Raw genomic sequence first — 56423 nt, 5'->3', positions numbered from 1 at the left:
CCATGCGCGGCTGCAGGTCGTTGATCCAGAAGTAATCGCCATTGCCGTAGCGCAGTTTGCCGATACGCGCCGCTGCGGTCTTGCGCGCGGCCTCGTCCGACACACCGCTACGCTGGATCGTCGCGTATTCTTCCTGCGCGATGCCGAGCGCCAGCTCCGTAAGATGGGTCAATTCGCTCTGGCGCTGCTGCTTGAGCGAGTCGCCGAGGGTGTTCAGCTGCATCCAGGCCAGCCCGGCGAGGCCAAGAAAGCTCAAGCCAATGATGCTGTAGAGGCGAAGGCCGATCGAAATTTTCAAACGATTCATGGGAAGTATCCCTGTAAGGCGCGCTGAAATAAGCGAGTCACCATCGCAGGGTGTAGTTTCGAGTTCGTGAAGTGGTGTGTAGTTCCGTTTTTGCAACCGCGGTTATAGGTTACCTAGAATGCGCCAAAAATCCCGCCACAGGTATCTGCGCACCACTATGAACTATCATTGTGCAGATTTTAATTTGGTGGTGCTGCGATACGACGCAGCGGTCGAAGCTCAATAGTTCAGGCAAGTCCCAGCCTGGTAGCTCCCCGAGCACAGCAAAGCCGCGCTCGGGGAAAGATTTGACTCAGGCCGCTCTCACCTTGGCGAGGAATTCATCCACGGCGGTGCGCAGCATGCCGGACTGGCTCTCCAGCTCCTTTGCATTCGACAGCACCTGTGACGCCGCGGAGCCGGTGGCCTCTGCAGCGCTACTGACTCCGCCGATATGATTGCTGATCTCATTCGCGCCGGCCGACACCGACTGAATGTTGCGCGCGATTTCTTGCGTCGCCGTGCCCTGCTGCTCCACCGCCACAGAGATCGTGTTGGTGATCTGACTCATTTGCGCGATGGTCCCGGTGATGGCGCCGATCGATGCAACGGCCTCGCTGGTCGATGCCTGCATGGCGGCGACCTGCGCCGAAATTTCCTCGGTGGCCTTGGCGGTCTGGCTGGCCAGCGCCTTCACTTCGGATGCCACCACCGCGAAACCGCGACCGGACTCGCCGGCACGTGCGGCTTCGATGGTCGCGTTCAGCGCCAGCAGATTGGTCTGGGAGGCAATGCTGTGGATCAGCTGTACCACTTCACCAATCTTCTCAGCGCCGCTCGACAGGATCTGAACGGTGGCATTGGTGCGCTCGGCATCGCCCACCGCCTTGCTGGCGATCTCACTAGAGGCCGATACCTGACGCAGCACTTCACTGACTGACGCCGACAATTCCTCCGCAGCCGCCGCGACCGTGCTGACATTATCGGACGAGCGCGTCGAAGCTGCGCTGACCGTCGCGGCGCGCGAGCTTGCATCGCTTGCCGTCGCCGTCATCGACTGCGCGGTGCTCTGCATACCGACTGCGGCGGTGGAGACCGAGCGGACGATACCCGTCACGCTGCGCTCGAAATCCGTGGCCATCGCCTCCATGGCGGCGCGGCGCTCCGCGGCGATACGGCCCTGCGCATCCGCCTCGACCTGTTCGAGCGAGCGGATACGCAGCGCGTTGTCCTTGAACACCTGAACCGTCTTGGCCATCGCACCGACTTCATCGCTACGGCCAACGCCGGGAATTTCTTCATCCAGCGCACCATTGGCGAGCGACTCCATGCGCGATCCCAGCATGCCGAGCGGCCTGGTGATGCTACGGCCGATCAGCCACGCGATCGCGCCCGCCACTGCGGCAATGGCCAGCATGGCCAGGCCGAGCGCCCAGATGATGGGCTTCAGATGGGCGTCGAGGTCATCGAGATAGGCACCGGTGGCAATGAACATGTTCCAGCCGGGAAGCGCCGCGGCATAGCCCATCTTGCGCGACGGGACCTGCTCATTGGGCTTCTGGAATTCGTAGGTCAGAATCTTCGTGCCGTTGGCTGCGACGCCGTCGCGGAATTCACGCGTAATGGCAACGCCACTGACCTTGACGTCGAGTCGGTTGGATCCCGGCTTGAAGCCCGGCAGATGAACCACCTCACCGTCCATCGTGTAGATGAACAGATAGTTGCCGTTGTCATAGGTCATCGGCTCGATGCGGCGTACCAGCTCGGCGGTCGCGGCTTCCTTGGTGAGCTTGCCTGCTGCGACATCCTTCTGGATGCTGGCCGCTACGTTGGTCCCGATTTCGACGATCGACTTCAGCTGCTCGGTTCGCGCGGAGAGCATCTCGCTCTTGACCATATAGGCGGCCAGAATGCCCGCGGCGCAGAGGCCGATCATGGTGACGGCCACCAGAACGACGAGCTTGTACGTAATACGGATATTGGCGAGCTTCACGGCTGTATTCCCCCGGGCGTGCGATTTTCGATCGCTGATTCCTCGGAGTAAAATGTATCGGGGTAGTGTTCCCAAATCCTTACACGTGCGGGGCGGGGCAAACCTGCCGCGCCGACCTGAATGTGAACATTTTCCGCAAAACGAAAAAATCCCCGCCTTTCGGACGGGGATTTCGGCAATGTCAGTTCGGGTAAGAGACACTCAGAATGTCAGCGCCTTGGCCTGTTTCACCTGCGGCAGCGCCTGCACCTTGCTCAGCACATCGGCCGGCACAACGCCGTCGATCTCCACCAGCGCGATGGCGTCACCGCCCTGTTCGTTGCGGCCGAGATGGAAGGTTGCGATGTTGACCTTGGCGTCGCCGAGCAGCGAGGCGAACTTTCCGATGAAGCCCGGCTTGTCCTCGTTGGTGACATAGATCATCGACTTCCCGAATTCGGCATCGACGCGGATACCCTTGATATCAACCAGCCGCGGCTTGCCGTCATGATAGACGGTGCCGGACACCGAGCGTTCCTGCCGTTCGGTGATAACAGTGACGGTGATCAGGCTTTCGTAATCGCTCTGCGCCGCGCGTACCACTTCATCGACCACCATGCCGCGCTCCTTGGCAACGGCCGGCGCGGAGACGACGTTGACGTCGCCGAGCATCGGCCGCAGCAACCCGCTCAATGCAGCAGACGTCAGGGCCTTGATCTTCATTTCGGCTACCGCGCCTTCATAGGTGATCTGCACCTTGGCAATGCCGGTCTCGGTGAGCTGGCCCGCGAACGAGCCAAGCTTCTCGGCGAGTTCGATGAACGGCTTCAGCTTCGGTGCTTCTTCCGCGGTGATCGACGGGAAGTTGACCGCGTTGGAGATCGCGCCCGACAGCAGATAATCCGACATCTGCTCGGCGACCTGCAGCGCGACATTCTCCTGCGCTTCGGTTGTCGATGCGCCCAAATGCGGCGTGCAGATCACATTGGGATGGCCGAACAGCACGTTCTTGGTGGCCGGCTCCTCGACGAACACGTCGAAGGCAGCGCCGGCGACATGCTTGCTATTCAGCGCATCGACCAGCGCCTGCTCGTCGACCAGACCGCCGCGGGCGCAGTTGATAATGCGCACGCCGGGCTTCATCTTGGCGATGGCAGCGGCATCGATGATGTTCTTCGTCTTCTCGGTGAGCGGCGTGTGCAGCGTGATGAAGTCGGCACGCTTGAGGAGGTCGTCGAGTTCGACCTTCTCGACGCCGATATCCTTGGCGCGCTCCGGCGACAGGAACGGATCGAAGGCGATGACCTTCATGCGCAGGCCAAGCGCGCGGTCAGCCGCGATGGCGCCGATATTGCCGCAGCCGATCACGCCCAGCGTCTTGCCGGTGATCTCGACGCCCATGAAGCGGTTCTTCTCCCACTTGCCGGCCTGCGTCGACGCATCGGCCTGCGGGATCTCGCGGGCGAGCGAGAGCATCAGTGTGATCGCATGTTCGGCGGTCGTGATCGAATTGCCGAACGGCGTGTTCATCACGATGATGCCCTTGGCGGTCGCCGCAGGAATTTCGACATTGTCGACGCCGATGCCGGCGCGGCCGATCACCTTCAGGCGCGTCGCCCTTTCGAGAATCTTCGCAGTTGCCTTGGTCGCTGAGCGAATGGCGAGGCCGTCATAGTTGCCGATGATCTCGGCAAGCTTGTCCTTGTCCTTGCCGAGGTTCGGCTGGAAGTCGACGTCGATGCCGCGATCCCGAAAGATCTGCACAGCGGCGGGAGAGAGAGCGTCGGAAATGAGAACTTTGGGGGCGGTCATGGAGTTGTTCCTGACATGAAATGGGATGAAGGCGCGGCAAACACAGCAAGCTCCTTCTCCCCGTTCTTACGGGGAGAAGGTCGGGATGAGGGGCCGCTTTCGACCCGCAAACGCTGAGTTTGGTGAGACGGCATACCAGGCCCCTCACCCGGCGCTACGCGCCGACCTCTCCCCGCCAAGCGAAGCTTCGCTTCGCCTGAGCGGGGCGAGGTTAAGAAAGCACCTAACTACGCCGCCTTGGCGAGCGAGGCCTTGGTCTCGGCAAAGGCCCAGTCGATCCACTGCGTGAGGATCTCGACATCCTTGGCTTCGACCGTGGCACCGCACCAGATGCGCAGACCAGCCGGCGCATCGCGATAATGCGCGAAGTCGAAACCGGCATTTTCCTTCTCGACAGCCGCGACCAGCTTCTTGGCGAAGTCAGCCTGCGCGTCCGGCGATAGCGCGGTGATCGCGGGATCAATCACCTTCATGCACACCGACGTGTTGGAGCGGATCGCGGGATCAGCTGCCAGGAAGTCGATCCACGGCGTCTTCGCTTTCCAGTCGGCGAGCGCCTTGGTGTTGGCATCGGCACGCGCGATCAGCGCCTTGAGACCGCCGACCGACTTGGCCCAGCCGAGCGCATCGAGATAGTCCTCGACGCACAGCATCGACGGCGTGTTGATGGTCTCACCGACGAAGATGCCTTCGTTGAGCTTGCCGCCCTTGGTCATGCGGAAGATCTTCGGCAGCGGCCATGGCGGCGTGTAGCTCTCCAGACGCGCGACGGCGCGGGGCGACAGCACCAGCATGCCATGAGCCGCTTCGCCGCCGAGCGCCTTCTGCCAGGAGAAGGTGACGACATCGAGCTTCGCCCAGTCGAGCGGCTGCGCGAAAGCGGCCGAGGTCGCGTCGCAAATGGTCAGGCCTTCGCGGTCAGCCTTGATCCAGTCGGCATTCGGTACGCGCACGCCGGAAGTGGTACCGTTCCAGGTGAAGACGATGTCCGAGTTCGGATCGGCCTTCGACAGGTCGGGAAGTTCGCCATAGCCGGCATGCAGCTTGGTGACGTCCTTGAGCTTCAGCTCCTTGACGATGTCGGAGACCCAGCCCTCACCGAAGGATTCCCAGGCGATGGTGGTGACGGGACGCGGCCCGAGCAGCGACCACAGCGCCATCTCAACGGCGCCCGTATCCGATGCCGGCACGATACCGATGCGGTAATCGGCGGGCACTTCAAGCACTTCACGCGTCAGATCGATCGCGAGTTTGAGCTTGTTCTTGCCGATCTTCGCACGGTGCGAACGGCCAAGGGCTGCGTCGGTGAGTTTTTCGGGGGTCCAGCCGGGGCGCTTGGCGCAGGGGCCGGAGGAGAAATGCGGCACGTTGGGCCGCGAAGAAGGCTTCGCTGCAGTCATAATCTATCCTTCCAGATAGCTAGCCTCCCGTTGGGGGGAGGTGTCCCGCTGGCGTGGATATGGGAACCAACCCGGAGCGTCAAGCGACTTCCGCGCTATCACGCGTGATTGATGGCCGGATGACGTCGCCCGTCCCGGCGTACCACCATCGGTTTTGCTGATGCCTTGCAATGACGGCGCCGCGCGGCGTCCGCCGGACGAGATGGTGATCGCGCGTTGCCTAGAAGCGGAACGTCATGCCGACATGGCTGTCGGCGAAACCGAGCCGCTTGTAGAATCGCTGGGCATCGACCCGGGTCTGATGCGTCAGCAGCTCGACAAGTTTGCATCCCCTCGCCTGTGCCTCGCCAATGGCCCATCGCACCAGTTGTTCGCCGACACCCTGGCTGCGCAGCGTCGTCGACACACGAACATCCTCGATGAGGGCACGCGAGGCGCCCTGCGAGCTCAAGCCCGGCAGGATGCAGAGCTGCAGGCATCCGACCACGCTGCCATCGCCGCCTTCTGCAACCATCAACTGGATATTTGGGTCATGCGCGACCTTGTCGAAGGCCTCGCAGTAAGATTGCGGCAGCGGATCCTCGATGCGCTCGCGGCCACGGCCGAGCGCATCATCGGCCAACATCGCCACGATCGCTGCAACGTCCTCGCGGCACGCCGGCCGCAGTACGACCTTCATGCTCATACGATGCCCAACGCCGTCTCGCTGTCGGCGATCCAGCGCCTGATCGATGCATAGCCATCGAGATGGAAGCCGCCCTCATGGGCGACGCGCGTATAGGCCAGCAGCGACACGTCCGCCAGCGATATGCGATCACCGACAAGGAAGCGCGACGAGGTCAGATGATGTTCCATGCGCGCCAGCGCGAAATAGCCGCGCTTGAGCTTTTCGGGATCGAGATCCGAAATCGTCTTGCCGAGATAGACAATCTGATAGCGGCACACCGCGATATAGGGCTCGTGGCTGTATTGTTCCCAGAACAGCCATTCATCCATCTTGGCGGCTTCATAGGCATCAGCGGGGATCAGATCGCTGCCGCGGGCAAGATAGCGGATGATGGCATTGGACTGCGCGAGCGGGCGGCCGTCATCGAATACGACGGTCGGCACCTGCCCGGCGCCGTTGAGCGCCAAAAACTCCGGCGTCCGGCTCTCGCCCTTGCTGGTGTCGACATTGATCCATGTGTAGGGAAGCTTGAGGTGATCGTTCACCCACTTCACCTTCAGGCAATTGCCGGAATTCAGATCGCCATAGATTTTCATGATGAGTGCCCCACATTCAACCAGTGTGAGAGCAGCATTCAGCATAATCGTTGTCAACAACGGCGCGGGTCGCAGCCCGCGCCGTGCGTGCCCGACGATCAGAACTTGTAGCCGAGACCACCGCGCACAGTGTTGATGTTAATATCAACAGGCGTCGCAAAACGTTGATATTCATACTCGGCGCGCAGGAAGAACCCAGCGACCAGCATGACGTCCACACCAGCACCGACAGAATAGCCGTAGACGAAATGATCTTTCTGGCTGGATCTGGTCGTAACCAAGGGGTCGAAATTGCCAAGCAGGCTGACGGTCCGGTCGATATCTGCACGTCCCAACGCAAAGCCTGCGGACAAGTATGGCAGGAAGTTTCCGATCACATAGCCGGCGCGCCCTCGCAGTGAGCCAAAATCTTTCATATCGACCGAGGCCACTGAACTTGCCTGGGTCGCGAGCTGACCGAGGCCGTTGATGTATCTGAAAGGAGTGGGCGACGATCCGCCATGAAAATTCCCATGAGCAAAGCTCGCGTCCAATCCGAGGACCACATCTTCCCACTGTGAATTGTAGCCGATAAAGCCGCCGTAGCCGGTCCGTTGATCGCTGGATTTTCCGAGCTCCGGAACGTCTTGCAACGTCAATGGCGAATATGCCATCAAGCCAGTTGCAATCTGGTCGTTCGCGCCTCTGAAATTCATGTTGGACGAGCCATAACTGGCCTGCCCGCCGACATAGAAGCCGTCCCAGATCGCGCGTGTTGAGCTCAGTCCCTCGGGGAACGAACCGCGGAGCACCGGAAAATCCGGCATGTCAGCCGCTTGAGCGGTTTGCACTGCGCCCAGCAGCGCTGCAGCGATCAGAAGTCTACGCATCACGACAATTCCTCAACTCACCGAACTGTCTCGATCATCCGCTGTTAACCTTAATCATTGGTTGCGATGATACTACCCGTGCAAAACAAAACGGCGCGGGAATCTCCCGCGCCGTTAAGGTCTCTTAAGATAGTTGAGGCGATCAGCGCTTGCCTTAGCCCTTGCGGATCAACGGCGGCGGCGCATAGGCCGGCGGGCTGTCGAGGTTCCAGCGCACGCCGAGCTTCAGGTCATGCGAGGTGATGTCCTTGAACTGCATCGCCACGCCGCGGGTGAAGCCGTCATAGGTCGAGACCGGCCCGGTCTGGCCATCGCCGAGATTCATGTAGCTGTAGCCGAGTTCGACGGTCATTGCCGGATTGACCTTGTAAGCCAGGCCCGTGTGCAGGGCCCATGCGAAGTTCCACTTCGATGCAGCCGGTGCACTTGCGTAGCTCGGGAACGGGCCGCCGATGAAGGGCACGCCGCCGGCGGAGCCGACATTGATCGCACCGTTATCCGTGTAGTTCCCGATATTGACGCGAGCCATGCCGACGCCGGCGCCGACGAACGGGGTCACGCACCACCAGGTACCGAGATCGACGTAACCATTGGCCATCACCACCCATTCGGACTTGGTGGCGTTATAGTTGTTGACGCCGGTACCAACGAGGCCGCTCGACGGGAACGTTACGTGATCGGTGCCCTTGAAGTTCGAATTGCCGCGATACTGGCCGGTGACGTCACCGCGGAACCAGTTGTTGAACTGATAGCCGACGCCGAGCTGGAAGATGCCAGCCGTATCGAAGGCAGTGGTCTGCTGAAGCGAGAGGAGATTGGCGTTGCGACCGTCACCCATCTCGATGTTCTTGACGCGTTGGTTGCTGAAACCGATATCGCCGCGCAGGTACCAGCCACCGAAATCTTCGACCGGCGGCGGCGCATACATCTGAGGCGGTGGAGCAATGGGCATGTCGGCAGCGAGAACGGCGGTCGACATCAGGGAAGCCGCGCCCGCGGCCAGAATGAATTTAACGCTACGCATTGGCTTCGTCCTTTTGGGCCAAAGAGGCAACTAATGGAGGCCTCACACTCGGAAACTCACAAACGGACGATGACACCAACTCCTTAAGCGGCGCTTAACCCTAACTTTTAAGGTTGATATTTGGTGACGAAAATGCACGCAAATTCCATCACGCCACTGCGTCGCCACAGTTACTAACAATGTCTTGCTATCAAAACGCGCTGCAATGCGCCGCGGCATCGCCAGAGGTTAACAAGGACTTAGCTGCCTGGAGCGAGCTATCAAAACGCGGAAGAGCCGCCTCACCCGATCAATATTCGGGCAAGACGGCTCTTCATGTCAGTTCGGCAGTGATCGCGCGCTGGCGCCTTGGCCAGAGCGAACGAACAAGAATCTTACGCCGCGGCTGCGTGGCCCAGCGCGTCAACGATGGAATCCACCACTTCCTCGACCATCACGCGGTCATCGCCCTCTCCCATTACGCGGATGACTGGCTCCGTGCCCGACGGGCGGATCAGGAGACGACCATGACCATTGAGGCGTTGTTCGCCGGCAGCGATGGTGGATTTCACTTCCGCATCATCGAGCGGCTTGCCGCTGCGATAACGCACATTCTTCAGAATCTGCGGCAACGGATCGAACAGGTGGCAAACTTCCGACACCGGCCGACCGAGCTTGGTCACCACGGCCAGCACCTGCAGCGCGGCCACGAAACCGTCGCCTGTCGTCGCATGGTCCGACATGATGATATGGCCCGATGGCTCGCCGCCGACATTGTAGCCGTGCTGCAGCATCTGCTCGAGCACATAGCGATCGCCCACCGCGGTGCGGATGAGGTCGATGCCCTGCCCCTTCAGGAAGCGCTCCAGACCGAGATTTGACATCACAGTGGAGACAATGCCTGGCTTGGCAAGCCGCCCGTCTTCCTTCCAGCTCTGCGCGATAACGGCGAGCAACTGGTCGCCATCGACCAGATGGCCACGCTCGTCGACCATGATCAGCCGATCGGCGTCGCCATCCAGCGCAATCCCGATATCGGCGCGCATCTCGCGCACCTTGCGGCTCAGCGCTTCCGGTGCGGTCGATCCGCATTCCTTGTTGATGTTGAAACCGTCGGGCTCGACACCGATCGAGATGACGTCCGCGCCGAGTTCCCAGAGCGCCTCCGGCGCCACCTTGTAGGCGGCGCCATGGGCGCAATCGATGACGACGCGCAAACCATCGAGGCTGAGATTTCGCGGCAGCGTGCGTTTGGCGAATTCGATGTAACGATCATGCACCCCGTCGATGCGGCGCGCCCGACCGAGGCTGGCGCTCTGCGACAGTCTCTTGTCGAGATTCTCGTCGAGCAATTCCTCGATTCTCTTCTCGACATCGTCCGACAGCTTGTAGCCGAGCGGTCCGAACAGCTTGATGCCGTTGTCCTCGAACAGATTGTGCGATGCGGAAATCATCACGCCGAGATCGGCGCGCATCGACTTGGTCAGCATCGCCACGGCTGGCGTCGGCATCGGCCCGACCAGCAGCACATCCATGCCGACCGACGTGAAGCCTGCCACCATCGCATTTTCGATCATGTAGCCGGACAACCGGGTGTCCTTGCCAATCACGACACGATGACGGTGTTCGCCGCGCTGAAACACAAGACCTGCAGCTTGCCCGACTTTCAGTGCCAGTTCCGGCGTGATCAAACCATTGGCGCGGCCGCGAATGCCGTCTGTCCCGAAATATTTACGGCTCATGGTAACCCCCAATGCCCTCGCGCCTTGCGCAATGGCTCAAAACCCTGTCTCAGGCGACTGACCCATTGGCAGCGCCATATATGTGACGGACTTATAAGGCTACGGCCCCTAAAATCGCTTCAAAAAATATGATGAATCATTACCAAGGCCCGGAGCACGCGATCGACGACAAGCCATTGATATTACTTATATACCTTACCTTTCATGTAATGTCTTCGATGGACCATCAGCCGACCGGAACCCGGCCCGCTCAGCCCTTTCGCTTGATATGCGCGTCCGCCTTTGAATGGGCAGGCTGGGTCACACTGACCGGATCGGAGCCCGGAAAAGTCTCCTCCAACCCTTCGTCCAGCGCAACTTCCAGCTGTCGCTTTTCTTCGTCCTCGGCTGCCTTGCCGGCCCCGTGCGCCGCTGGATTTGTCTTGGAGCCGGACATTCTGGCCTCCTTCAATTTCGACGACATCCCGATGACAAGGATGATATGGCGGACCGCCTAACCATGCTAGATGACACCGAAACAAGCAAATACAAGCAAAGACAAGAACGGCTGGGACATCTCATGAAGCATATCACCTGCATCGAAGATCTTCGCCTCGAGCACAAGCGCAACGTGCCGAAGGCGTTCTTCGATTATGTCGACCATGGCTCCTATAGCGAAGACACGTTCCGTGCCAATTGCGAGGATCTGCAGAAGCTGAAATTCCGCCAGCGTATTCTGGTCGACATCGCCAATCGCGACACCTCGACGACCATTCTCGGTGAGAAGGTCACCATGCCGCTGATCTGCGCACCGGTCGGCTCAACTGGCTTGCAATATGGCGACGGCGAAATTCACGCCTGCCGGGCGGCGCAGGCGGCGGGCATTCCCTATACGCTCTCGACGATGTCGATCAATTCCATCGAAGACGTCGCCGAGAATGTCGAAAAGCCTTTCTGGTTTCAGCTCTATGTCATGAAGGATCGCGGCTTCATCAAGGAATTGATCGAGCGCGCCATCAAGGCGAAGTGCAGCGCGCTGGTGCTGACCGTCGATCTGCAGGTGATCGGCCAGCGTCATGCCGACATCAAGAATGGCCTGTCGGTGCCGCCTCAGATCTTGAATGTGAAGAACCTGATCGATTTTATGAGCAAGCCCGGCTGGCTGGTGCGCACGCTGAAAGCCAAGCGGCGCAACTTCGGCAACATCGCCGGCTTCGTGAAGAACACCGACGATCTCGGCTCCGTCGCACAGTGGACAGCATCGCAATTCGATGCGTCGTTGAACTGGAAGGATCTCGACTGGATCCGCAGCATCTGGCCCGGCAAGATCGTGATCAAGGGCATTCACGATATCGAGGATGCCCGCGAAGCCGTGAAGGTCGGCGCGCAGGCGATGGTCGTGTCCAACCACGGCGGACGTCAGCTCGACGGCGCACCGTCGTCAATCTCGGTACTGCCGGGGATCGCCGATGCCGTCGGCTCGGAGATCGAAGTGATGTTCGACAGCGGCATCCGCTCGGGGCAGGACGTGATGCGTGCGCTCGCACTCGGCGCCAAGTCCTGCATGATCGGCCGCGCCTATATCTACGGCCTCGGTGCCTATGGCGGCCCCGGCGTGACCAAGGCCCTGGACATCCTGCGCAACGAACTCAGCGTGACCATGGGCCTGTGCGGCGTGAATTCGATCGCCGAGATCGACAGGCACGTGCTGGTGCAGTGAGGACTCGTCAGATCGCCGCGTCGATCCACGCGGCGATCGTATCGACGACTTTTTGCTCGATGCCGTAATAGCCGTGCGGAGACAGCGATCCGCAATCCGTGGACGAGCGCTGATCTCCGCCACTGACCCTGAGGACCTCGACGCGCGGCGCGCCAGTCATCGCTGCTGCGATCTTGTCGGCGTCTTCCGGCGGTGCCACATTGCAGCGATCGTCTGAATTGGCAACGACGAGTGCGGGCACATTGACTCGTTCAGGATGCGCGTCGAACACCGTCTCGTGGCTGCCACCAAGGCGCGACACCGACTCAGTGAGCACGATACCTGCGATCTGACCGTCACGCAGATTCGCTGCGCCGTTCATCGCCGCAATCGAGCCTTGGCTGGTCCCGAGCAGGAAGACCGGTCCCGGCGCCTGCGCGTGAGCCGCAGCGACGAGATCGCCCACAAGTGCTGCATATTGCGGCGAGCTGCGCAGCCCGCGCAAGTTCTGACTATCGACGGCGTCGGAGATCAGCACCGCGAAACCCGCAGCATTCCAGAGCACGCGCGAACGGACGACGAAGTTGTTACCGTGCGCTATTTCGCCATCCCGGGCGATGCCTACATCGCCTGTTCCGCCGGGCAGCATCACGATGGTTGCGCGTGGATGCGATGGACTGACGTAGAGCACGCGCTGCTGATCGCCGCCATGAACAGGCAGGTTCAGCACCCGCTCCGTCGTTGAGGGTGATGTCTGCGCAGCAGCGAAGTGCGGCGCAGACAACAACAGAGATGCGAGGATGAGGCACGGTGCGAGGAATGGTCTGCGCAAGAGCTTCTCCGCTGTTTCGAGTTTCTCACATCGGCGGCGTCAACCCATCCAGCCCAACATTGACCCGCGCCGTCTCGAAAGTGCCGTCATCCTTCTTGGTAGCGCCCATGATGATGATCTTGGCGCCGGGCTTGAGTTCATCTTTGTTGCCCGGCACGAATGTCACGATCGGTGTGTCAGGCGTCACGGTCACTTTCTTTTCCCCGTCCTTGTACTTCACCGTCACCGTCTGGCCATCGGAGGCCTGGACCTTCTGATCGACGGTGGCATTGGTCATGCTGCTGTTGGGGCGCAGATCCCAGGGGCGCGAGCCTTCGCCGGTGCCGCGCATCGCTTCCGGAAAGATATGGATCGCGATGGCCTTTTGCGACCCATCGGCCTGTGGCATGCCTGTCACGCCGATATAGGAGCCGGGCTTCACCTCGGCCATTGTCGTTCTGGCAATGCCTGTGACGGTGACATTGTCCGTCATCTTCACTTTACGCTCATCGCCGTCGCGCGTCTTGATCGTCAGCACCGCGCCATCGACGGCTTCGATGGCACCACGGATGCGCAGGGGTTGCGGCTGTTGTGCCGATGCGGCAGAAATCAGCAATGAACCAGCGAGAAGTGAGCCCGCAAACACGCGAGCCGAAGTCGATACGATCGAAACCATAGGGGAATTTCCTTTGAAGACAGCGCCCACCGCTGCAAATGGAAACCCTGAGGCCAAATAGCTATTCCCCGCTCACGCCACTGTGAGATCGGCCTCGATGAGGCGACGCAGTTCCGGCGTCACGTCGGGACGCTGCCCGAACCATAGCTCGAAACCACGCACGGCCTGATACAGCAACATGCCGAGTCCATCGGCAGTGCGGAGGCCTCGCGCGCGGGCCGCGGCGAGCAGCGGCGTGTCGAGCGGCACGTAAACGAGATCGGCGACGACCGCCTGGTCAGGCAACAGATCGAGATTGACGGCCAGTGGCGGCTGGCCACTCATGCCGAGCGACGTGGTGTTCACGAGCAAGGATGCGCGCGGCAATATGCTGGCGACATTCTCCCACGCCAGCGGCACGACACGCGAACCGAATTGCGCAGCCATTGCCTCAGCGCGATCGAGACTGCGATTGGCGACATAGACATGCTTGATGCCGCGATCGAGCAATCCGAACACCACCGCGCGAGACGAGCCGCCGGCGCCAAGCACGAGGGCATCGTCGGTGTGGTCCCAATCGTGCGCGCAATGATCGAGATTGTCGATGAAGCCCTCGATATCCGTATTGGTCGCGCGCAGCGTGCCGTGGTCGTACCATAGCGTGTTGGCAGCCCCGACCGCCCGCGCGCGGCGATCCGGGGAGGTCAATTTCAGCACGCGCTCCTTGTGCGGGATCGTCACATTGGCGCCGATGTAACCGTGCTTGGAGAGGTTCATCACGAATTCGGCTACGCCTTCCGGCGGGATCGACTCGATGCTGTAACCGCCCGGAATATCCATGCTGCGCAGCCAGTGATGGTGGATCAGCGGCGAGCGCGAATGCGCGGCAGGCCAGCCGATCAAACAGGCGGCGCGGGGCGTGGTCTCGTTCGGCATCATTCATCCTTCGCTTCAGGCGGAAGCGTGCGTAGCATAAAAATCATGCAGGGGCTCTTAATCATCAGACAGTTTTGCGGCGCACAGCAAGTCCGACAACCATGCAGACGATCAATACTGCAGCTGCGAGCAACTGCCGATGCCATCAGCTCGACGTCTCCTGGATCGCTGCAGCGCGTCGGGTCTTGATCTCGCTGACGGCCACGGCTACATCAGCACGGTATTTGACCAGTGGCGGTCGCGCGCCGTGGGTCAGCAGCGCCCGGCGCACGCCCTGCGAGGTGCCGGTGAGAATCACGCGGACGCCCTGTCGCTTTGCCTTCTCGGCAATGCCCTTGATCGCATTCGCAGCAGTCGAATCCAGGAAGGGGACCGCGGCAAAATCGATCACGAAAGCCTTGTGGCGATCCGAGAAGCCGTCGAGCACCGAACCAATGGTCGAGGCAGCGCCGAAGAAGAAAGCGCCGGTGATGCGATAGACCATTACATCCGGATCGCTCGCCAACGCCGCATCGTATGGTGCGCGATCGCCATTGGCATCATCCGCGCGATCGGCAGCGACCAGCGGCCCATCAGCCTCTATCCCCGTGATCTCCGCCATGCGATTAATGAACAGCACGGCGCCAAGCGCGAAGCCAACCAGGATGCCCTCGGTGAGATCGCGAAAAATCGTCAGCAGGAACGTCGCCAGCAGGACCAGCGCATCGCCCCATGACGAACGCAACAGCGTGATGAACTCATGCTTCTCCGCCATATTCCACGCCACCACCGCCAGCACGGCGGCCAGCGAAGCGAGCGGAATGTAGCTCGCCAGTGGCGCTGCGATCAGGATGAACGCCAGCAGGAATACAGAATGCAGCATGCCCGAAACCGGCCCATGCGCGCCGGCCCGGACATTGGTCGCGGTCCGCGCGATGGTGCCGGTCACGCAGATTCCTCCAAACAAGGCTGCGCCGATGTTGGCAACGCCTTGCGCCACCAATTCGCAGTTCGACCGGTGCCGCCGCCCGGTCATGCCATCGGCAACAACCGCCGACAAAAGCGATTCGATGGCGCCGAGCAGCGCGAAGGCAATGGCATCGGGCAGGATGGCCTGCAATTTGGCGAAGGACATCGCGGGCAGCGTCGGCAACGGAAACGATTGCGGAATGCCCCCGAAGCGGGTGCCGATGGTTTCCACGGGCAGCGCCAACGAAGCTGCCGCGACGGCGCTCACGACCACCGCAATCAGAATGCCGGGCCAGGATGGCCGCAGCGTCCGAAGCCCGACAATGATCGCAAGCGAGACGATGGTAACGGCAACGGCCGCAGCGTTCACCGTCGGCAACGCGGAACCCAGTGCCTCCAGCTTGGGAACGAGATCTCCCGGCTCCTTGCCAGCCAGCGTCAACCCCAAAAGATCCCTGATCTGGCTGGCGAAGATGATGACGGCGATGCCGGCTGTGAAGCCGACCGTGACCGGATAGGGAATGAACTTGATGTAGGTGCCAAGCCGGAGATAGCCGGCCACCGTCAGAAAAAAGCCCGACATCATGGTGGCGAGGATCAGTCCATCGATGCCATGTCGGCTCACGGTGGCAGCCACCAGCACGATGAAGGCGCCGGCTGGGCCGCCGATCTGAAAGCGGCTTCCACCCAGCGCAGACACGAGGAAGCCGCCGATCACCGCGGTGATGAGGCCACGATCCGGCGAAGTCCCCGAGGCGATGGCAATCGCCATCGACAGCGGCAGCGCCACGATCGCCACCGTCAAGCCGGACAAGATGTCGGCGCGCAGATCGGCGATGCCGTAGCCTTCGCGCAGTACCGTGATCAATTTTGGCGTGAACAGTTCGGCGAAGGTCGGCTGATGCGACCCCCGCGCGCGATTTCTGGAAATGTCCATTCCCGACTCGCCCCTGTCACTCGCCGCGAATCTCGATCGAGGCCGCGGCCCGTTCTCAATCCGTCAGCTTTGGCTCTTCAAGTTTCGGTGGTGGACCGGGCTGTTTCAGCCTCACCCCTCGTCCGCCGGAATCGCTGCGAACATTCTCGCCGATCAAATCGACGCCTGAGCGATCGAGGGCATCGACAACCTTGATCAGCGAATCCACCACGCCTCTGACGTTGCCATCACTCGCTTCCATGCGCTGAATCGTCGGCAGCGAGACGCCGGCCAGTTCCGCCAGCCGCTTTTGATCGATCCCCAACAACGCCCGCGCTGCGCGCATCTGAAACGATGTGATCAAGCTAATCTTCCTGTTTAGAGAGTCTTATATCAAATATAAAACGGCTTCAACGATGTTTAAAACATCATTGAAACCGTTTGGAATCGATAGTCCCTGATCCCGACTAAGCCGCCACCCGATGCGCCGCGACGATCTGGTCGGCAGCGCGGCCCGAGACTTCGGCCATATGGTCGAAGCTGCGGGTGAAGCTGCCGGCACCGGCGGTGGCCGATCGGAGTTCGACGATCAGGTCGCCGATCTCCGCTTCCGGCAACATCGCGCGCACCGTGTCCCAGCCCGGCCAGTTGTCGCGGGTATCGAAGCCGAGGATCTGGCCGCGCCGTCCTGACAGGATGGCGTTGACCTTGGCCGTGGCCTCGGTGGGACAGACGATCTCCACCGTATGGATCGGCTCCAGCAGCACCGGCTGGCATTGCGGCAGCGCTTCGGTGAAACCGATGCGGGCAGCCGTCCGGAACGCCTGATCGGAAGAATCGACGCTGTGATAGGACCCGTCGGTGAGCGTCACCTGCACGTCGATGACGGGGAAACCAAGCGGGCCACGCTGCAGCCCGTCGACGACGCCTTCCTGCACCGCGGGAATGTAGTTGCGCGGCACCGCGCCACCGACCACCTTTTCCTGGAATGCAAAGCCTTCGCCGCGCGGCAACGGGCCGATCTCCAGCACAACGTCGCCAAACTGGCCGTGACCGCCGGACTGTTTCTTGTGCCTGCCGCGCTGGGTGATCGGTTTACGGATGGTCTCCTGATAGCCGATCACCGGCGCATGCGATTTGACGTTGATGCCGAAGCGTTCGTGCAGGCGCTCCATCGCCACGCGCAGATGCATCTCGCCCTGCCCCCACAACACCACGTCATGGGTCTGCGCATTATTGACCACCGCAAGCGACGGATCTTCCTCGGTCAGCCGCAACAGCGCCTGCCCGAGCTTGACGTCGTCCTTGCGATCGGCGGACGCTAGCGCCATCGCCAGCACGGGCGATGCAGCTATGACGCTCACGACAGAGGCCGGCGCAGTCTTGCCGGTCGAGATCGTGTCGCCGGTCCTGACATGATCGAGCTTGCCGAGCGCGACGGTCTCGCCCGCTTCGGCCGATGCGCGCTTGCTGTCATGTCCGCCGCTCGCCGCAAGAATGCCGGAGACACGCCCGCTTTCGCCCGACGAGGACAGCAATGTTGCGCCATCATCGAGATGACCACTCAGCACGCGCGCGTAAGACAGCTTGCCGCCATGCTGTAGATGGCTGCTCTTGAACACGTAACCGATCGCATCCTTGCTGTCAGGCACGCCGAGGCGCTTGGCCGTCTCGGCCACGCCGGGTGCCTCGTGGCGTAGCGCCTTCATCAGCCGCAGCACGCCATTCTCGCGCATTGCCGAGCCCAGCAGCACCGGACAGATCAGACCTTCGCGCAATTCGCGCGCGAGATCGTCGAACACGGCGTCGGCCGGCGGCGCGATGTCGTCAAGCAACTGCTCCATCAGCGCGTCATCATGATCCGCAAGCTTCTCCAGCATGGAGAAACGCGCCTCCTTCTCGCGGTCGAGATCGCCGCCTTCGAGCTTGATGACTTCGGACGCCTTGTGCTCGCGATACACGAAGGCGCGCTCCAGCGCGAGATCGACGAAGCCGGCGACAAGGTCGCCGTTCCAGATCGGGATCTGCCGCAGCACCAGCGGCACGCGCGAGGCCGGCTGCAATGTCGCCAGCGTCTCGCGCACGCGCTTGTGGGCGCGGTCGATCTTGTTGAGAAACAGAAATCTGGGAATGCCGAGGTCTTCGAGTTCGCGCAGGATCAATTGCAGCTGCGGCAATTTTCGCGCATCCGCCTCGCAAACCACGATGGCTGCATCGACGGCGGGTAATGCCGCGCGCATGTCATGCGCGAATTCCACCGAACCCGGACAGTCGATGAATGTGTAGCTGTCGCCCATGAAGGTGGTGGTCGCAGCCGTCAGGCCGACGCCCATCTTGTGGGCTCTGGCTTCCGCATTGGCATCGCCGATGCTTGTCCCATTGTCGACGCTGCCGGCCCGCGGGATCGCCCCGGTGCGGGCCATGATCGCTTCAAGCAGTGTGGTTTTTCCGCTCTGGAAAGGGCCCACCAGCGCAATGCACTTTGCGGCATTGCCTTGTGGACCGCGGGGACTTCTCAGGTCTTGTCCCATTGCCGCCTCCTCATGTGGAGCTCGGCCCATGATTGGGTCGGCGGTCAATGCTCCGCCCGGTCCGGATATTTGGCAAGATGGAAAAGTTGCTGCGCTGCGATGAACGTGATCGGATTGCGCCATAAAAAATCCGGCTCCGCCATGGGCGAAGCCGGATGAATTTGTGCGAGCGATCGCCGCGGGATCAGCGACCGGGGCGCAACTCCAGGCTCTGCAGGCCGGCGGCGACATTCAGTCCCACCGACCCCTGCAGACTGAGCGGCTGCAGGGAGAAGGCGTTTTGCGAACCGCCAACCAGGACATTCGCGCCGACGCCGACACCAACCGACGCGCTGCCCTGCGCGCCCGCATAGTTGCCGGACAGATCGCCGGGACCGCTATAGTTCACCGGCACGAACACGGCCCAGGATAGCGCGGTCTGTTCGGTAATACCAAGATCGATGCCCACCTTGCGGATCGTGGCGACATAAGGCTGATCCGGACGACCGGTACCGGTGAGCACGCAGCCGAGATTGGTCACCGAGCCCACGACGAATCCGACGCTGGCTCCGCCCCGGCAATTCAAGACACCGACCTGCACGCCTTGCTGCGACTGCGCTTGCGATGCAGTGAAAAAGGCGGCGGCAGCGATACCGAGAACGAGCGATGAGAGGCGGACCATCAGGAATCTCCGGGTGATGAACGGAAGTAAGGATGTGGATCGACTATCCATAGCTAATGATACCGCCCAATGACAGCGGCGCACGTGTAGCGCGCGCAACAAAAAAGGCCCGCTCGCGCGGGCCTTTTCGTTAACCTTGCCGGATCGCTTACGCGATCACAGCGCTGGCGATCGCTTAGCGATGGCTGCGATGACGGCGCTTCTTGTTGTAGCGATGACCGCTGACCGGACCGGTCGCTTCCAGTTCGAGCTGCACGATGCCGCTGGCGACGTTCAAGCCGGTCTGGCCCTGCACCGAGATCGGCTGCAGCGAATAGGTGTTGCCCGGACCGCCAACGAGGAAGTTGCCGCCGAAACCGAGGCCAACCGATGCGTTGGTACCGACGCCGCCGTAGCTGCCGGCCAGTGCGCCGCGCGGCACGCGGGTGGTCGGAGCGAAGGCAGCCCACTGCACCGTGGTGTTTTCGGTGAAGCCGAGATCAAGGCCGAAACGGCGGATGTTGGCGACGTAACCTTCGGCGCGGCCGCCGGCGCTCTGGAAGACGCAGTTGAGGTGCGCATTCGAACCGACCACGTAGCCGACGTTCTGGCCGCCACGGCACTCCAGCACGCCAACCTGAACGCTGCCAGGCTGCTGTGCATTTGCGGTCGCAACCGACGCCGCAAAGGCCACGGCCGTCAGGCCGAACATCTTGGAAAGTCGCATAGTGTTACTCCACCTTGGGGATTTTGATAGCGGGGGGACAAGAAGGAAGCGCCGTGTCGAAAACAAGGCGCTTCTTGGAATAAGCCCCGAAATCGTCAAAAGTTTCGGGGCAGGTTTTGTTACCGAAGATTTCCGCAGAAGCGCTGGATGCGCTTGCAGGCATCTTCGAGATCAGACGTTTTCGTCGCGTAGGAGATGCGGAATGCCGGGCCGAGGCCGAAGGCCGAACCCTGCACCACCGCCACGCCTTCGGTTTCCAACAGTTCTGTGACGAAGTCTTCGTCATTGGCGATAACCTTGCCCGAAGGCGCAGTCTTGCCGATGGTGCCGGCGCAGGACGGATAGACGTAGAACGCGCCTTCCGGACGCGGGCAGTTGATGCCCGAGGCTTGGTTCAGCATCGCCACCACGAGATCGCGGCGCTCCTTGAACACGGCATTGTTCTTCGGGATGAAATCCTGCGGACCATTCAAAGCTTCCACCGCTGCCCACTGCGCGATCGACGACGGGTTCGAGGTCGACTGCGACTGGATCGTCGCCATTGCCTTGATGAGCTCGGCGGGACCACCGGCGTAACCGATACGCCAGCCGGTCATGCAGTAAGCCTTGGAGACGCCGTTCACGGTCAGCGTGCGATTGAACAAGGACGGTTCGATCTGTGCCGGTGTGGTGAACTCGAAGTCGTCATAGACGAGGTGCTCATACATATCGTCGGTCATCACCCAAACGTGAGGATGCTTCACGAGGACATCGGTGAGCGCCTTGAGCTCCGACTTCTTGTAGGCGGCGCCCGTCGGGTTCGACGGCGAGCACAGGATGATCCACTTGGTCTTCGGCGTGATCGCTGCTTCCAGCGCGGAAGCCTGCAGCTTGAAGCCGAATTCTGCGGTGCAGACCACGGACACGGGCGTGCCGCCGGCCAGCGCCACCATTTCCGGATAGCTCACCCAATACGGCGCCGGGATGATGACTTCGTCACCCGGGTTCAACGTCGCCATCAGCGCGTTGTAGAGCACCTGCTTGCCGCCGGTGCCGACGATGATCTGGTTCGGCTTGTAGGTCAGGCCGTTCTCGCGCTGAAACTTGCCGATAATGGCTTCCTTCAGTTCGGGAATACCGTCCACGGCGGTGTACTTGGTCTTGCCGGCCTCGATGGCGTGAATCGCTGCCAGCTTGATGTTCGCCGGGGTGTCGAAATCGGGCTCGCCCGAACCAAGACCGATGACGTTGCGGCCGGCTGCTTTCAGCGCACGTGCTTTATCCGTCACCGCGATCGTCGCGGACGGCTTCACACGGTCGAGCGCAGCGGACAAAAACGACATCATCTTCTCCTGAGAAAGGTCGCGGACCCGCGGTCGGCGACGTCAAAATGGCTGATCCTGCTGGGATCGGCGCACCCTAGTGCGTGCGACGTTGCATCGCAAGAAGCTTGGGCAAAAACACATCTGGAAGTGATGCAATTCAGCAAGCGTTAAACGGGGGACGGTAGCGTCAACTGCACGCCGCAATCGACGATTTGAGCCAAAATGCACCCTTAGAATGATCCGGATCTGGCAGCACATTGAAAACGGCGCATGGCTGACCCTCGAACGCGTGCGGGCTTACAGCCTGATTGTGCTCGCTTTGGGCATATTGGCCTTCGCCGGCTGGATTGCGGTCTCGGATGGCGTGATCGACCGCAACGGCAAGCCGATCGGGACCGATTTCTCAAGCTTCTATACCGCGGGAGCGCTCGCCCTTGAGGGCAAAGCCCCCGATAGTTATACGGTAGCGGCGCACTACGCGCGCCAGCAGCAACTTTTCGGCAGCGATACCCCCTATTACGCCTGGTTCTATCCGCCGATTTTTCTGCTGGTCGCAACTCCGCTGGCAATGCTCCCTTACCCGCTCGCGCTTGCCATCTGGCAGGGCGGCAGCTTCGTATTCTACCTGCTCGTGATCTTGGCGATCCTGAAACGAGCCGCCCTGCCTGATGCGGTTCATCGCCTTTGGCTCCCGGTAGCGATGGCGTTCCCAGCGGCATTCATCAATCTCGGGCATGGTCAGAACGGCTTTTTGACCGCCGGCCTGTTCGGCAGCGCCCTGCTCGTTCTTCCGCAGCGCCCTTATCTTGCAGGCATCCTGTTTGCGCTGATGGCCTACAAGCCGCAATTTGCCATCGTCATTCCGCTGGCGTTATTCGCGGCGGCCCAGTGGCGATGCATTGCTGCAGCAACGATCACCATCATCGCTCTCACGGGTATCACGAGCGCCTTGTTCGGCATCGACTGCTGGATCGCTTTCGCATCCGTTACCGAGACATCGCGTCAGCTCCTGCTCGAACAGGGACAGGTCGGATTCGAGAAACTGCAGAGCGCATTCGCGGCAATACGGATGTGGAGGGGAAATATCGCATCCGCGTATCTCATCCAGGGCATCGTCTCGATCGCCGTGATTGCCAGCGCAGTCTGGGCGTGGCGCGTCGCACGTGACACAAATCTCAAGGCCGCCATCCTGTTGATCGCAACCCTTCTCGCTTCGCCGCACGTGCTCGACTACGATCTGATGCTTCTCGGTCCAGCCATTGCATTCATGATCGTAACCGGCTTCAGCACAGGATTTCGCGATTATGAGATCAGCCTGCTCGCATTGACCTGGATCATGCCGCTGCTGACGCGCAGCATCGCTAGCGCCATCGAACTGCCGCTCGGCTTTCTGGTGATGGTCGCTTTCTATATCATCGTGCTGCGGCGCGCACTCGCTGATAACAGCACATCGCGGCACCTTCACACACAGATCGCGGCAGCGTGATCTTCCATTGCCGAATGCTGCCTGACATACATTTTTCTCAATCCAGACTGCCGCAGCCGTTTTCGACTTTTTCCATTCCTTGGGCCTTGCGACAGGCTCGCATCAGCATCATTGTCTAACCGCGATCTGCGATGGCCAATCGCGCAGTTGCCTCGACCTGAAATGAATTGAACACCTGCAAATGTACAAACTCTATTCGATGCAGCGCTCTGGCAATAGTTACAAGGTTCGCCTCGCGCTGGCGTTCCTGGACGCGCCTTATCGCGCCATCGAAGTAGACATCCTGCGCGGCGAGAGCCGTACCCCGGAATTTCTGGCCAAGAACCCCAGCGGTCAGGTGCCGCTGCTCGAGATCGCCGAAGGCCGCTATCTCGCCGAATCCAACGCCATCCTCTGGTATGTTGCCATCGGTACATCTCTGGCGCCGGAATCGCGGATGGACCGTGCCGAAGCCATGCAGTGGATGTTCTTCGAGCAGCACGCGCTGGAGCCGAATCTCGGTGCCGCCTATTTCTGGCTGTGCCTGGTGCGCGGTGGCCGCGACCTGCAGACCCACGCGCTGGAAGACTGGATGGAGCGGGGCTATGCCGCGCTGCAGGTGATGGAGAATCACCTCAAGATCCATGACTTCTTCGCCGCGGGCCAGCTGACTATCGCCGACATCGCGCTATACGGTTACACCCACGTCGCCGAGAAGTGCGATTTCGACCTGTCCAGCTTTCCGTCGATCCGCCGCTGGCTGCGTCTGGTGGAAACACAGCCGGGTTTTATCTCCATGGACTGGCACCCGACGTCGTCGGAATACGATACCTTGGACGTAGTCGCCGACGCCTAAGCCTTGAAATAGCGGGCATAAGCGCTGCGAATGCCATTTTCCCGCCATAGTTACGGCCAATCCCGCCCAAATCTCGCCTGCCGCAGCTGCGAATTTGTAGCACGCGGGTGATTCGCCCGCGATTTGAAGGATTTACGGCCATGATACGGTCGCTTCGCGTGGGTGCAGGATTTCAGGCGCGCCCCACGTCCATCGCATCCACCCGGTTGACCCACGCCGTCGCGGCGTCGCTCGCGGTTGGCTGTCTGTCGCTCTGCGTCATCCTCGCCCTCACCGTGATGTCGATCCCGGTGGCGAGTGCGATGCCGCTCTGACGGTCCCCACAACTCATAAACACTCAGCCGCGATGCCGCGCATCGCTTATGCAACCTGCGACTCCGTGATGGAGCCATTTCGATGAAAAGGCCCGTGATCTGGGTCACTGTCACTTTGACGGCGGCTATCGTCGTGACCGCGACCCTTCTGATCGCCACGACCACCCGTGGCGAAAACACCTCGTTCGGCTCGTCGGCCGGCAGGCTCGAAGTACAGACCGTCGCCTCCGGTCTCGCTTATCCATGGGCACTGGCGTTTCTCCCCGAGGGCCGCATGCTCGTGACAGAACGGCCCGGTCGCATCCGTATCGTCTCGCCGCAGGGACAGTTGTCGCCTGCGGTGAAAGGCGTGCCAGAGGTGATGGCCGTCGGCCAGGGCGGTTTGCTCGACGTCATCACCGACAAGAACTACGCGCAGAACACCACGATCTACTTCTGCTACTCGGAACGTTCCGGCAGCGGCGGTCGCACCGCCGTCGCACGCGGTAAGCTCATCGATGGCACCGCGCCGCGTCTCGACGACATGAAGGTGATCTTTCGCCAGGACGGCCCGCTGTCGTCGGGCAATCACCACGGCTGCCGTATTGTTCAGGCGCCTGACAGCAACCTGTTTGTTACGCTCGGCGAACACTATAGCGGCCGCGATCAGGCCCAGAGTCTCGATAATCATCTCGGCAAGCTGATCCGCATCGCGCCGGATGGCTCTGCACCGAAGGACAATCCGTTTGTCGGCCGCGACGGCGCCAGGCCGGAGATCTGGAGCTACGGTCATCGCAACCAGCAAGGCCTCGCCATCAATCCGGCGACCGGTGAGTTGTGGGAGACCGAGCACGGGCCGCGCGGCGGCGATGAAGTGAACATCATCGGCAAGGGCAAGAATTACGGCTGGCCTGTGATCGGCTACGGCATCGACTATTCCGGCGCGAAGATCCACGAAACCACGTCGAAGGCGGGCATGGAGCAACCCGTGAAATACTGGGTGCCGTCGATCGCCCCGTCCGGCATGACGTTCTATACCGGCGATCTCTTCCCGCGCTGGCGGGGCAGCCTGTTCACCGGCGCGCTGGCAGGCCAGATGCTGGTGCGGCTACAGCTCAACGGAAACACGGTCACGTCCGAAGAGCGCGTCCTGCAAAATCTCAACGAACGCATCCGCGACGTCCGGCAAGGACCGGACGGCGCACTGTGGCTGCTGACGGATAGTTCAGCGGGACGGATCTTGCGGATTACGCCGGCCGGGAAGTAAGCGGTCGCTGCTACGACCACTTGTGGAAAATGAAGAACGCCCCGAGCGCGATGAAGGCAAAGCCCAGCGCGTGATTCCAGCCGAGCGGCTCCTTCAGATACAGCACCGAAAATGCAGCAAACACGACCAGCGTGATGACTTCCTGCATCGTCTTCAACTGGGCGGCATTGTAAACTTCGCTGCCCCAGCGATTGGCGGGCACCGCCAGCCAGTATTCGAAGAAGGCAATGCCCCAGCTCACCATGATGACGAGGGGCAACGAGTGATCCTTGAATTTGAGATGGCCATACCAAGCGAAGGTCATGAAGATATTCGAGGCCAGTAGCATCAAAATCGGCAGCAGCAGCGGCGGAATGGTGAAGGGCATTCGATCGGGGTCCTTTTTTAAATCCCGGCGCTAACATTCAGGGGCCGGCGCCGGTTCCGGTGGCATCGATAGCATTTGAAGCGAACAAGGGGAAAATGATGCCGGGCTCTTCACGCGCCGTTAGCTATACCGCCGGGAAATTGTGGGCCTTTTCGCAACCAGAGGCCAACCTGCGTTTCTTACCTTTGTACGGACACAGGTACAGCCGATGCAGTACGATTGGCGACTGATTCTCGATCCGGGAATTGAAACGGCGATCATCGTGATCGCAGCCGTCGGGATTACTTTGGCAATCCGCCTCATCCGGCTGCGACGCGCGGCCCGGGCCCGCGAGAACGAGCAGCACGCCACTGCCCAGCGCCTTTCGGCTGCACTTGACCAGATCGATATCGGTGTCGTGCTTCTCAATGCCGACACCCGCGCCGAATTCATCAACCGCGCCTTCCGCGACTACTTCACGCTCCCCGACGAGAAGGCCGACAGCAAGCCGCCGCTGATTGCGCTGATGTATCACGCGCGCGATATCCACGCTTACGCCCTCCCCGACGACGAGGTCGACAGCTTCATCGCCAGGCGCGTCGAGATGATCCGCGCCGGCACTTCCACGCCGACGACGTTGCGCCTCTCCAATGGCCGGGTGCTGCGGCTGAGTTGCGCCGTGCTGCCCGATGGCGGGCGGATGCTGAGCTACACTCCGGTGACCGACCTCATTCGTCACACCGACGAGCTCTCCGAGCGCGACTATTATCTGGCGCTCCGCGAAGGCAACGTGTTCAGCTCCCACCGGCTGGACGCGGCCGAATAGGGCGCAATGCCACCTGTGGATATCCCGGGTTGTCATGGCGATGTCACTCGCCCCGGCTAGGCTCCTCATGCAGCCGGTTGCTTCCCCCCGTCGCCAATCGGGTGCTTCCCCAGCGGTCTCCGTCAGTTGCCGCGCTGACCGGGACCGCTTTTTTTGCCTTGGTTTCCTTAGTTCATGCAACTGACTTTGCCTGCGGAAGACGGCCCCGGTATAACAAACTCATGATCCGTTTCGCCGCCGTCCTGATCTCCTTGACCATGCTGACGCTGCTGCTGGCGCCGTTTCAGCTGATCGCGCTGGCCTTCGGCCTGCGCTGGCAGCAGAGTATTCCGCATCTGTTTCACCGCATCCTTTGCGCGCTGATCGGCGTGCGCATTCACGAGGTCGGCAAGCGGACGACGGACACGCCGGTCCTGATCCTCTCCAATCACGTCTCATGGCTCGACATCATTATCATCGGCGCCAGGGCGCCGGTGGTGTTCGTTGCCAAGAGCGAAGTTGCCAAATGGCCGGTGTTTGGCTGGCTTGCCAAATTGCAGCGCACGATTTTTGTCGAGCGCGAACGCCGGCAGAAAACCGGCGCGACGGCGCAGGAAATCGGCGACCGCATGCTGTCCGGCGACGCGGTGGTCCTGTTCGCGGAGGGCACCTCCAGCGACGGCATGCGCGTGCTGCCGTTTCGCTCGGCACTGGTCGGCTCGGTGCATCACGCGCTTGGCGATTCCACGCGTCACAAAGAGATCACGGTGCAGCCGATGTCGATCGCCTATGTCGGCTTCGGTGGATTGCCGGTCGGCCGCGCCTTTCGCGAAAACGTGGCATGGTATGGCGACATCGATCTGATCCCGCATTTCATCGGCATCCTGTCGTCGGGCGCCATCGACGTCGTCGTAAGCTGGGGCGAAGCCGTCGCCTATGACATGTCCGCTGATCGCAAGACCATCACGCGTAACGCGGAAAACGCTGTGCGGCGCATGACATCCGCAGCCCTGCGCGCCGGCCCGCCGCGGAAGACCCCGACCGCCCTGCCCGCGCCCGAAGCTCAACCGCCCGAGTCCGCTTCCGCCATCGCCTGAGCGCCCGCGCGACTCCCATGATGCAGAGCGTCTTGCTGCGTGACGAGGCGCGCGCCATAACCTTGGTCCGCGCTTCCCTCACAAGGCACACTCATCATGGAAATCCGCAATCTCGGCCGCTCCGGCCTTCGCGTCTCCGCCGTCGGTCTCGGCTGCAACAATTTCGGCCAACGCACCGATCTGGAGACCGCGCGCAAGGTCATCCACAAGGCGATCGATCTCGGCATCACGCTGTTCGACACCGCCGACATCTATGCCGGCATGGGTGGCTCCGAGACGGTGTTGGGCGAAGTGCTGGGCGATCGCCGCAAGGACATCGTGCTGGCGACGAAATACTGCAAGCCGATGAGCAATGACGGCAGCAAGCAGGGCGCCTCGCGCCGCTATATCATGAGCGCCGTCGAAGCCAGCCTGAAGCGGTTGAAGACCGACTATATCGATCTGTATCAGCAGCACGACTACGATCCGCTGACGCCAATCGAGGAGACGCTGCGCACGCTCGACGATCTCGTGCGCCAGGGCAAGGTGCGCTACATCGGCAATTCCAACTTCCCGGCCTGGCGCATCGCCGAAGCCGAGATGGCCGCGCGCCAGATGGGCGTTGCGCCCTTCGTGTCGTGCCAGGACGAATACAGTCTCGTGGTCCGCGACATCGAGAAGGACCTGCTGCCGGCCGCGCAGCATTTCAATCTCGGCCTGCTGCCGTTCTTCCCGCTCGCCAACGGTCTGCTCACCGGCAAGTACAAGCCCGGCGCCGAACCGCCGGCGGACTCGCGCTTCGCCAAGGCGCCTGCCTTGCGTGATCGCTCCGCCACGCCGCGTAATCAGGCCATCGTCGAGAAACTCGACGCCTTTGTGAAGGCCCGTGGCCACACGCTGCTCGAACTCGCCTTCTCCTGGCTCGCCGCCCGCCCGCAAGTCTCCAGCGTGATCGCGGGTGCGACGCGCGTGGAGCAGGTCGAGCAGAATGTGAAGGCGGCGGAGTGGAAGCTCAGCGCGGAGGAGATGAAGGAAATTGATACGATTACGCTGGGGTAGTTAAACGCGCAGATTCTTCCCCTCTCCCCCAGCGCGGCAAAGCCGCGCGCCGCGGGAGAGGGTGCCTGAGCGCAGCGAAGGCGGGAGAGGGTCTGAGCCACGCGCGCAGTAGGCCCTCTCCCGTCTCGAACGCGCTTCGCGCCTTCGATCCACCCTCTCCCGCTGCGCGGAGCTATGCTCCGCTGGGGGAGAGGGGAAGTAAGAATTCCAGCCGCTTCACGTTGGGCCGTCGGCTACCCCACCAATCCCTTCGCCGGCTTCACCAGCGCACTGTCAGGAAACACCTGCTCGGCCAGTGCACGCTCGCTGATGCCGAGATGATCGTGGAGTACGCCCTTGAAGATCGCACGCAGATCCGTGGTCGGCGCAAGATCGCGGGCTTCGTAGAGCTGGCCATTCGCGAGGCCCGGCCAGTCCGCAATCACCCGGCCGCCCTTGATCGCGCCGCCAGCAAGCAAGGCAATCGTGCCGGTGCCGTGATCGGTGCCGGCAGTGCCGTTGATCTTGGCGGTGCGGCCGAACTCCGTGGCCACGACCACCACCGTGTCGCGCCAATGTGGCCCAAGCCCGCTCTCGAATTCCGCTAGCGCGCCATCGAGACCACCGAGCAATTGCGCGAGGCGGCCGACCGGCCCGCCTTCCTGCGCATGGGTGTCCCATCCATCGAAGGCGAGCGCCGCGATGCGCGGGCCATCATCGGCAGCCATCAGCTTCGCCGCGCCGCGTGCGACCTGGCGCATCGCCGCTACGGCATTGCCGCCACCCTTCGGCTTCATCTCATCGCCGACGGCGATCTTGTCGAGTTTCAAGCCCTGCGACAGCGCCGTCGCCAGCGCTGGATCGCGGTCCTGATACAATTGCATCAGCCGCATCGCGGTGTCGTCGGCCGCGTTCGGCAGATTGACCGGCGCCCAGCCGACGGTCGGCGCGGCACCGCGCAGCACCAGCGGGGTCGTAGGCCCGATCGCGAGACCTGACGAGACGCGCTCACCACGCGGCAGCGATTCAATGGCGCGGTTGAGCCAGCCCGACTGCACGCGGCCGGGGCCGGCATAGCCGCTCTCCAGCACATCCTGCCCGTCGAAATGCGAGCGCTCGCGATAGGACGTCGCCACCGCATGGACGACGGCCGCTTTCTTGTCGCGATACACGCGGGCGAATTCCGGCATCCCCGGATGCATGCCGAAGAACGAGTCCAGCGCGATGGCCGCGTTCGGGCCGTCTTTCGTCAGCGCGATCGAGCCGTGCAGACCGGCATAGTCCGGATCGCCGAGCGGCGCGACAGTGGCGAGGCCATCCAGCGCGCCGCGCAGGATCACGACGATCAGGCGCGGATCGCGCGCGTCCGCAGCGCGCGCGAACTTCGGGATATAGGCCCAGGCGGCAAAGGCCGCGCCTGACAGCAGAAGCGAGCGGCGCGTCGTGCCGAGCGAAGTCCGGCTTTCACAGCAGTCCATCGTCATCTCCTCTGGAATTCCGGCGACATCAGCAGCAGCGTCAAGGCCTGCTGCCGCGTCTCCGCACGCGCGATCGTCTGTCGTGTTTCGGATGAGGCCGCCTCGCCGGCGACCACGTCGAGCATCTCGCGGGGATCCATGCTGTCGGGGATGCGCGACGAAACCTGTGCCGCGAGATCGAGCCGCAGCTTCATGCCTTCGGGCACGGCCCAGGCGGCATTGCCGTCCGGAAAGCCGTTCGGCCCCGGCGGTGTCCAGAGCGGTTGGCCGAGCGTCTGCAGGCCCGCAAAGTAACGACCGGGATCTTCGGGGATGCGCGCCAGCAGGCGGCCGGTGGAGATCAGATATTCATAGGGCGTGCGCAACTTGGTCATTGGCATCTGCCAGGCTTCATTGGAGTCGAGCAGCGCCAGCGCCAGCGTCTTCAGATCGCCGTCGGTCTTTTTGAACACGCCTTCCAGCCGCGCCAGCAGTGCCGGTGGCGGCGCATCAGCCACGAAATGCTGCGCGAATTTCCTGGCGATGAATGTCGCCGTCGATGGCTGCCGCGCAAGATCGGCGAGCGCTGCTTCGCCTTGCGCGACGCCGCTGTCGTCATAGGTCTTGCCCAGCAATTGCTGCGGCCCCGGTTCATGCGCATTGGCGTTGAAGGCGAAGCTGCCGGGCGTGCCGATCTTTCCTTCGCGGCCGGCAAAGGTCCAGCCGGTGATGATGCGTGCGAGCGATGTCACATCCTGCTGCGTATAGCCGCCGCCGACGCCGAGCGTATGCAGCTCCATGATCTCGCGCGCGAGATTTTCATTGAGGCCGCGCTTACCCTTCTCGCCGGCTTTCGAATTCGGACCGATCGACTGCTGGTTGTCGAGAAAGAACAGCATCGCCGGATGCTGTTCGACGGCCTTCAGCATATCGGCAAACTTGCCGAGCACATAAGGGCGGATCGCCTCGCGTTCGAATGAGCCCGCCCACATCCGCGCCGGATCGCCCTTGCTGGCCGAGATGCAGAAATGGTTCGACCAGAACACCACCAGGCGCTCGACGAAGCCGCCTTCGGCAATGGTCGCGCGCTGGATCCGCGCCAGCGCTTCTGCGCGATAGTTCTTCTGCACCACATTGGGCGGCAGCGCGACGGCCGGCGGCGGCTTCGCCGCATCCGGCTGTACGGTCATGGTGGCGTTGCCGGTCATCGCGGGAGCTTCCGGCTTCCTGTCCATCGCGGCCGGGCTCGCTTCCACGGGAACGAGTGCCGGTGTCTTCAGCGCCGCCTCGCGCGCCATCTTCACCTCGAGCTGATAGGCGAACATCGCCTGCCCCAGCTCGGTCGTCGATTGCAGACCCGGCAATTCCAGCAGCGCCGCATTGGGGCGCGCCAGCTCGGCCTTCACGAAGCCGCGAGGATCGGAGGCCGCATTGACGATATCACCAGAGGCACCGCCCCGCGCGCCAAAGCCGAAGCGATTCAGCGCGATCAGCGCACCTTGCGGGTCGCGGGCCATCGGGTTTCCCTCACTCTGCCTTCGTCCTATGATGCATCTGGCCGTCACAGGCGCCACACCCGATATACGGGTGGAACAGATGAACCCGGCATGAAAATCGCGCTGAAATTTGGGCTGCTTTCATGAATTATCGGACAGAAACTACACAGCCGCTCAACCGCCGCCTGACCTGTTCGGACTGTGGGACCGAATTCGGCTGCGACCTGTCGGGCAATTGCTGGTGCGCCGAGGAGACCGCGAAACTGCCGATGCCGACCACAGGCGGCGATTGCCTGTGCCGCGACTGCCTGCGCGCCAAGGCAGCGACGGTGCACGCCACGACCTGACGGACGTGCCTGATCCGCATGGCGCGCGATTGCGCATCGGCTCCCGCAGCCTGCCTACACCATGCCTGCGCTGCGCCGGTCACGATCGGGTTGCGCGTAGTAGCTGCGTTTGGCCTGCAGCATTTCCATATCGGCGCGCTTGACCACGGCTTCGAGCCGCTCGCCAATCCGGCTGGTGGCAATCCCGGTAGAGAGGCTCAGTATCAGATCCGGATAATACTGGTTGTTGACTTCGATCAGTCCCGCCAGCGAGGCAAGCACCGCCTCGCCGCCGACAGCATCGACTCCGGGGAGTAGGATGGCGAATTCGTCGCCGCCGATCCGCGAGACAGTGGCTGGCTTCTCAACCAATTCGCCAAACACCTCGCCGGCCCGGCGCAGTAAGGCGTCGCCTGCGGCATGGCCAAATTCGTCATTGGCCGTCTTCAACCCGTTGAGATCGGCAACGATCACGGTGACCGGCTGCGCTCCCTTGCGTTCGAGCCGGTTGAGTTCGTCCACGAAGAACGAGCGGTTCGTCGTGCGCGTCAGCACGTCATGCGTGCCGAGATATTCCAGATAGGCTTCCGCCTTCTTGCGCGCGGTGATGTCGGTCAGCGCGACCTGCACCTGTGACCAGTCGCGCTCATGCCCTGGCAACACCGAGAACTGCAGCAGCAGATGCAGCTTGGTGCCGTCGAGCGCGTAGTTGACGACCTCGCGCTGCTGGAACAGCTTGCCCTCCCAGAGGTCGATCAACTGTTCGCGGAAATGCGGCTCCATCTCGTCGCGAAACACATCCGACAACTGACGGAGCAACGTGTCCTTGTCGGGCGCTCCGAACAGTTCCAGCGTACGGCTGTTGACATCGAGCACGCGGATCTCGCTCATGCAGCGCAAAACGAACTCCTCGTGCACATCCGTGAACACGCGAAAATCCTCAATGCCCCGCGCGCGGACGTCGTCCACCAGGCGCTTGACGCCGCTGAAATCCTCGACCCACAGCGACACCGGCGAATGCGCGAACAGGCCGAACGCATAATTCTCGCTCTCCGCGAGGCGACGACGCGCGCCTTCACGTTCGGTCACATCCTCGATGGCGATCATCACGCGATCCCAGCGCTCTTCATGCCCGGGCAGAACAATGCCGTGCAGCTGGATGTCGAGGCGCTCACCCTTCAGCGTGTAGTTGACCGTATGGCTGGAAAAATGATTCCGGCCGCTCCAGAGCTGGGCCAGTTCCGACACATGACTCTTGAACGTATCGTCGCGCATCACCAGGCCGAGACTGAGCGTCAGGTGAGACAGGTCGCGCGCGCCGAACAGTGACAGCGTCTTGCGATTGACCTTGAGAATGCGGATGTGCTGCGAGCACTCACGGACCCGTTCGGGATTGGCGAGCAGGAATGTCTCGATGTCGTCGACGCCCTGCGTCTGCCACTGCTCGAACAGCGCCTTCACATCGCTGTAGTCCTCGATCCAGAGCGAAACCGGGGCAAGGTCGAACATCACGGCATCGTCGGCGAGATTGGTAGACGGAACGGACATAGAGACCTTGGCGCGTGAGACAGCGTGAATCGTTGAGGTATTCCCTTATAGCGAGAGTTACAGGGAATATCCTCGGATTCTCACGAAGACACCAAGCACCACCGAAACAACGCTGGTATGCGGACATGAATACCAGCGATTGCTCAACTCATCGCCCGTAGAGAGTGGAGCTCAGACCGGATAGCCCGCCGAGTTCCGCGCCATGCCGTTAAAAGCATCAAGCATTCTTTCGCGCCACGCATAGATCGCGTCGTCCTCCGCCAGCAGCTTGAACGGCGAGATCGCGCGCGCCCACTGGAACGGGCCGAATACGATGTAGTCGGCATAGTTTGGCGCGGCGCCACCAAGGAACCGCTGCGTCTTCAGGGTGAGACGCATCGGATCAAGCGACTTGCGGAAGGCATCAACGCCCGTGTCGCGGTTGGATGCGACCTCTTCCAGCGACTTCTTGAACCGCGCTTCGCGGCTCTCGCGGAAATAGACCTGATCGACCGGACGCAGATGACCATGAATATCCGCGACAATGAACGGAAACATGCCGGCGACCACGACCGTGTCGCCCCACCAGTTCAGCATCCGCCCCATGGCGCGGCCGCCCTCGCCGCCGAACAGTGACGGGCGATCCGGATAGGTGTCTTCGAGATAATTGGCGATCGCCCAGGAGTCGTTGACCGCGCGCTCACCATCGAGCAGCACCGGCACCTTGTCGGATTTGTGCTTGTTGATCGCGTCCTTCTCGGTGAAGCGCCACGGGATCGATGTGGCGTCGAGGCCCTTATGTGCCAGCGCCATCCGGATGCGCCAGCAGAACGGGCTGAAGGGACGATCTTCTTCGGTGCCGACCAGTTCGAACAGTTGCAGCGCCATGATTGCTTCTCGTAATTCTGAGCTAACTCTTCACCACAGCCGAGGTCTGGCCGAACAGCAGCTTGCGCTCTTCCTCGGTGCGGATCGGCGGCTGGCCGAAATTCGGATTGACCTCTTTGGCGATCTCGTAAGCACGCTTGACCGCCGGCCGCTCGGCGATGCTTTCGAGCCAGCGCTTGAGATGCGGGAAGTCGTTGATGTCCTGGCCCTGGTTCTTGTAGGGCACGATCCAGGGATAGCTCGCCATATCGGCAATCGAATAGTCGCCGGCGATGAATTTGCGATCTGCAAGGCGCTTGTTGAGCACGCCATAGAGCCGGTTGGTCTCGTTCACATAGCGGTCGATGGCGTAGGTGATCTTTTCCTGCGCGTAATTGCGGAAGTGATGGTTCTGTCCGGCCATCGGCCCGAGACCGCCCATCTGCCAGAACACCCACTGGATCGCGTCATAGCGCACAGCGACATCGCCCGACAGGAACCTCCCGGTCTTCTCGGCGAGATACAGCAGCATCGCGCCGGACTCGAACACCGAGATCGGCTTGCTGCCGCTCTTGGGTGCGTGATCGACCAGCGCCGGGATGCGGTTGTTCGGCGCGATCGCCAGAAACTCGTCCTTGAACTGGTCGCCCTTGCCGATATTCACCGGGATCACCTTGTAGGGCAGCCCCGCCTCCTCAAGAAAGATCGTGATCTTGTGGCCGTTCGGCGTGCTCCAATAGTAAAGGTCGATCATCAGGTGTTCCTGCGCGTGTTGGATGGCATGCATCCGAACTGAATGCGATTGCATCGAGTTCGCCAGAACGACCCCATGAAGTCAATGCCGGCGCAGCACCGGAATGCAGATCCGTCCTGCGAAAGACGAATGCCGCGCTCCCATGGAGGGCGGCATTCGTTGGTGAAGTTGCGTGAAATCACAGCGTGCGACTTACATGCCCATGATCGCGATATCCGTCACCTTGCCGGTGATGCCGGAGATTCTGGCAGCTTCGGTGGCCTTGCCGGTGGCGAGATCGACCGAGTAGAGCGTGCCGTCGGCCATCAGCCAGGCTTCGTTCTTGCTGCCGTCCGACCAGATATCGAAAGCAACAGCCGCCGGCTTGATGTCGAGCTTGCCGACTGCGCCGAGGATGCCGTCATTCGGCGGCACCTGCTTGACCAGCGCACCGATGGTGCCATCGATATTGAACAGCGCGGTCTCCTTGGTGCCCTTCACCGAATTGGTGTAGGCGCCGGCGATGACATTCGGTTTTTCGCCCTTGTGCATGTCGGTCTCGGCATATTTGTGATCGCCGTCCTTTGTCACCTTGCCGTCGTCGACATTGGCACGCAGGCTCATGCCGTCCGAGCCCATCACGCGCAGACGATCGGCCACGGGGTTGAAGTCGACGGTGGCGGTGACGCCCTTGGCCAGCATGGTGTCGAGCTTCGACTTCGCCGTCGCCTTGCCGTCCGCGGCAATGGTGACCACGGTGCCGTCATCGACCAACCCGTAGAGCATGCCGTCGGCCGGACGGACGTCGATGCCGACCAGCGCGCCGGAAATACCAGTGACCTTGACGGACCCGGTCGCCTTCTTCTGTGCGGTATCGACCGTCGCAATGGTGTCGCCACCGACCAGGGCTGCGACCTGGGCGGCATTGGCGGCGGCCGCGGGGATCAGCAGCAATGCTGCAGAGGCGGCGAAAAGCGAACGAAATGACATAAGTGGCTCCCTGTGTTTCCGCGATCCCCTCGGGACCGACACAAGGACTACCGGCGGGCCCTCCCAACTGGATGCACGCCCCTGAAAATAAATTCATTTGGGTGCATCCAATTGCGTGCGGCAAAGGTAGACTGACCATGCAAGGGCATGGACATGACTGGGAATGGCACCATCACCGAGACCCGGCGCGACGAAGCGGACCTCGACCACGCGCGCGAGGCACAGCTGTCGGCTGCGCTGGCGCGATGCGCCGCCGGCGACCGGGCGGCTCTGCAGATGATCTACAACAGCGAAGCCCCGAAGATGATCGGCGTCGCCCGCCGCATCCTGTTCCGGCAGGATCTGGCGGAGGAAGCCGTGCACGATGCCTTCGTGCGGATCTGGGGCGCGGCCGCGTCGTTCGATCCGCATCGCGGCTCGGCGCGCGGCTGGCTCTATGCCGTCGTGCGCAATCGCGCGCTCAGCATTCACCGCAACGAGCATCGCTATGATGCGTCCGACGACAGCGCGCTCGATATCGACTGCGAGGCGACCATGACGCGGATGCCCGAGACATCGGCGCTGCGCAAATGCCTGGAGCGTATCGACCGGCCGCGCCGCGATGTCGTGGTGCTGGCCTATGTCCATGGCATGAGCCATGGCGAACTGGCCGGACGGCTGAAGGTGCCGCTCGGCACCGTGAAGAGCTGGATCCGCCGCAGTCTGTTCGCACTGCAGGAGTGCATGGGATGAGCATGCACGACGACAACACGCATTCCACCGACGATCTCGCCGCCGACTATGTCATGGGCCTGCTGGAAGGCACCGAGCTCGCCGCTGCCGAAGCGCGCATGACCGACGATGCCGATTTCGCCAGGGCCGTCAGCACCTGGCGCGAGCGATTGGCCGATCTCGACGCCACAGCCGAAGCGCTCGCCCCCAGCGCCGCACTGTGGGACCGCATCGCCGACTCCACAAAGGTCAAACCCGCCATCCCGCTGCCCGGCGCCCGCGCCGCGCTGCGCGGCGCAACGCTGTGGGACAATATCGGCTTCTGGCGCGGCACCGGGATCGGCGGGGTGTTCGCGGCGTTGATGCTTATCATGGTGCTGATCGGCGCGCTCGCGACGTCGCGCCAGCTCCGCCGCGAACTGATCGCACTGGCGCAGCGAAAGCCGGTCTATGTCGCCGTGCTGGTCAACGACGCCACCAGGGAAACCGGCGCCATCGTCAACACCTTCTCCGACGGCCGCGTCGAACTGATCCCGCTGCGCCCGATCGACGTGCCCGCCGGCCGCACGCTGCAGGTCTGGACCCTGTGGGATCGCGACATCGGCCCGAAGTCCATCGCCGTCACCAGTCAGTCCCGCACCCTGCAACTCGATCTCGAAGCCCTGCCGGAAACCGTCCCGGATCAGCTGTTCGAGATCACGCTTGAGCCCGAAGGCGGCTCGCCGATCGGGCAACCGACCGGGCCGATCCTGTTCAAGGGGAATGCGGCTAGGGCGCTGTAGGCGCGCGGCGAACGGTTTTGGCCATTGAACGCTTCGGCCTTTGTGAGCGACAAAGGGCCAGTGTTCGGCGTCGAATGGCGCATTGCGGAGAGAGTGCATGCGATATTCGACGGGTGATCTGCGCGCGGCTGTCACAGCCGGCGTGCTTCCGTCGACGCAGCTCGACGCCCTGCTGGCTTTCCTCACCACGCGCGTGCCGGAGCAGCAGGCTTCCGGGCCCAAATTCGATGTCGTGCATTTGCTCTGGTACGCCGGCGCGCTGGTGGTGATATCAGCCATGGGGCTGTTCTCGACGCTGGCGTTTTCACAGATGGGCGGGCCGGCGCTGACGGCCACTGCGCTTGTCTATGCCGGCCTGTTCACCGCCGCCGGGCACTATCTCTGGACGGTCAAGAAACTGCGCACACCGGGTGGTCTGCTGATCGCGGTCGCCGTGGCGATGACGCCGCTCGCCGTGTTCGGCATACAGGATGCCTACGGTGCATGGACCCAATTCGGCCGGCCGACGGCGATGCGCGATTTCTATGTCTGGATCAAAGGCAGCTTCGTCTTCATGGAGCTTGCGACCATCGCCGCGGCGATCGTGGCACTGCAATTCTATCGCTTTCCCTTCATCGTCTTCATCATGGCGGTTGCGCTATGGTTCCTGTCGATGGATGTCGTGCCCTGGATCGCCAGCGCGAGCTACGGCAACTGGGAGCTATCGCGCAAGGTGTCCATCTGGTTCGGCCTCGGCATCCTGGTTGTTGCTGTGATCGTCAACCTGCGCCAGCGCAGCGGCGATTTCGCATTCTGGCTTTATCTGTTCGGCGTGCTGACATTCTGGGGCGGCATCACCGCCACCTCGAACGGCACCAATCTCGACAAGGCGCTATACTGCCTGCTGAACGTCGTTTTCCTGCTGATCTCGGTCGCGCTGTCGCGACGAGTCTTTGCGGTGTTCGGCACCATCGGCATTGCGATCTATCTCGGCGACCTCGCCGAGAAGATTTTTAAGGATTCGATGCTGTTCCCGTTCGCGCTGTCGCTGATCGGCATCGGCATCATTGCGCTGGGGCTGTATGTCCATCGCCACCAGCGCGACATCGGCACCTGGGTCGATGCGCGCCTGCCCGAATCGCTCAAGCGCCTGCGAGCGTAACCGGTCGCCGGACAGGCGTGATATAGCCGGACCTATTCCGCGCGCGCTTTCTTCGGTTCCACGATCTCGAATCCCGGTGAGAATTCGTCCAGCAGACCGAACAGTTCGCGCAGCTTGAGCGAATTGCCGCTGAGCGATGTCTCCCCGACGGCCACACTGTCCGCAAAGGTGCGCTGCTTCAGCGTGATGGCGTCGAGCGCTGCGCGGGTCAGCGTCACGCTGGCGTCAGCGTTGTCTGAAAGTTTGCCCGACATATGCGTCAGCGCTGAATTCTCCAGGTTCATCACGTAGGTTTCATTGAGATCGGTGAAGGTCCAGTTGATGACGATCTTCTTGCCTTCCGCCTTCGTCGCGTTGAGCCGCACCCCGAGAAAATCGAAGGCCAGATCGATGGATACGCCCTTGAGCAGCTCGGCGTTCGCCAGCGACGATCTCTGCGGCCCGACGCCGCTGCGCAGTTCCAGTGCACCGAGCAGATAAGCATTCCGCCACGTCGCCGCCTCGCTCTGATAGCCCAACTGTTCGAGCGCATCGGCACCGAGATCGCGCGCCTCCTTGTTCGACGGATCGGCGAACACGACCCGACTCATCACGCTGGCGACCCAGCGATATTGCCCTGCCTTGAAATCCTCACGCGCGCGTCTGATCGTGGCGTCCGCACCGCCCATGTATTCGACCTGCTTCTTCGCCTCCTCCGCGCGCGGCAACGGATTGAGGTCCGCGGGATTGGCGTCATACCAGCCAAGATAGAATTGATAGACCGCCTTGGCATTGTGGCTCAGGGTGCCGTAATAGCCGCGCGACGCCCAATCGTTCGCCAGCGACGGCGGCAGTTTCAATTGCTCCGCAATCTCGGTTGATGTGAGGCCGTGGTTGAGCAACCGCACGGCCTGGTCGTGGATGAATTTGTAGAGATCGCGCTGTTTCTTGAGAAAATTGACGATGCGCTCGTTGCCCCACATCGGCCAGTGATGCTGTGCGATCACGATATCCGTCCTGTCGCCGTAGCGCGCGATCGCCTCGCCGATGTAGCGCGACCACAACCGGCCATCGCGAATTTCCGCGCCGCGGATGGTGTAGAGATTATGCATGTTGTGGGTGGCATCTTCCGCCATGTTCAGCAATTTGAACTGCGGAAAATACAAGATCATCTCGCTTGGGGCTTCCGAGCCCGGCACCAGATGAAATTCGATCTCGACGCCATCGACGATGCGCGTCTCGTAGGACTGCTTGATGAGGTCGTTCGGGGGGATCAGCGAGATCGTCCCCCTCGCCAATGCCTTGCCCAACCCCGTATCGACCTGGGCGCGCTCGCCGACCGGCAGCGCGCTGCCGAACTGGTATTGCGCGCGGCGCGACATCGCATTGCCGGCAATGATGTTCTCCGCCACCGCATGCTCCATGAAGCCGTCGGGCGCGATCACCTTGACCTTGCCCTGCCTGGCGTCGTTCTCGCTGATGACGCCCTTGGCGCCGCCGAAGTGATCGGCATGGCTGTGGGTGTAGATCACGGCGGCGACGGGCTTCGCAGGCCGGTTCTTCAGATAAAGGTCGAGCGCGGCTTTTGCGGTCTCGTTCGACAGCAGCGGATCGATCAGGATCAGGCCACTGTCGCCCTCGATGATGGTCATGTTGGAAATATCGAGCCCGCGCACTTGATAAACGCGCTCGGTGACCTTGAAGAGGCCGTTGATCGCGTTGAGCTGCGCCTGCCGCCACAGACTGGGATTGACGGTCGCCGGCACGGAGTCGTTTTGCAGGAACGCGTAGGGCCTGGTGTCCCATGCCGGCCTGCCGTCCGGCCCGGCGATCACGCCGTCCGACAGCGTAGCGATGAAGCCGCGCCTGGCATCGTCGAAATCGTTGCGATCGCTGAACGGCAGAGTCTTGAGGAAGGTGTCGTTGACCGCCCGGCTGGCAGGCTCGGCCTCTTTCGACTGGGCGAGTGCTGATGACAGCGGCGCGACGGCAAACAGGCTAACGGCCAGCAGGCTGGCGGAGCGCGACAGCGGCATTTGAAACTCCCGGGCTTTCGCGTGGTCCTCGGCATGCGCCACGCGCTGGTTTCAGCCTATCAAGGGAGCAATATCCTTTTCATCATGAACTTCACCGAACCCGGCGAAAAAAGCGCAGGGCCCGGTGAGCTCCGCACAAGGGCGACCTTGTCAGGTTGCCGGTCTTAGGTCACCGGTCTTGGCTCTATCGGATGCCAGATGCTGATCTTGCGAGTTTCCGGCATCAGGAAGACACAGATGACGAAGCATACGGCAGGAACCACGATCGGGTAGATCAGCGCGTAGCCGATGCTGCCCGTGGCCGCGAAAGCCGCCGAGGTGATGAACGGCACCAATCCGCCGCCCCAACCGTTGCCGATGTGATACGGCACCGATACCGACGTATACCGAATCCTGCCGGGGAAGTATTCTGCCAAGAACGCCCCGACCGGCCCGTACACCATCCCGACGTAGCAAACGAGGATGAAGATAATGAAGACCGCGATCGGATAGTTGATGTTGCCGGGCTGCGTGACCGTTCCCAGCCACAAATACAACGGATAGTACGTAATCGCGGCGAGCAACATGCCTCCCAAGATCACTGGCTTGCGGCCAATGATGTCGGACAGCCAGCCAAAAAGAATCAGGCTCGGCGTTGCAATGAGCAGTGCGGCTCCCACGATGTAGGCCGAGGTCAGCGGGTCTACCTTGGAAACCTGCTGCAGGAAGTACAACGCCCAGAACTGACCGCTGTACCAGACCACTCCTTGCCCGATCAGCACGATGGTGGCGATCCCAACGTATTTGATGTTGGAGGTGAGGAAGGCCTCCTTCCATGGATTCGTAGTCATCTGCCCCTTGGCCTTGATCTCCTGGAAGATCGGCGTCTCCTGGAGCTGGAGCCGGATGTAAATGGCGATAGCCACTAACAGGAAGGAAACCAGGAACGGAACGCGCCACGCCCATGCGTCGAAGACCTGGTTGCCGAAATACGTGCGTGTCGCGATGATCACAGCCAACGACGCCACGATCCCGAGAGTCGGGGAAGTCTGCAGCCAACCGGTGTAATAGCCCCGGCTTTCGTCCGGCACATGCTCGGCGACATAGGTGATGGCGCCACCATACTCGCCGCCCAGACACAGACCCTGGATCATCCGCAGGCCGAAGAGAAGGAACGCGGCAGTCAGGCCGATCGACTCGTAGGTCGGGATCAATCCGATCGCGCCCGTGCCCAGCCCCATTCCGCTGAGCGTAACAAGGAATGTGTACTTGCGGCCAACCCGATCACCCATCCATCCGAAGAGGAATGCGCCCAGTGGACGGATCAGGAATCCGGCGGTGAATAGTGCAATCGTACTGAGCAGAGCTGCGACGGGGTGGGATTGTTCGAAGAACTTGACCGACAGAACCGCGGCCAGACTCCCGAAGATATAGAAGTCATACCATTCGATGACGTTTCCGACCGCCGCGGCGACGATCACGCGGCGGAAATCCGTCTGGATTTGCATTGCCATGTGTGCCTCCTGTTACTTCAAGACATTGCCTCCCATTTTCGGTGCTTTGCTTTCTCGCGGCGCGCGATCAATGCGCGACATCTGCAGGTGCCTCACCTGTGTGTGCGTCTGCGCCGCCTGCCCCCCTTGAGGGAGCTTTTACCATCTGAGGGGAGCTCCAACGGCCTCCGGCGCCGTGAGCCAACGCTGCCTCCTTTCCATCTGGCTGGAAGCGAAAGCGCGCAGACAGTTTAATCCCTAATTGGACCACCACCGCATAAGACTTTTGGCTCAATCGGGCTGCGCCCGGCTGGTGTCCCAAGTCCTCCCTGGCAGTGAGCAAACGCAGCAATCAGATGAGCCAGCGAAGGCTGCCACTCGAAGCGCCGGAAGCACTCACTATATGACTCAAAACAAGAATGAAGGGAGGTGAGCATCATGCGTATTCAACATTGGCAAGATGTCGCCAGCCTATTGCTGGGCGTGTGGTTGACCGTATCGCCGTTCATCCTGGGCTTCGCCGGGGCGGCGACCTGGATCACAATCGCGCTTGGATTGTGCGTCATTCTGTTTGCCATAGAGGGACTCTTCATTCCCTCCTATCTGGAGGAATTGGGAGAGATTCTCCTCGGACTGGCTCTGCTCGTGGCACCCTGGGCAATCGGCTACGAGTCGGGATCGGCCACAGCAAGCAGTATGGTGTCGGGCATTCTGGTGATCTTGTTCGCAGCCTGGGAACTGATGACCGATCGCGATTTCATCACCTCGTGGCACGATCGCTGGCATCACTTAACCAGTTGAGCAAGGCAGTTGCCTGACCCCTCTGCCGACCGTCATCAATGGCGGTCGGAGGAGAGAAATTTCCTCGGCGGCGTGTCGCTCAATGATGCGATACGCCACTCGTAAACGCGCGATGTGGTGCCGCGCTGTAAGTCCACGCGGGATTCTTGAACCGGCTGTCCGATTGATGCATCCTTGCCGTCAACGATGGTAGGGAGGCGATCATGACCACACGACGCACGGTTCTACTGTCCCTCGTGATACCCTTGGCTGCGCTGCTGCCGGCGCAGGCCGCCTCTTTCCTGGCGCAGCTCGATCCCGACAAGGACGGTACGGTCGACCTCGCCGAGGCGAAGGCGGCCGCCGGCAAACTGTTCGACAAGCTCGACCGCGATCATGACGGCACGCTGGATGCGAAAGAGCTGCGTGGCCGCATGAGCAAGAGCGAATTTGCAGCCGCCAATCCGGACAATGACGGCACGCTCGACAGAGCGGAATATCTCGCCGTGGTGGAAACCCGGTTCCGCGCGGCAAACCCCGATAATGACGGCACCATCGACGCCAGGGAATTCGCCACGCCGGCGGGCAAGAAGCTGTTGAAGCTGCTGAAATAGGGCCCTTTTATCGCCACCGGACTCGCCCCATATTCCGCCCATGGCGAAGAAACCCGACTCTCCGAAAAAGCCGGCAAAATCAATCAAGACACCCGCCGCCAAGCCTGGCGCCGGCCGTCCCGACGTCAAGCCGATCGGGCCTGCCCTGGCGGAACTGCTGAATCCCGCGATCAATCGCGGCGATGCCGGCATGGGATCGGGCACCGGGTTGCAGCCGCCGCCGAGTAATTCCTTCGAGCGCCGCTCCGGCGGCGAGGCCGCGGTGCATCGCGCGCGCAAATCGACCCCGAAGAAATTCGAGGGCGACGATTTAGCAAGGTCTTCGGGCATGCGCCCGACGCCATTGCAGCCGTTTCCCCAGCCCGTCGTTGCGCCCTATGCGCCGCGGCTGAGCGAGCAGAAGGGTCTCGAGGAAGCGCCGCAGGCCAATTACAACACCTCGGCCTCGATCCCGACGCTGGATCCGGAACTGGCCAAGCAGCTCGGCTTCACCACCGAGGAAGAAGACGCCGAGGCGCTGACGGCGCGCCCGCCGCGCAACAAGATGGAAGCCTTGGGCGTGCAGGCCACGGCCGATGCGCTGGAAGCGCTGGTGCGCGACGGCCGCCCGGAGTTCAAGGACCAGAAAGTCTGGACCCCGCACCGTCCGCCGCGCCCGGAGAAATCCGAAGGCGGCGTGCGCTTCGAGCTGAAATCGGAATATGAGCCGAAGGGCGACCAGCCCACCGCGATCAAGGAACTGGTGGAGGGCATCGACCGCAACGACCGGACCCAGGTTCTGCTCGGCGTCACCGGTTCGGGCAAGACCTACACAATGGCCAAGGTGATCGAGGCAACGCAGCGCCCGGCGATCATCCTCGCGCCGAACAAGACGCTGGCCGCGCAGCTCTATGGCGAGTTCAAGAACTTCTTCCCCGACAACGCCGTCGAATATTTCGTCAGCTATTACGACTACTACCAGCCGGAAGCCTACGTCCCGCGCACCGACACCTATATCGAGAAAGACTCGTCCATCAACGAGCAGATCGACCGCATGCGCCACTCGGCGACGCGCGCGCTCTTGGAGCGTGACGACGTCATCATCGTGGCGTCGGTGTCGTGCATCTACGGTATCGGTTCGGTGGAAACCTACACCGCGATGACCTTCGCGCTGAAGAAGGACGAGCGCATCGACCAGCGCCAGCTCATCGCCGACCTCGTGGCTCTGCAATACAAGCGCACCCAGCACGACTTCACCCGCGGCACCTTCCGCGTGCGCGGCGACGTCATCGACATCTTTCCGGCCCACTATGAAGACCGCGCCTGGCGCGTGAACCTGTTCGGCGACATCGTCGAGAGCATCGAGGAGTTCGATCCGCTCACCGGCCACAAGCAGGACGAGCTCGAATTCATCAAGATCTACGCCAATTCGCATTACGTGACGCCGCGGCCGACGCTGATCCAGGCGATGAAGTCGATCAAGGAAGAGCTGAAGTGGCGGCTCGACCAGCTGCACAATCAGGGCCGCCTGCTGGAAGCCCAGCGGCTGGAGCAGCGCACCACCTTCGACCTCGAAATGATGGAAGCCACCGGCTCCTGCGCCGGCATCGAGAACTATTCGCGCTATCTCACCGGCCGCCGGCCGGGCGAGCCGCCGCCGACTTTGTTCGAATATGTGCCGGACAATGCGCTGGTGTTCGCCGACGAGAGCCACGTCACGGTGCCGCAGATCGGCGGCATGTTCAAAGGCGACTTCCGCCGCAAGGCGACGCTGGCGGAATACGGTTTCCGCCTGCCCTCCTGCATGGACAACCGCCCGCTCCGCTTCGAGGAGTGGGACATGATGCGCCCGCAATCCGTTGCGGTGTCGGCGACACCGTCCGGCTGGGAGCTGCAGGAATCCGGCGGCGTGTTCGTCGAGCAGGTCATTCGCCCCACCGGCCTGATCGACCCGCCGATCAATATCCGCCCGGCCCGTACCCAGGTCGACGATCTGCTCGGCGAGGTTCGCGCCACTGCGCAGGCCGGCTATCGCTCGCTGATCACCGTGCTGACCAAGCGCATGGCGGAAGACCTCACGGAGTTCCTGCATGAGCAGGGCATTCGCGTGCGTTACATGCACAGCGACATCGACACCATCGAGCGTATCGAGATCATCCGCGACCTCCGTCTCGGCGCATTCGACGCACTGGTCGGCATCAACCTCTTGCGCGAAGGTCTCGACATTCCCGAATGCGCGCTGGTCGCCGTGCTCGACGCCGACAAGGAAGGCTTCCTGCGCTCGGAGACCTCGCTGATCCAGACCATCGGCCGCGCCGCGCGCAACGTCGACGGCCGCGTCATTCTCTATGCCGACCAGATGACCGGCTCGATGACGCGCGCCATCGCCGAGACCGATCGCCGCCGCGAGAAGCAGGTCGAATACAACACGCTGCACGGCATCACGCCGGAAAGCGTGAAGAAGTCGATCGGCGACATCATGAATTCGGTCTATGAAGGCGACCGCGTTCTGGTGGATATCGGCGGCGGCATGGCCGAGGATGCCATCACCATCGGGCATAATTTTGAAGCCGTGCTGGCCGATCTCGAAGTGCGGATGCGCGAGGCCGCGGCCGACCTGAACTTCGAGGAAGCCGCCCGCCTGCGCGACGAGGTCAAGCGCCTGCGCGCTACCGAACTCGCCGTGGTCGACGACCCCACCGTCAAGCAGCGCGGCGTGGCCGCGCGCGGCGGCGCCTATAAAGGCGAGAAGAAATATGGCGATGCTGCCAATCTCCCCGCGCGGCTCGACAAGGCCGCGCAAGGCAAGGCCCGCGGCAAGTACGGCAAGAGTTCATCTGCGGGCGGCGCATCGTCGAAAGTGCACAAGCCCGGGCTCGACGAGATGGGCATCGCGAACTGGCATGAAGTGAAGCCCGCTCGCGGCAAGGAAGTTCAGCGTCCGCGCAAGCCGACGCTGGATGAAATGGGTCCGGGCACCGAGAGCAAGATCTTCCAGCCGAAGAACAGCCGCGAATCCGGACCGGAGTTTGGCCCCGCGCCGAGATCAACCGGCGGCGCGCCGGGGCATCGGGGCGGGTGGAAGAAGGGGTAGATTGCTAGCAATAGCGATTACTTCCGTTACGTTGCGACAATGAAGCTTGGTTTCGAAGAGGCTCAATCCGCCTACACCAGTAGTTCTCAAAACGCCCGTGCGTGGACCGAAGCCTGGGTTAGCGCATGGGCTTATTGCCCACATTGCGGAAACGGTAAAGTTTCGCAATTCCCGAACAATAGTCCGCTCGCTGACTTTTTCTGCTCGTCCTGTAACGAAGAGTTCGAATTAAAAAGCCAGAAGGGAAAATTCGGCGCACGCGTCGTGGATGGTGCCTTCAAGACGAAGTGTGAGCGCTTGGCTGCCAGCAACAATCCAAGCCTGCTTCTGATGAACTATGATGTGAAGTCTCTCTCCGTCGTCAATCTATTCATTGTTCCAAAGCATTTCTTCGTTCGTGAGATCATTGAGGAACGCAAACCTCTTGCCGCCACTGCGCGACGTGCGGGCTGGATCGGATCGAACATCCTGCTCAGCCGCGTTCCCGACTCCGGGAAAATCCATATCGTTCAAAATGGAATCGTGCGCCCGAAGGACCTCGTCCTCGAAGAGTGGCAGAAGACGCTCTTTCTCAGGCAAGAATCGCCGGAGACCCGGGGCTGGCTGCTCGACGTGATGAAATGCATCGAAACGCTGGGCCGACAGGAATTCACATTAAATCAGGTCTACGCTTTTGAGGGCCACTTGAGCCAACTTTACCCAGGCAACCAGAACGTTCGCCCGAAAATCAGGCAGCAACTTCAGTATCTGCGTGACCGAGGCTTCGTTGAGTTTGTTTCGAGGGGAAGCTATCGTTTGCGATCATAGGAGGTGAGCATGGCTTGGTTCCTGAATCACTACACATGTGATCGTTGTGCCCGGCGCTGGTCCGACGAATGGTCTTGCACCTGTGACGACGATTGTCCTCATTGCGGCGCTCGGCATATGTGCCCAGATACGAGCGAAGAACTCACAACTGTCATCCAAGCGGAAGGGACGGATTTCGTTGTGCTCTGGTCGCCCGAAACCGCAGAGCACGACCCGGACTATCGCGAACTCGGGCGCTTCAAGACCTTTCAGCAGGCCTCGGAATTTATCGCAATTAGCTAGCTCAATTCTTCTTGACTAAATTCCCATAAGACTATATACTCCTCCCCGTCCTGCTCATGAGGGGCGCTTTCGGAGTGGAGCAGGATACGGCGCCTGCGGACGTGCCTCGCAAGCACGGACTCGGGAGGTCCGGGGTCACCGTCCTGGCCCACTACGGGGCTGCGCCGGAAACGGCTGGACGGGTGCGGGTGAAGGCAGGCGAAAGCCTGTCCGGAACGGGGGACTTTCATTAGCCCTGCCCAGTACCCGGAAGCACGGTCCCTGGAACAGAAATCGCCGTGATGGAGCGCCGCAAGGCGTTGCGCTGTGGACGGAACGGTGTCGCAACCGGACTGGACGCAGCGACTGATTATCAAGGTGCGCCTTGCGGCGCTCCATTCCCCTCAGTTTCGAGGGGAGAACAACAGCTCACCTCGGGGCTTTCGCCCGCGAGAACGATGTCATGTGGCTGTTTGACATGTACATCCGAGCGAACGACGGCGGGCTTCTCCCGCGTCGTTACTTCCCCGCCGGCGGCGCGACGTCGGCGACCTGGCCGCTGCGCTTCAGCGCGTCGGCGACGAAACCCGACGCCTTCATCTCCTCGACAAAGGCGGCAAGATAGACAACGCCAGCCGTGCGCGGCTTGTCGGCAATGCGCGGCATGGCCATCGCCTGCTGGATCTCCTGGAAATGCCCGGACATCACGCGCATCTCCGGATGGTCCTTGGCATAGGCATCGAGCTGCTGGCGCACGCCGGCGGCGGCATCGAGCTTCTCGTCGAGAAACTTCCGGATCATCGCGCTGCCGCCGCCGGCATCGGCGCGCAGCACGGTGGCGTGCTTGATGGTGCGGGTGAGATAGAGGTCATAGGCCGAGCCGAGGCCGACCGACATTCTGACGCCGTCCTTGTCGACGTCGTCGACAGTCTTCAGCGGCGAATGCACGGGGACCATGTAGGTGCCCTCGATGATCACATAGGGGGCGGTGAAGATGATCTCCTGCGCGCGCACCGGCTCGATGGCGATGAAGCCGACATCCCAGGCGCCGGCCCTGGCGCCCTCGAACACCTTGCCTGCCGCCTCATAGGGCACATAGTCCACGGCCACGCCGAGACGCTTGGCCAGTTCGGCAGCGAGATCCGCCGAGACGCCGCGCGGCGCGCCGTCGGGGCCCTTCTGGGCCAAAACGCTGTTGCCGTAATTGATCGCGGCGCGGAGCTTTCCGGTGGGGGCGAGATCGCGCAGCACCTCGGGCGATGCCTGAACGGATTGGGCCGCGGGCTGGGCGAAAGCCGGGACTGCAGCAGTCATGAACAGCACCATCCATCGTAAAACACGCATCATAGGCCTCCCCGATTTCGGCGCGACCATGCCCGCAAACCCGCCGCGCGACAATCGGCGACCAGGGGCTTCGACGAGGGCGTGATCAGCCCGGCGCGACCAACCTTCGTTCGTCACGCGGACGGGATGGCTGATATGCCCGGCCGGGAATGCCTGTTATCGCACTGCGCGAACGTCTACACTGGTGCCCGTTGGCGCAGTGGGTGGCTTTAAGTGTTCGACGGTTTCTACAAATGTGACTACCGGGCGGGCGACGTGGTCGGCCGCAGCGTCATGTATTGCAAGGACGGCCGCATGCTGGGCGGCAACACCGCCTTCGCCCATATCGGCACCTATGAGGAAGCCGACGATGCCATCCATGCGGTGATCCACGGCCAGCGCCATCATGTGGGCTCGCAGTTTCGCACGCTCTATGGCGACGACGACGGTTCGATCCGCGTCCGTGGCATCCATGACGGCAAGAACTACAGGTTCACGGGCGGCGACGCGCAGGGCAAGGGACCGGCCTTCGAATCCGTGATGACGCGGCTCGACGAAGAGGACTTCCCGGACACCGGCACGGTGGGCGATGGCGGCATCGCCAACGGGCTATATTCGCTGCACATGAAAACCCTCGACGGCGTCGAGGACGGGCTGACCGGCGTGATGCTGCTGTTCGACGGCCGCATCCTCGGCGGCGACGCGCGCTTCTATTATCTCGGCGCCTATGGTTCGGCCGGCGGCCGCTGGAAGGGCGAGATCGTCAATCAGGAACACACGCCCGCAGCCGGCGGGAGTTCGCTCTTCGCCGGCTATGAAGTGGGCATCGGCTTTTCCGGCAGCTGCAGCGAGAGCGGCGCGGCATTCGAAGCCACCGCCCTCGCCGGCAAGCGCAGCCTGCGCCTGAAGGCCGAGCTGTCGCTGCTGCACAAGGCGTGACGCGGAGCCTTTTCCGTTCCGATTGAATCGGAACGGGGCTCCTGCTTCTTGTTTTACGCGTTTTCTTAACGCGAACCGGTGACCACTTCGCTCGAAAACGCTTTTGTTACGCGCGCGCCAGCACCTTGCGTTCGACGGGATGAATGTCGATGGCACGCAGGCGGCCCATCCGCAGCACGTCGATCTCGATCGTCCGATCGATACGGTCGCGATCAAGAATGCGGATCAGATCATCGACGCCATTCACCGGCACGTGATCGAGACTGATCACGACATCGCCGGGCAACAGACCAGCCTTGAATGCCGGACCGTCGGGATCGATCTGGTCGAGCAGCGCACCCATGGTGTTCTCGATGCCGGCGAGCACCGCATGGCGGCGCGGGATCGGTGCGGTCTGGCCGGACACGCCGATGAAGGCGCGGCGGACATAGCCGTGCCGGATGATCTCCGACAGCACGAATTGCGCGGTGTTGCTGGCCACCGCAAAGCAGATGCCCTGCGCGCCCTGGATGATGGCGGTGTTGATGCCGATCACCTCGCCGCGCGACGACACCAGCGCGCCGCCGGAATTGCCGGGATTGAGCGCGGCATCGGTCTGGATCACGTCCTCGATGTTGCGCCCACTCACCGAGCGGATCGAGCGGCCGAGTGCCGAGACGACACCGGCGGTGACCGTGGATTCGAAGCCGAGCGGATTGCCGATAGCCACGACGAGCTGGCCGCGCTTCAGGTTCTTTGAATTGCCGAGACCCGCATAGCGCAACTCGCGCGCGCCATCGGCCCGCAGCAAAGCGAGATCGGTATCGGGATCGGCGCCGAGCACGCGGGCATCGGTGACGACGCCTTCGGTGTCGCGCAGGCGAATATGCCTGGAATCGCCGACGACATGGCTGTTGGTCAGGACGAGGCCGTCGGGTGAGATGACGATGCCAGAGCCGAGCCCGCCGCGTTCGCGGGTATTCGGCGTCCTCGCTCCGGTCTCGACCCGCACGACCGCGGGGCCAACGCGTTCGGTGACGTCGATGACTGCGTTCGAATAGGCATCGAGCAACGCGGCATCGTTCGGCATTGCGGCAACGGCGGGTGTCGCGGAATCGTCATCTAGGGGATGTGCGGTGATATCAAGCATGGCGATGCTTCCTTTGACATTTAAATGGCCCCGGCGCGCACCACTGCAAGTGCAGCATGCACGGGAGACATGGCCGGGCTGCGCCGCGCTTTAACCGCAGGTCTGTTCAAAGCGTGACTTTACGCCGCAGCTCAGCGCACCTATGTTTTGCGCGCGGCTGTCGATGGTGATGAGCGCTTTCAAGGGACGAAACCACGATGGCCAAGCAACCCTGGTATCGCGTTCTCTATATCCAAGTGCTGATCGCGATCGCGATCGGTGTGACGGTCGGTTACTTCTATCCGGATGCCGGCAAGGCGCTGAAGCCGCTCGGCGACGGCTTCATCGCCCTGATCAAGATGATGATCGCGCCGGCGATCTTCTGCACCGTGGTGCACGGCATCGCCTCGATCGGCGACATGAGCAAGGTCGGCCGTATCGGCGGCAAGACGCTGCTGTATTTCGAGACGGTCTCCACCCTGGCGCTGCTGATCGGCCTGCTGGTCGGCCACTTCCTGCAGCCCGGCGCCGGCTTCAATATCGATCCCTCCACATTGGACGCGAAATCCGTCGCCAGCTATGTCAGCCGCGCCAAGGAGGAAAGCTTCGTCACCCATCTGATGGGAATCATTCCGACGTCTTATTTCGACTCGCTGGCCAAAGGCGATCTGCTGCAGGTGCTGCTGGTGGCGATCCTGTCCGGCTTCGCGATCTCGCATATGGGAAAACCCGGCGAAAAGATTGCCGAAGGCGTTGATCTCGCGGGCAAGATGTTCTTCCGCATCATCGGCATGATCGTGCAGCTCGCGCCCATCGGCGCCTTTGGTGCGATGGCTTTCACCATCGGCTCGTTCGGCCTCGGCGCCCTCGTCAATCTCGGCTATCTCATCTTCACCTTCTATCTGGCGTCGCTGCTGTTCGTGCTGCTGGTGCTCGGCGGTATCGCGCGTGCCTTCGGCTTCTCGATCCTGCGCTTCATCGGCTATATCAAGGACGAACTGCTGATCGTGCTCGGCACCTCGTCGTCCGAGACCGTGCTGCCGCGCATGATCACCAAGATGGAAGCCCTGGGCGCATCGAAGCCGGTGGTCGGTCTCGTCATTCCGACCGGCTACAGCTTCAATCTCGACGGCACCAACATCTATATGACGCTCGCCACGCTGTTTCTGGCGCAGGCCACCAACACGCATCTCACCTTCGGCCAGATGGCCGCGGTGCTCGGCGTCGCGATGCTGACATCGAAAGGCGCATCGGGCGTCACCGGCGCGGGCTTCGTGACGCTGGCCGCGACGCTGTCGATCATCCCCGATATTCCGATCACCGCACTGGCCATCATCGTCGGCATCGACAAGTTCATGAGCGAATGCCGGGCGCTCACCAATCTGATCGGCAACGGCGTCGCCACCATCGTCATCAGCCGCTGGGAAGGCGAACTCGATCGCCATCAGCTCCACGAGGCGCTGCTGCATCCGATCGATTTCGGCGAAGAGATGGAGCGCCGGCCATTGGGTGAGCTGCCGGAAAAATCGGCCGCCTGATCGCCCCCGTCTAGGGCACGCGATCCGGCATAAGCGTCGCCGCCGCCTCGGCGCTGACGTCCGCACCTGACAGCAACAGATACTGCCCGTTCTGTAGCGTCGCGGCACTGGCCACGACGACGGCGCGCTTCGGGCAGATGCCAAGGCAGCCCGTCAGCACCACGCGTGGACTTTTCACGTCCTGCTTCGCGCTGCGGCGTTTCAAGTCCGACTTGAGCGATTTGCGCAGCGCCTTGCCATCATCAATGCGACCAAGGCATTTCTTGCAGACAAGAACGGGTGACGCGCGGCGCAAGCGTGCGGTGACGACGGGTTTACTGGCCATTCCTGTTATATAGAAACCGCCCGCTGCATTGCGATCACCCCGACCGGCGGTTGCTGGTGTTCTGCGTGAGATTGCCGTGCGCCGCCTGCTCGCGAATATTGTGCTTCTCGTCGTCGCGATGACCCTTGGTATTATCGAGCGTAACCTTCGGCGCGCTGCCAGGTCCCTTGTCGCTGCAGTTATCTTCGGGAACGGGCTGGATGTGCTTGGTCATCGGGAATCTCCCTTGCAGATCGGGAGAAAACGCAGCCGCCCAAGCAGCGTTCCTTTCCCGGGCTCCGCACATGAAATCGCCGCCCGCCGTTGAACCTTCTGGCGCCGTTGTTTGACGCATAAAACATTGAGTGGGGGCGCTGCATGAAAATCGCGTTGCTGATCTTGCTGGGTCTGGTTCTGGGGTTGCTCGGTGGAGCGGCCGTGGGGATCGGCGCTGGCGTTGCCTGGGTCGAACTGTTCAAGACCAGCAATTTCGAGGGCTACAGCGCCATGCTGGTGTTTTTCACCTTCATGCCCATTGGCGCACTCCTCGGCGCCGTCGGCGGGGCCCTCCTGTTCGGCGTCATGGCTGCCCGCAATGGCGATGTCGCCATGGAACCGCTCCCCGTGCAGGACCACGAGCAAACATACCGGTAAGGTTATGCCGACGCCGCAATGCAGCTTAACGTTTTGGTGAGCAGCTCCTCACCACGAACATTTGTGCATTGCAAAATAAACCGTTGAATTTTAGCGAAATTATATTACTTCAGCTATCAAGCAATTTGTGCAGACCGCCCGGGCAACGTTGCCCCGGCGCGCAAGTGTTTCAACCATTTTCAGGACGATCCCAATGACAGAGCATAGCCTCTGGCGTTTTTCGCGTGCGTTGCATCGCGCCATCAATGAACGCCAACTCGACCAACTCGCTGACATCATCGACGACAATATCGAATGGGCGGTCTACGGGCCGATCGACATGTTTCCGTTTCTCGGTGCGCGCCACGGCAAAGCCGCCGTGCTCGATGTCTGCAAGCAGATCGCCGACAATGTGCGTGTGCATCGCTTCGAGCGGGAGTCGATGATCCTTGGTGATGAGTCTGGCTCCGCAATGATGCGCTTCTCGCTGACCGCACTGGATTCGAACCGCCCTATCAGCCTGCGGCTGGCGCAATTCGCGCAGTTCAAGGCCGGGCGTCTGACCAGCATGCGCGTGGTCGTGGATACGTTCGACCTGGTCGAACAGGCATTGGGCCGGCCTATCCATCTGCCGAAGATCGCCTGAGCAGCACGGCGATTGCCAATCGCCAAGTTCATCCCCAGCGAAATGTTGCGACGCCACAATTCTGCCGGGCCTGATGGTATTATGTGCCAATCGATCCGCGATCTTGCTGGGCAGTGGCACGATGGCTTCAATCAAACCGATATATTGGGCGCTCATCGCAGCACTCGGCGGAACCGCGTTTGCCTTTCCGGCTCACGCGCAGAATCCGTGGAGCGGCCTCGTCGATGTTGCGCCGCCTCCCGGTGAAATAGAGTCAGTCGACACCGCCCCCACTCCTCCTGCAAACACTCCGGAACCCGACTGGAGCCTCTTGAATGCCGACGATTCGCCGACGGCGAAGGCATCACTCCGCGAGAAGCGCTCGTCGCTGATCGTCGGCAGCCCGTCGTCCAGCTGGACTTCCAACGACAGCAACGGCGCGTCCGCGCTCTCGGTCAAGCAATCGGTCACGCCGTTCTGGGATACCCGCGTCGGCGCCGACATCAATGTCGCGCGGCAGACCGCGCCGCGCAGCGCAGCTGATGCCTATCGCAATCAGTTCGGCGACGGCACGGCGCAGGCCCAATCGGGCGGCGCCGCCTGGGCGGCAGCAACTGCTCCCGGCGTGGGCTCAATCTGGGACAAGACGGCGATCGAAGCCCGTGTCGATCCGGGTGCGGATCAAACCAAACTCGGCACGTCGCTCAGCAAGTCGGTACCCATTGCCGGCGATCAGTATTCGCTGACGCTGCAGAGCGGCTACAACGTGATCCAGCAAGGCAGCATTCCAGCCATTGGTTACAACGGTCGCCCCACGCGAAGCTATGAGACCGACCAGCTCGCGCGCTTCAACATCACCGATACCGGCACCAGCTTCATCGCCGGGCAATCGCTCGCCACCACCGACGACAAATGGCTGCGCAAGTTCGGCGCGGAGCAGAAGCTGTTTGGCGGCGTCAACGTCTCCGGATCGATCAGCGAGACCGTTCAGGGCGTGACCAACAAGACGTTCTCGGCCGGCTTCAAGCATAGTTGGTGAATTAAGTTTTAATACACTTTGCCAGACGATTGCCGGCAAAGATCGGCGCCCTGCCGCATATTCGCCGCTATCTCGTCAAAATCCACTGCGCAGATGTACACGTAAATTTGTCATGCGGGGGACCGCGCTCGCTCATTGTGAAGTCCGCTTCACACAAACAAGGAAGAGCTGATGAGTGCCATTCGTTCAGAACAGACAGAAGCCAAAGATGACGACAGCAACCTCGCCGCTGTGTCTGAAGTCGAAGCGGGTATCCGCGACTTCGTGCGCAACGATATCGCTTACCTCCGTCGTCCGGTGCCTGGCATGGTGAACAACAGCAGTGAAACCACCACCGGCACCGAAGCGCCGCTGGAAGCGACGACCGAAGCGACCGTGAACAGCGTCAATTCGCTAATTCAGCGCGTCGCCGGCACCTCGCTCGGCGAGATCGAGAAGCTGGTTTCCGAACTCGAGAGCCTCCGCGACCTGCTCCACGCCGAAGGCCAGCGCGTTCAGCGCGAGATCTCCGGCTACGCCCAGCTTAGCCAGGCCGCGATGAAGTCGACCCGCCTGATCGCCGACAATGTTGCGCAGTGGAAGCGTACCGCTGACGGTCTGCGTCACGACTGATCGGCACTAGACCACCCGAATCAAAAGCCGCCGCCCGAAAGGGCGGCGGCTTTTTCATGAGCCCGTTCAATTGAACTTTATTCGTTTTGTTCCCGACCAACGGTTACGCAGCACCTGCGAACTGCTTTTGGGGGAATCGATCCGTGGAGACCATTCGGCCGAACAACACCGATCCCATTCCGGCGCGCAGCAACGCGCCCAGGATGGGGACCATTATCTTACGTTTTGTCGGATTGCTGTTGGTGGCCGTGGCATTGCTCGCCTGGGCCTGGAGTCGCTGAGGTCGCCATCATCGACCCCACTCACGAAAAAACCCGCGCAGTTCGGCGCGGGTCTGGTTAGCAACTCGTAAAAATTACTCGCTGACGCCCGCGCTGCTCTCGAGCGTATAGGCGCCATCGGCGTAACCCTTGACCACCATGCACGTGGCCAGCATCACCGCGAGCGTCACGCTCGCAAAGATGAAGCCCACAAATTTCAATCCGGTGCGGTCAGCCATTGTCGTCCCCAAAATCGTCCTGCGAAGTGTCGTCTCGGTCGTCATACCTGTAAGTCGCAGATCACGCTCACAAGGTTCAGAACCCCTTAACAGAGCTAGGGTTCCATCGATA

56 protein-coding genes (1 of these 56 running past the window's edge) are annotated in these 56423 nt (G+C 61.8%); 23 read left to right on the top strand and 33 right to left on the bottom strand.

Annotated elements, in window-relative coordinates; all coding sequences use genetic code 11:
- The 10 genes from SFY93_RS10660 to SFY93_RS10615 all read right to left on the bottom strand — a co-directional run.
- Nucleotides 1-307, bottom strand: partial view of a cache domain-containing protein gene (locus tag SFY93_RS10660; RefSeq protein ID WP_320447054.1) — the 5' portion only. Its footprint begins 1382 nt before the window's first position; only the first 307 of its 1689 coding nucleotides appear in the window; the start codon lies at nucleotides 305-307; its stop codon lies off the left edge, out of view.
- 292 nt (nucleotides 308-599) lie between these two features.
- Nucleotides 600-2279, bottom strand: coding sequence for a methyl-accepting chemotaxis protein (locus SFY93_RS10655; protein WP_320447053.1), 1680 nt, complete (start codon nucleotides 2277-2279; stop codon nucleotides 600-602).
- Nucleotides 2280-2480: 201 nt separating this feature from the next.
- Nucleotides 2481-4070, bottom strand: coding sequence for a phosphoglycerate dehydrogenase (gene serA / locus SFY93_RS10650; protein WP_315840882.1), 1590 nt, complete (start codon nucleotides 4068-4070; stop codon nucleotides 2481-2483).
- 227 nt (nucleotides 4071-4297) lie between these two features.
- Nucleotides 4298-5470, bottom strand: coding sequence for a phosphoserine transaminase (locus SFY93_RS10645; RefSeq protein WP_320447052.1), 1173 nt, complete (start codon nucleotides 5468-5470; stop codon nucleotides 4298-4300).
- 220 nt (nucleotides 5471-5690) lie between these two features.
- Nucleotides 5691-6149, bottom strand: coding sequence for a GNAT family N-acetyltransferase (locus SFY93_RS10640; protein WP_414717140.1), 459 nt, complete (start codon nucleotides 6147-6149; stop codon nucleotides 5691-5693).
- 2 nt (nucleotides 6150-6151) lie between these two features.
- The gene (locus SFY93_RS10635; RefSeq protein ID WP_320447740.1) at nucleotides 6152-6733 is read right to left on the bottom strand and encodes a glutathione S-transferase family protein; all 582 of its coding nucleotides are present in this window, start codon (nucleotides 6731-6733) and stop codon (nucleotides 6152-6154) included.
- A gap of 98 nt (nucleotides 6734-6831) precedes the next feature.
- The gene (locus SFY93_RS10630; protein ID WP_320447050.1) at nucleotides 6832-7602 is read right to left on the bottom strand and encodes an outer membrane protein; all 771 of its coding nucleotides are present in this window, start codon (nucleotides 7600-7602) and stop codon (nucleotides 6832-6834) included.
- 154 nt (nucleotides 7603-7756) lie between these two features.
- A complete protein-coding gene (locus tag SFY93_RS10625; RefSeq protein ID WP_320447049.1) occupies nucleotides 7757-8626 on the bottom strand; it encodes an outer membrane protein in 870 nt (289 codons plus the stop codon).
- Nucleotides 8627-9000: 374 nt separating this feature from the next.
- Nucleotides 9001-10347 carry a phosphoglucosamine mutase gene (gene glmM, locus SFY93_RS10620; RefSeq protein WP_320447048.1) on the bottom strand — a complete coding sequence of 449 codons (1347 nt, stop codon included), beginning with the start codon at nucleotides 10345-10347 and terminating at the stop codon, nucleotides 9001-9003.
- 250 nt (nucleotides 10348-10597) lie between these two features.
- Nucleotides 10598-10783: a hypothetical protein gene (locus tag SFY93_RS10615; protein WP_320447047.1), complete on the bottom strand. Its 186-nt coding sequence runs from the start codon at nucleotides 10781-10783 to the stop codon at nucleotides 10598-10600.
- A gap of 123 nt (nucleotides 10784-10906) precedes the next feature.
- Between SFY93_RS10615 and SFY93_RS10610 the strand changes: the two genes are divergently transcribed.
- Nucleotides 10907-12046, top strand: coding sequence for an alpha-hydroxy acid oxidase (locus tag SFY93_RS10610; protein ID WP_320447046.1), 1140 nt, complete (start codon nucleotides 10907-10909; stop codon nucleotides 12044-12046).
- Between the two features lie 7 nt (nucleotides 12047-12053).
- Here SFY93_RS10610 and SFY93_RS10605 read toward each other — a convergent pair whose 3' ends face one another.
- From SFY93_RS10605 to SFY93_RS10565, 9 genes are all read right to left on the bottom strand, one after another.
- Nucleotides 12054-12857, bottom strand: a complete 804-nt coding sequence (locus SFY93_RS10605; protein WP_320447045.1) for an alpha/beta hydrolase — start codon at nucleotides 12855-12857, stop codon at nucleotides 12054-12056.
- A gap of 25 nt (nucleotides 12858-12882) precedes the next feature.
- Nucleotides 12883-13512 (bottom strand): hypothetical protein, encoded by a 630-nt coding sequence (locus SFY93_RS10600; protein ID WP_320447044.1) that lies wholly within the window; start codon nucleotides 13510-13512, stop codon nucleotides 12883-12885.
- Between the two features lie 72 nt (nucleotides 13513-13584).
- Nucleotides 13585-14430: a shikimate dehydrogenase gene (locus tag SFY93_RS10595; protein ID WP_320447043.1), complete on the bottom strand. Its 846-nt coding sequence runs from the start codon at nucleotides 14428-14430 to the stop codon at nucleotides 13585-13587.
- A 142-nt stretch (nucleotides 14431-14572) separates the two neighbouring features.
- Nucleotides 14573-16312 carry a SulP family inorganic anion transporter gene (locus SFY93_RS10590; protein WP_320447042.1) on the bottom strand — a complete coding sequence of 580 codons (1740 nt, stop codon included), beginning with the start codon at nucleotides 16310-16312 and terminating at the stop codon, nucleotides 14573-14575.
- A 55-nt stretch (nucleotides 16313-16367) separates the two neighbouring features.
- Entirely contained in the window at nucleotides 16368-16655 is a 288-nt protein-coding gene (locus tag SFY93_RS10585) for a helix-turn-helix domain-containing protein (protein ID WP_315840868.1), read from the bottom strand.
- Nucleotides 16656-16758: 103 nt separating this feature from the next.
- On the bottom strand, nucleotides 16759-18822 hold the full coding sequence (locus SFY93_RS10580) for an elongation factor G (protein ID WP_175367574.1): 2064 nt from the start codon (nucleotides 18820-18822) through the stop codon (nucleotides 16759-16761).
- Between the two features lie 184 nt (nucleotides 18823-19006).
- On the bottom strand, nucleotides 19007-19483 hold the full coding sequence (locus SFY93_RS10575; RefSeq protein WP_068731211.1) for a DUF992 domain-containing protein: 477 nt from the start codon (nucleotides 19481-19483) through the stop codon (nucleotides 19007-19009).
- A gap of 175 nt (nucleotides 19484-19658) precedes the next feature.
- Nucleotides 19659-20189 carry a DUF992 domain-containing protein gene (locus tag SFY93_RS10570; protein ID WP_068731210.1) on the bottom strand — a complete coding sequence of 177 codons (531 nt, stop codon included), beginning with the start codon at nucleotides 20187-20189 and terminating at the stop codon, nucleotides 19659-19661.
- 119 nt (nucleotides 20190-20308) lie between these two features.
- Complete coding sequence (locus SFY93_RS10565; protein WP_068731379.1) at nucleotides 20309-21511, bottom strand: pyridoxal phosphate-dependent aminotransferase; 1203 nt, start codon at nucleotides 21509-21511, stop codon at nucleotides 20309-20311.
- Between the two features lie 217 nt (nucleotides 21512-21728).
- Between SFY93_RS10565 and SFY93_RS10560 the strand changes: the two genes are divergently transcribed.
- The 4 genes from SFY93_RS10560 (at nucleotide 21729) to SFY93_RS10545 (ending at nucleotide 25374) form a co-directional block, all read left to right on the top strand.
- The gene (locus tag SFY93_RS10560) at nucleotides 21729-22979 is read left to right on the top strand and encodes a glycosyltransferase family 87 protein (protein WP_320447041.1); all 1251 of its coding nucleotides are present in this window, start codon (nucleotides 21729-21731) and stop codon (nucleotides 22977-22979) included.
- Nucleotides 22980-23160: 181 nt separating this feature from the next.
- Complete coding sequence (locus tag SFY93_RS10555; RefSeq protein WP_089261726.1) at nucleotides 23161-23814, top strand: glutathione S-transferase family protein; 654 nt, start codon at nucleotides 23161-23163, stop codon at nucleotides 23812-23814.
- Between the two features lie 140 nt (nucleotides 23815-23954).
- Nucleotides 23955-24128, top strand: coding sequence for a hypothetical protein (locus SFY93_RS10550; protein ID WP_175367576.1), 174 nt, complete (start codon nucleotides 23955-23957; stop codon nucleotides 24126-24128).
- 82 nt (nucleotides 24129-24210) lie between these two features.
- Nucleotides 24211-25374 carry a PQQ-dependent sugar dehydrogenase gene (locus SFY93_RS10545; RefSeq protein ID WP_320447040.1) on the top strand — a complete coding sequence of 388 codons (1164 nt, stop codon included), beginning with the start codon at nucleotides 24211-24213 and terminating at the stop codon, nucleotides 25372-25374.
- 10 nt (nucleotides 25375-25384) lie between these two features.
- Here SFY93_RS10545 and SFY93_RS10540 read toward each other — a convergent pair whose 3' ends face one another.
- Complete coding sequence (locus SFY93_RS10540) at nucleotides 25385-25741, bottom strand: DMT family protein (protein ID WP_068731204.1); 357 nt, start codon at nucleotides 25739-25741, stop codon at nucleotides 25385-25387.
- A gap of 262 nt (nucleotides 25742-26003) precedes the next feature.
- Between SFY93_RS10540 and SFY93_RS10535 the strand changes: the two genes are divergently transcribed.
- The 3 genes from SFY93_RS10535 to SFY93_RS10525 all read left to right on the top strand — a co-directional run bounded on the left by SFY93_RS10535 (nucleotide 26004) and on the right by SFY93_RS10525 (nucleotide 28660).
- The gene (locus SFY93_RS10535) at nucleotides 26004-26546 is read left to right on the top strand and encodes a PAS-domain containing protein (RefSeq protein WP_414717101.1); all 543 of its coding nucleotides are present in this window, start codon (nucleotides 26004-26006) and stop codon (nucleotides 26544-26546) included.
- A 221-nt stretch (nucleotides 26547-26767) separates the two neighbouring features.
- Complete coding sequence (locus SFY93_RS10530) at nucleotides 26768-27622, top strand: lyso-ornithine lipid O-acyltransferase (protein WP_320447039.1); 855 nt, start codon at nucleotides 26768-26770, stop codon at nucleotides 27620-27622.
- Between the two features lie 96 nt (nucleotides 27623-27718).
- Nucleotides 27719-28660 (top strand): aldo/keto reductase, encoded by a 942-nt coding sequence (locus SFY93_RS10525; RefSeq protein WP_320447038.1) that lies wholly within the window; start codon nucleotides 27719-27721, stop codon nucleotides 28658-28660.
- 233 nt (nucleotides 28661-28893) lie between these two features.
- Here SFY93_RS10525 and SFY93_RS10520 read toward each other — a convergent pair whose 3' ends face one another.
- Together SFY93_RS10520 and SFY93_RS10515 are read right to left on the bottom strand one after the other, a co-directional pair.
- The gene (locus SFY93_RS10520) at nucleotides 28894-30123 is read right to left on the bottom strand and encodes a DUF1501 domain-containing protein (protein ID WP_320447037.1); all 1230 of its coding nucleotides are present in this window, start codon (nucleotides 30121-30123) and stop codon (nucleotides 28894-28896) included.
- Nucleotides 30120-31613 (bottom strand): DUF1800 domain-containing protein, encoded by a 1494-nt coding sequence (locus tag SFY93_RS10515; protein ID WP_320447036.1) that lies wholly within the window; start codon nucleotides 31611-31613, stop codon nucleotides 30120-30122. Before SFY93_RS10515 ends, SFY93_RS10520 begins: the two co-directional genes overlap by 4 nt.
- A gap of 122 nt (nucleotides 31614-31735) precedes the next feature.
- Here SFY93_RS10515 and SFY93_RS10510 point away from each other — a divergent pair, with 122 nt between their 5' ends.
- A complete protein-coding gene (locus SFY93_RS10510; protein WP_320447035.1) occupies nucleotides 31736-31939 on the top strand; it encodes a hypothetical protein in 204 nt (67 codons plus the stop codon).
- 54 nt (nucleotides 31940-31993) lie between these two features.
- Here SFY93_RS10510 and SFY93_RS10505 read toward each other — a convergent pair whose 3' ends face one another.
- The 4 genes from SFY93_RS10505 to SFY93_RS10490 form a co-directional block, all read right to left on the bottom strand.
- Entirely contained in the window at nucleotides 31994-33466 is a 1473-nt protein-coding gene (locus SFY93_RS10505; RefSeq protein WP_320447034.1) for a sensor domain-containing diguanylate cyclase, read from the bottom strand.
- A 171-nt stretch (nucleotides 33467-33637) separates the two neighbouring features.
- Nucleotides 33638-34333, bottom strand: coding sequence for a glutathione S-transferase family protein (locus SFY93_RS10500; RefSeq protein ID WP_320447033.1), 696 nt, complete (start codon nucleotides 34331-34333; stop codon nucleotides 33638-33640).
- A gap of 22 nt (nucleotides 34334-34355) precedes the next feature.
- Nucleotides 34356-35066 carry a glutathione S-transferase N-terminal domain-containing protein gene (locus SFY93_RS10495; protein WP_320447032.1) on the bottom strand — a complete coding sequence of 237 codons (711 nt, stop codon included), beginning with the start codon at nucleotides 35064-35066 and terminating at the stop codon, nucleotides 34356-34358.
- Between the two features lie 192 nt (nucleotides 35067-35258).
- A complete protein-coding gene (locus SFY93_RS10490; RefSeq protein WP_320447031.1) occupies nucleotides 35259-36035 on the bottom strand; it encodes a DUF4394 domain-containing protein in 777 nt (258 codons plus the stop codon).
- 153 nt (nucleotides 36036-36188) lie between these two features.
- On the opposite strand from SFY93_RS10490, the gene SFY93_RS10485 reads away from it, so the two are divergent.
- The 3 genes from SFY93_RS10485 (at nucleotide 36189) to SFY93_RS10475 (ending at nucleotide 38669) form a co-directional block, all read left to right on the top strand.
- Nucleotides 36189-36767 carry a sigma-70 family RNA polymerase sigma factor gene (locus SFY93_RS10485; RefSeq protein ID WP_320447030.1) on the top strand — a complete coding sequence of 193 codons (579 nt, stop codon included), beginning with the start codon at nucleotides 36189-36191 and terminating at the stop codon, nucleotides 36765-36767.
- Entirely contained in the window at nucleotides 36764-37528 is a 765-nt protein-coding gene (locus tag SFY93_RS10480) for an anti-sigma factor (RefSeq protein ID WP_320447029.1), read from the top strand. The genes SFY93_RS10485 and SFY93_RS10480 overlap by 4 nt, the downstream gene beginning before the upstream one ends.
- 97 nt (nucleotides 37529-37625) lie before the next feature.
- Entirely contained in the window at nucleotides 37626-38669 is a 1044-nt protein-coding gene (locus SFY93_RS10475; protein WP_320447028.1) for a hypothetical protein, read from the top strand.
- A gap of 32 nt (nucleotides 38670-38701) precedes the next feature.
- Here the strand turns inward: SFY93_RS10475 and SFY93_RS10470 are convergent, their stop codons facing one another.
- The gene (locus SFY93_RS10470; RefSeq protein WP_320447027.1) at nucleotides 38702-40684 is read right to left on the bottom strand and encodes an alkyl/aryl-sulfatase; all 1983 of its coding nucleotides are present in this window, start codon (nucleotides 40682-40684) and stop codon (nucleotides 38702-38704) included.
- A 164-nt stretch (nucleotides 40685-40848) separates the two neighbouring features.
- A complete protein-coding gene (locus SFY93_RS10465; protein WP_320447026.1) occupies nucleotides 40849-42177 on the bottom strand; it encodes an MFS transporter in 1329 nt (442 codons plus the stop codon).
- 417 nt (nucleotides 42178-42594) lie between these two features.
- Here SFY93_RS10465 and SFY93_RS10460 point away from each other — a divergent pair, with 417 nt between their 5' ends.
- The 5 genes from SFY93_RS10460 (at nucleotide 42595) to SFY93_RS10440 (ending at nucleotide 47712) form a co-directional block, all read left to right on the top strand.
- Nucleotides 42595-42957 carry an SPW repeat domain-containing protein gene (locus SFY93_RS10460; RefSeq protein ID WP_320447025.1) on the top strand — a complete coding sequence of 121 codons (363 nt, stop codon included), beginning with the start codon at nucleotides 42595-42597 and terminating at the stop codon, nucleotides 42955-42957.
- 203 nt (nucleotides 42958-43160) lie between these two features.
- On the top strand, nucleotides 43161-43550 hold the full coding sequence (locus SFY93_RS10455; protein ID WP_320447024.1) for a lanmodulin LanM: 390 nt from the start codon (nucleotides 43161-43163) through the stop codon (nucleotides 43548-43550).
- Nucleotides 43551-43590: 40 nt separating this feature from the next.
- On the top strand, nucleotides 43591-46623 hold the full coding sequence (gene uvrB / locus SFY93_RS10450) for an excinuclease ABC subunit UvrB (RefSeq protein WP_320447023.1): 3033 nt from the start codon (nucleotides 43591-43593) through the stop codon (nucleotides 46621-46623).
- Nucleotides 46624-46662: 39 nt separating this feature from the next.
- Nucleotides 46663-47430: a DpnI domain-containing protein gene (locus SFY93_RS10445; protein WP_320447022.1), complete on the top strand. Its 768-nt coding sequence runs from the start codon at nucleotides 46663-46665 to the stop codon at nucleotides 47428-47430.
- Nucleotides 47431-47439: 9 nt separating this feature from the next.
- Nucleotides 47440-47712, top strand: a complete 273-nt coding sequence (locus SFY93_RS10440; RefSeq protein WP_320447021.1) for a hypothetical protein — start codon at nucleotides 47440-47442, stop codon at nucleotides 47710-47712.
- Between the two features lie 498 nt (nucleotides 47713-48210).
- On the opposite strand, the gene SFY93_RS10435 is transcribed toward SFY93_RS10440, so the two are convergent.
- Nucleotides 48211-49005: a transporter substrate-binding domain-containing protein gene (locus tag SFY93_RS10435; RefSeq protein WP_320447020.1), complete on the bottom strand. Its 795-nt coding sequence runs from the start codon at nucleotides 49003-49005 to the stop codon at nucleotides 48211-48213.
- Between the two features lie 243 nt (nucleotides 49006-49248).
- Between SFY93_RS10435 and SFY93_RS10430 the strand changes: the two genes are divergently transcribed.
- Nucleotides 49249-49953, top strand: coding sequence for a GrlR family regulatory protein (locus SFY93_RS10430; protein WP_320447019.1), 705 nt, complete (start codon nucleotides 49249-49251; stop codon nucleotides 49951-49953).
- A gap of 106 nt (nucleotides 49954-50059) precedes the next feature.
- Here SFY93_RS10430 and SFY93_RS10425 read toward each other — a convergent pair whose 3' ends face one another.
- The gene (locus tag SFY93_RS10425; RefSeq protein ID WP_320447018.1) at nucleotides 50060-51082 is read right to left on the bottom strand and encodes a S1C family serine protease; all 1023 of its coding nucleotides are present in this window, start codon (nucleotides 51080-51082) and stop codon (nucleotides 50060-50062) included.
- Nucleotides 51083-51279: 197 nt separating this feature from the next.
- On the opposite strand from SFY93_RS10425, the gene SFY93_RS10420 reads away from it, so the two are divergent.
- The gene (locus SFY93_RS10420) at nucleotides 51280-52599 is read left to right on the top strand and encodes a dicarboxylate/amino acid:cation symporter (RefSeq protein WP_320447017.1); all 1320 of its coding nucleotides are present in this window, start codon (nucleotides 51280-51282) and stop codon (nucleotides 52597-52599) included.
- Nucleotides 52600-52609: 10 nt separating this feature from the next.
- Here the strand turns inward: SFY93_RS10420 and SFY93_RS10415 are convergent, their stop codons facing one another.
- Nucleotides 52610-52924 carry a (2Fe-2S) ferredoxin domain-containing protein gene (locus tag SFY93_RS10415; protein WP_320447016.1) on the bottom strand — a complete coding sequence of 105 codons (315 nt, stop codon included), beginning with the start codon at nucleotides 52922-52924 and terminating at the stop codon, nucleotides 52610-52612.
- A 34-nt stretch (nucleotides 52925-52958) separates the two neighbouring features.
- On the bottom strand, nucleotides 52959-53138 hold the full coding sequence (locus SFY93_RS10410; protein ID WP_089261775.1) for a hypothetical protein: 180 nt from the start codon (nucleotides 53136-53138) through the stop codon (nucleotides 52959-52961).
- A gap of 143 nt (nucleotides 53139-53281) precedes the next feature.
- On the opposite strand from SFY93_RS10410, the gene SFY93_RS10405 reads away from it, so the two are divergent.
- From SFY93_RS10405 to SFY93_RS10390, 4 genes are all read left to right on the top strand, one after another.
- Nucleotides 53282-53557, top strand: coding sequence for a hypothetical protein (locus SFY93_RS10405; RefSeq protein ID WP_089261777.1), 276 nt, complete (start codon nucleotides 53282-53284; stop codon nucleotides 53555-53557).
- A gap of 193 nt (nucleotides 53558-53750) precedes the next feature.
- Nucleotides 53751-54182 (top strand): nuclear transport factor 2 family protein, encoded by a 432-nt coding sequence (locus SFY93_RS10400; RefSeq protein WP_089261779.1) that lies wholly within the window; start codon nucleotides 53751-53753, stop codon nucleotides 54180-54182.
- A gap of 310 nt (nucleotides 54183-54492) precedes the next feature.
- Nucleotides 54493-55200 (top strand): hypothetical protein, encoded by a 708-nt coding sequence (locus SFY93_RS10395; protein WP_320447015.1) that lies wholly within the window; start codon nucleotides 54493-54495, stop codon nucleotides 55198-55200.
- Nucleotides 55201-55371: 171 nt separating this feature from the next.
- Entirely contained in the window at nucleotides 55372-55812 is a 441-nt protein-coding gene (locus tag SFY93_RS10390; RefSeq protein ID WP_089261783.1) for a hypothetical protein, read from the top strand.
- 355 nt (nucleotides 55813-56167) lie between these two features.
- Here the strand turns inward: SFY93_RS10390 and SFY93_RS10385 are convergent, their stop codons facing one another.
- Nucleotides 56168-56311 (bottom strand): hypothetical protein, encoded by a 144-nt coding sequence (locus tag SFY93_RS10385; protein WP_320447014.1) that lies wholly within the window; start codon nucleotides 56309-56311, stop codon nucleotides 56168-56170.
- Nucleotides 56312-56423 lie beyond the last annotated feature (112 nt).

This window comes from Tardiphaga sp. 42S5, assembly GCF_034044155.1.
GTDB classification, from domain to species: domain Bacteria; phylum Pseudomonadota; class Alphaproteobacteria; order Rhizobiales; family Xanthobacteraceae; genus Tardiphaga; species Tardiphaga robiniae.
The sequence above is the reverse complement of the archived record's forward strand: the minus strand, read 5'-3'. Positions and strand labels throughout refer to the sequence as shown.

Coding starts and splice junctions, on each gene's coding strand:
- serA (WP_315840882.1), bottom strand. CDS start 4,070: ATGACCGCCCCCAAAGTTCTCATTTCCGACGCTCTCTCTCCCGCCGCT.
- SFY93_RS10645 (WP_320447052.1), bottom strand. CDS start 5,470: ATGACTGCAGCGAAGCCTTCTTCGCGGCCCAACGTGCCGCATTTCTCC.
- SFY93_RS10640 (WP_414717140.1), bottom strand. CDS start 6,149: ATGAAGGTCGTACTGCGGCCGGCGTGCCGCGAGGACGTTGCAGCGATC.
- SFY93_RS10635 (WP_320447740.1), bottom strand. CDS start 6,733: ATGAAAATCTATGGCGATCTGAATTCCGGCAATTGCCTGAAGGTGAAG.
- SFY93_RS10630 (WP_320447050.1), bottom strand. CDS start 7,602: ATGCGTAGACTTCTGATCGCTGCAGCGCTGCTGGGCGCAGTGCAAACC.
- SFY93_RS10625 (WP_320447049.1), bottom strand. CDS start 8,626: ATGCGTAGCGTTAAATTCATTCTGGCCGCGGGCGCGGCTTCCCTGATG.
- glmM (WP_320447048.1), bottom strand. CDS start 10,347: ATGAGCCGTAAATATTTCGGGACAGACGGCATTCGCGGCCGCGCCAAT.
- SFY93_RS10615 (WP_320447047.1), bottom strand. CDS start 10,783: ATGTCCGGCTCCAAGACAAATCCAGCGGCGCACGGGGCCGGCAAGGCA.
- SFY93_RS10610 (WP_320447046.1), top strand. CDS start 10,907: ATGAAGCATATCACCTGCATCGAAGATCTTCGCCTCGAGCACAAGCGC.
- SFY93_RS10600 (WP_320447044.1), bottom strand. CDS start 13,512: ATGGTTTCGATCGTATCGACTTCGGCTCGCGTGTTTGCGGGCTCACTT.
- SFY93_RS10595 (WP_320447043.1), bottom strand. CDS start 14,430: ATGATGCCGAACGAGACCACGCCCCGCGCCGCCTGTTTGATCGGCTGG.
- SFY93_RS10590 (WP_320447042.1), bottom strand. CDS start 16,312: ATGGACATTTCCAGAAATCGCGCGCGGGGGTCGCATCAGCCGACCTTC.
- SFY93_RS10580 (WP_175367574.1), bottom strand. CDS start 18,822: ATGGGACAAGACCTGAGAAGTCCCCGCGGTCCACAAGGCAATGCCGCA.
- SFY93_RS10575 (WP_068731211.1), bottom strand. CDS start 19,483: ATGGTCCGCCTCTCATCGCTCGTTCTCGGTATCGCTGCCGCCGCCTTT.
- SFY93_RS10570 (WP_068731210.1), bottom strand. CDS start 20,189: ATGCGACTTTCCAAGATGTTCGGCCTGACGGCCGTGGCCTTTGCGGCG.
- SFY93_RS10565 (WP_068731379.1), bottom strand. CDS start 21,511: ATGTCGTTTTTGTCCGCTGCGCTCGACCGTGTGAAGCCGTCCGCGACG.
- SFY93_RS10560 (WP_320447041.1), top strand. CDS start 21,729: ATGATCCGGATCTGGCAGCACATTGAAAACGGCGCATGGCTGACCCTC.
- SFY93_RS10555 (WP_089261726.1), top strand. CDS start 23,161: ATGTACAAACTCTATTCGATGCAGCGCTCTGGCAATAGTTACAAGGTT.
- SFY93_RS10550 (WP_175367576.1), top strand. CDS start 23,955: ATGATACGGTCGCTTCGCGTGGGTGCAGGATTTCAGGCGCGCCCCACG.
- SFY93_RS10545 (WP_320447040.1), top strand. CDS start 24,211: ATGAAAAGGCCCGTGATCTGGGTCACTGTCACTTTGACGGCGGCTATC.
- SFY93_RS10540 (WP_068731204.1), bottom strand. CDS start 25,741: ATGCCCTTCACCATTCCGCCGCTGCTGCTGCCGATTTTGATGCTACTG.
- SFY93_RS10530 (WP_320447039.1), top strand. CDS start 26,768: ATGATCCGTTTCGCCGCCGTCCTGATCTCCTTGACCATGCTGACGCTG.
- SFY93_RS10525 (WP_320447038.1), top strand. CDS start 27,719: ATGGAAATCCGCAATCTCGGCCGCTCCGGCCTTCGCGTCTCCGCCGTC.
- SFY93_RS10520 (WP_320447037.1), bottom strand. CDS start 30,123: ATGACGATGGACTGCTGTGAAAGCCGGACTTCGCTCGGCACGACGCGC.
- SFY93_RS10515 (WP_320447036.1), bottom strand. CDS start 31,613: ATGGCCCGCGACCCGCAAGGTGCGCTGATCGCGCTGAATCGCTTCGGC.
- SFY93_RS10510 (WP_320447035.1), top strand. CDS start 31,736: ATGAATTATCGGACAGAAACTACACAGCCGCTCAACCGCCGCCTGACC.
- SFY93_RS10505 (WP_320447034.1), bottom strand. CDS start 33,466: ATGTCCGTTCCGTCTACCAATCTCGCCGACGATGCCGTGATGTTCGAC.
- SFY93_RS10500 (WP_320447033.1), bottom strand. CDS start 34,333: ATGGCGCTGCAACTGTTCGAACTGGTCGGCACCGAAGAAGATCGTCCC.
- SFY93_RS10495 (WP_320447032.1), bottom strand. CDS start 35,066: ATGATCGACCTTTACTATTGGAGCACGCCGAACGGCCACAAGATCACG.
- SFY93_RS10490 (WP_320447031.1), bottom strand. CDS start 36,035: ATGTCATTTCGTTCGCTTTTCGCCGCCTCTGCAGCATTGCTGCTGATC.
- SFY93_RS10485 (WP_320447030.1), top strand. CDS start 36,189: ATGACTGGGAATGGCACCATCACCGAGACCCGGCGCGACGAAGCGGAC.
- SFY93_RS10480 (WP_320447029.1), top strand. CDS start 36,764: ATGAGCATGCACGACGACAACACGCATTCCACCGACGATCTCGCCGCC.
- SFY93_RS10475 (WP_320447028.1), top strand. CDS start 37,626: ATGCGATATTCGACGGGTGATCTGCGCGCGGCTGTCACAGCCGGCGTG.
- SFY93_RS10470 (WP_320447027.1), bottom strand. CDS start 40,684: ATGCCGCTGTCGCGCTCCGCCAGCCTGCTGGCCGTTAGCCTGTTTGCC.
- SFY93_RS10465 (WP_320447026.1), bottom strand. CDS start 42,177: ATGGCAATGCAAATCCAGACGGATTTCCGCCGCGTGATCGTCGCCGCG.
- SFY93_RS10460 (WP_320447025.1), top strand. CDS start 42,595: ATGCGTATTCAACATTGGCAAGATGTCGCCAGCCTATTGCTGGGCGTG.
- SFY93_RS10455 (WP_320447024.1), top strand. CDS start 43,161: ATGACCACACGACGCACGGTTCTACTGTCCCTCGTGATACCCTTGGCT.
- uvrB (WP_320447023.1), top strand. CDS start 43,591: ATGGCGAAGAAACCCGACTCTCCGAAAAAGCCGGCAAAATCAATCAAG.
- SFY93_RS10445 (WP_320447022.1), top strand. CDS start 46,663: ATGAAGCTTGGTTTCGAAGAGGCTCAATCCGCCTACACCAGTAGTTCT.
- SFY93_RS10440 (WP_320447021.1), top strand. CDS start 47,440: ATGGCTTGGTTCCTGAATCACTACACATGTGATCGTTGTGCCCGGCGC.
- SFY93_RS10435 (WP_320447020.1), bottom strand. CDS start 49,005: ATGACTGCTGCAGTCCCGGCTTTCGCCCAGCCCGCGGCCCAATCCGTT.
- SFY93_RS10425 (WP_320447018.1), bottom strand. CDS start 51,082: ATGCTTGATATCACCGCACATCCCCTAGATGACGATTCCGCGACACCC.
- SFY93_RS10420 (WP_320447017.1), top strand. CDS start 51,280: ATGGCCAAGCAACCCTGGTATCGCGTTCTCTATATCCAAGTGCTGATC.
- SFY93_RS10415 (WP_320447016.1), bottom strand. CDS start 52,924: ATGGCCAGTAAACCCGTCGTCACCGCACGCTTGCGCCGCGCGTCACCC.
- SFY93_RS10410 (WP_089261775.1), bottom strand. CDS start 53,138: ATGACCAAGCACATCCAGCCCGTTCCCGAAGATAACTGCAGCGACAAG.
- SFY93_RS10405 (WP_089261777.1), top strand. CDS start 53,282: ATGAAAATCGCGTTGCTGATCTTGCTGGGTCTGGTTCTGGGGTTGCTC.
- SFY93_RS10400 (WP_089261779.1), top strand. CDS start 53,751: ATGACAGAGCATAGCCTCTGGCGTTTTTCGCGTGCGTTGCATCGCGCC.
- SFY93_RS10390 (WP_089261783.1), top strand. CDS start 55,372: ATGAGTGCCATTCGTTCAGAACAGACAGAAGCCAAAGATGACGACAGC.
- SFY93_RS10385 (WP_320447014.1), bottom strand. CDS start 56,311: ATGGCTGACCGCACCGGATTGAAATTTGTGGGCTTCATCTTTGCGAGC.